This is a genomic window from Pseudomonas sp. (assembly GCF_049300855.1).
Lineage (GTDB): Bacteria > Pseudomonadota > Gammaproteobacteria > Pseudomonadales > Pseudomonadaceae > Aquipseudomonas.
This window is the reverse complement of the sequence record NZ_JBAQKH010000002.1, coordinates 1-54942: the sequence shown is the minus strand read 5'-3', so window position 1 is coordinate 54942 and position 54942 is coordinate 1. Positions and strand designations below refer to the sequence as shown.

Below are 54942 nucleotides of genomic sequence, written 5' to 3'. Positions count from 1 at the left end.
GCACCGCCCTCGCCCGTGCCCAGATTTCCAGGCGATCCTGCAAGCCGTTCAACCCGCCGTTGATGCGCCGGGTAATGGTGTTGAACTGATCGCGGTCGGCCAGTTCGTTCAAGCCGTTCTGTTCCCAGAACCATGCCGCAGACTCGGCGGCCCATTGCGGTTGTTCGAGCAGCTCGGGCAACGACAGCAGACGCTCATCGCCGAACAGACCGAGGCTGCACTGACGGTAATTCGAACGGCCGGTAATCTGGATCAACCCGCGCCCCCGATATTTTTGTCCGTCGCCATCGGCCTCCGGGGTGTTGCCCAAACGCAAGGCCAACGTGCCAGTGTCGTATTTGCTCAGGTATTGGTTGTTGCCCAGTTCACGCACATAGCGCAATTGACCCGACTCGTGCCCGACTTGTGCAAGGAACGCCGCGATACGTTTGGGCGAATCGATATGACGGCGAGCCATGGCGCTGTTGAGTGCCGAAACAAAAACGCCCGCTTGGGAGCGGGCGTTGGGCATGATGTCGATCAGGTCTTTTTCAGTAATTTGCATAATGCTTGATCCTCCCTGGATATTGCCTCGATTCAATCACGGTTGACGGACAACAGCCCCCAGCCATTTTTTTGCCAGAGTTGTCATCGGGCTGGCCGGGGCTGCGTTTTCGAGGGTTTCATTCAATGGCAGGACTTGGCCGCCAGATAACAGCCAGGCTTGATAGTCAAGCCAGTCGCGATTGGTTGGATCCTGCGGGATAAACGAAGAATCCTCCGTGCGCAGTACTCCGCAAGTGGTCAGTTGATAGGTCATGGGTTCACTCCTAGATCTCAGCGTCCGCTGTCCATTCAATCTGCAATCCGTTACCGGGCTGACTGTTTACAGGTGTCACGGTACCGATCGCGAAACTACGCTGTGTCACACTTTGCACAAGGGTGCCTGTGCACGGCACTCCCTGCGAATAATTCCAAACCTGATTACTTGCATTTCCAGGGCAATACAGGACAACAGTAGGCTGCACTCTCTTCTGAGTCTGCATGTCTACGACCATCCCGTATTGACCGGAATTTCCAGCCGCCGCCTGAGTAAACGAGACAATGCAGGTGCCCGTGCCGTTGTTTGCACGAATCGGTAAACGGTTGGCAAAAGACTTTTCGAAATAACGCTGACACAACGCCAATTCTTCGCCAAGAATACGGTATTCGAATGGCGTGGAAACCGGTCCCTCTTCCAATTGGACTTGAGTCAGATCCACGGTTTGCAAAACGTTGAGCGGCAAATCAAAAGCCAAGCGCAAATAATCATTGGCACCGAGCATTTTCCCCGCGATCGATGGCATCTGGAACGTTGCGCTGTACTTGCCCCATGCAGTGCTCAATGGAAAAACATCGACCACTTTGACGACGGCTTCCGAACCACCGTTGCCAAAGTACTGGCCGATCGTCACTTTCAATGAGCGCGTGGCATCGGAGCGTGCCCAAAAGGTCACGGTGGCGGTTCGTCCAGCCAGAGTCCTGACTGATTCAACGCTTTGGGAAATCTTGTGCTCGGTAGCGCCGACGCCCGCTGTGGTTTGCTGCCAGCGTAGAAAATAACCCGGCTCACCTGCCACTTCTGTCTGGCCCGGAGCAAAGTCCTGGCGAGAGATGGTCACGGCCGCATTGCCATTCCAGTCGCAGCGAAAACGATCGGCTACATAGCCACCGATATTCGGGCCTTGGTTGGTCGTGCCGCGCTGCCAGATATCGAACCCGCCATTGATCAGTACATTCCTGCGATACACCTGCACAGGAAACTGCTGTAGCGGATCAGGCCTGGACAATTGACGGATCGCCTGTGCCAGTTGATCGGTCTGCTTTTCATCAGGTTTCAGCCCCGCTGCGGTAATCGCGCTGAGAATCTCCTGAGTAACACTGTTGCCCCAACTCGCGGGGATCAACGATCCCGGTGTTCCCGCGAAGGCATCTTCATCGACAAACCTGCCGTCGACCAAGCCTGAGCCTGGGACGTTTTTTGGGTAATCCATGTATATCTATCCTTGATGGAAGGGCGAACCGCTCAGCCATGGGTCCGCAGCAGATCTTCAAGCCAGTCAGGTTCGACCGGGCGCGAGCGGGCATCCGGGAAGTCCGGCTGATTGGGCCAGTCGCGCAGTGCTTGTCGGTAAGCGAGGAGCTGTTTGAGCTCTTCGGCGCGCAGGGTCGTGCCGCCACCAACTTCAAGCTCTTCGGCGTCGCGAAACACCAGCCATTGGGTGTTTTGAAGCACTTGGTTGCGCCATGCGCGCCCATGACTGGCAAGCGCAACCGGGGAACTGAGCGGTTCGGTCAGTACAGGCTGGCCAGAGTGACTGGCGCTGATGACTTTGCCGGCAGCTTGTCCCGCAAACAGCTCGGCGTATTGCGCCTGGGTAATTTCCACCGCCCCGTCAGGCACTTCGGGAAGTGCGCTGTCGACTCGATCAAAGCCAAGGCTTTGTGCATAGAAATAAATCGTCATGATCAATACCCCCAAACCAGAACGCGACCCGAAATGCCCGGATCAGCCTTTACACTTGAAGCTAGGACGCTTCGGACCCGAGCGACCACTGTCGTTGTCGTGGAGCTCCCGCCGTCAAATGCCCAAACGGTAACGTTGGAGGCACTCCATCCGGCCGGGTTAGCTTCATTGGCAACACCGCCGAGGACTGCATTGGGAAATCTGATCGGCAACGACACCGTCATGTTGCCATTCGCATCGGAGCCCCCTGTTACCCATTGCACGATCAAACCGCTGGGAAACTTTTGATATCCCGATGTAGCGAACTGCGCGGCATAACTGACTGAATACTTCAGCGCAGCGGTGCCATACACCACCCACACTCCAGACTCTCTGACGAAGTTCGCACTCTCACCATTATTCAACACGATCGACGCCAGATAGGCCCCTTGCGGACTGATCTGCGTGCCGGTTTTACTGGCCACGGTAACGGGTGCGCTGTTGCGGCAATGCAGGCTGATCGTGGCGCCGTTCGGCACCGCAGCGGCATCCGGAAGCGTCACGGTATAAGCCGCGTTACCGCCCAGACCGATCGAGCAGCCGACATCGGCCTGAGTCAATTGGGTGGCGGCGGATATACTGCGAGCACTGGCATAACTGCCCAGCGCCCGCTGCACAAACTCGGACGTTGCTGCCGAGCGTCCACCATCAAACTGCGGCGCCGTCGTGAACAATGTCGGGCTGCGCAATGCCGCCAACAACTGATTGTTCGACGACTCATTCGGCGTCAGACCAGCCGCCTGAACAACGTTAAGAATCTCTTGCGTGACGCTGTTGCCCCATGTCGCCGGGATCAGCGAGCCGGGTTTACCGGCGATCGGGTCTTCGTCGACAAACTGGCCATTGACCAGGCCGACACTGGGCACACTCTTGGGGTAGTCCAAGGTTTATCTCCTTAATCTGAAAATACATTGGGCGCAGGCCTCAGCCGCTTGAAGCGGCTAGCCACACCGAGGCCGAAGACCGGGAAACGGTCAAAGGAACAAACGTTTCCTTGTGCGGATATCAATCGGTCACGACAGCGCCGGGAATTGCCGGCCAAGTGACGGCCTCGGGATAGCCGCCCTGCTTTTCAATGCGGTTCAGCTCTACGCTGTAGAGCTTCCATTCCATCAGCAAAAGCTGTTCGTCATGGCTGGCATCGCCGATGTCTTCGGCGTATTGCAGAGGTGCGATGCGCAGCACGGCATCGCGTAGCAGTGCGTCGCGCTTAGCGAGAACGATGCGTTTGCAATCCGCCAGTTGCGCAACTTCATCGACCCGCCAGGCGTTATCCACCCAGACGTGAAAGCCACCCGGCCAAGGGAACCGGGTGAAGCCTTCCGGCAACTCGCCCAGTGCGGTCCAGGTTTCCCGGATGCCCGTGTCAGTTCGATAAACATCGCCGCGGCAATCGATCTGCTGTTGCAGCGAGCCGTTGTCATAGGCCCAGGCAAACCCCTCGGGCGCCGGCGACAGTTCGATGCTTAGCGTCACCGCATTGCTGGGCAACTGCAGACCGATTCCCGGCACGAGCGGGAACTCGACAGGGCCGACCAGGGCACCGCTGTCATCTATCAGATAATTGAACATGGGCACCTCAGATCAGTTTGATTCGCGCGGGAAGGGCGATGTTTCGCGGTCGGGTTTCGCCGGCGAAAATGCCGATATTGCCGATGAATGTGTCGGAGTCGAATGCCGGGTTGGGATAGGTCGTCGCAATGGTTCCGCTGGTGGGATAAAAATTGACGTCGCTGGAAACACTCCAGACGGTATCGGGGATAGCAGGCGCAGGACGGTTGGAAGAACCCGTACCGGTCGGCAAGTAGTGGTTGTGGCTTTGCAGTGCATGGTTCTGCAAACTGCCAACGACTCGCCCAACATCCATTCCCCGGTTTTCATCGAGGACTCGCAGAAATTCACCGCGAACCTCGGGAATTCGAAAGGTCGACGCACCGTCGCCAGTGGTCCACGCACCTTCTCGGCTAAATCGAGCCGCTTCGGTCGTCAAGACTCCCGATGCCTGGGCGAAGTCCCACAGCCAAGGCCATTCCGCACGCTTGAAAAAGTTACCGTTGAGCAGGCCATAACCGCCGGGATTCAGCGCCATTGTGGTTTCAAACGACGGTCTGCCCAACGGGGAATTGTCGAAGCGTCCAACCGGCCACCAACTGCCGGCGCCGTCACTGCGCAACTGCCACCAGTCACCACCGCCCATCAGCACCAGAAACGGATAGCCGTTCGCTGACAGATGTGTATGAAACCTAATCCGGTCGCCGCCGGATGCCTGGATTACCAACCGGTTAACCGTGTTATCCACACGGCGAACAATAACGTCGCACACACCAAGACTGGCATCCGCAGCGGGAAGCGTGAGGGTCATCGCGCCCGGGCTGCCATCAACCAGAATCAAGCCCAGCTCCTGCGCCGCAAGTAGTTTGGAAGCCGAAATACGGGTGATTTGCGAGCGCATGGGGCTGGATTTGCCAACAATCGATTGAATGGCTTTGAACAATTGGCTGGTATCCGCCTCGGAAGCCACCAACCCACCACCGGTAATCACACTCAGAATTTCCTGAGTCACACTATTGCCCCACACCGCCGGAATCAACGAACCCGGTGTGCCAGCCACCGGGTTTTCATCGACGAAGCGGCCATCGACCAGGCCGACGCTGGGGACGCTTTTTGGATAATCCATAAATCGCTCGTTCCTTTGAAATGACAAATGACCGGCGTCGACACAGCGTCTTCTGCGTGCCTGGCCACGGTCCGTTTTCTGAAAATAAAAAGCCCACAACAAAGTGGGCTTGGGTGACGCTGAATGAAGGTTTTCGGCTTAGCTGGAAAGGCCGCGGGCCAATTCGCGAATGGCGACCAACGCTTCGTCACCAGCGCTGCGCGCCAGGTCCATGTTGCCCTTGGCAGCCTGTGCGCGAATTTGCGCTTTGGCCTTCAGGCGCAATGTCCGCAGTGTCAGCAAATGGTCGGTCAGTTGATCGGCTTTGCTCAGAATCTGCTCGGCGGCTTGTTTGGCAGTGCGTCCTTTGACCACCCACGCGGCGACTGACAGCGGCACTTCCTTTTTCGGGTAACCGGCGTCCTGATAAGCCTGTGCGTCGGCGGCGGCCTGGGCGTACTCCATGGCTTTTAGGGGGTCGCCAGCCAGCGCGGTGCGGATGTTGTCGGCGGTGGCATCGACTTTGGTACACAGACGTTCAGTTTCCTGCTCGTCCAGCACAGCCTGCTTATCGCCGTTCACGACCCACTTCTCACCGTCCCAGTCATGGGCGGCAGAAGGTTGAGGAAGGCGCATTTCGCCGTCGAACTGATGAAGCTCCTGAATAACGATCATCGAATAAGCTCCCACGACAGTTGGACGTTCACGGCGTCTGCAAAGTTGATTGCAATACCAACGCTGTAGTCGGTGATTGGATGACTCTTGATACCCATACTCAGCAACAACTCATCACTCTCGGCGTTCAACTGACCAAGGTTGTGCTCTGCCTGATAGCACTGCCACAGCGAGCGCAGATTGGCATGGTCGAAACTGGCGGCCAGCGTTGAAACCGTCACGTCGTTAACGATGTTGTTGGTGAACAACACACAAGGGGCAATCGTCGCGGGGTTCCAGCCACCAGCATTATTGGAGCTACCAGCGATCATGGGCGACAGGAAGCAATAGTTGCCTCCCGCCCAGCCGGTTGATGGAAACGCGACCGACGTCACCGCCGTCGAGGACGGTGTCGGGTTGCCGGCAACCAATCGTGCAGAACGAGCATGGGGATCCAGTGGCAGGAAAATTGCGCCCGTTCCGTTGACCGTCTGAGTCCAGGTCAAACGAGCACGGTTGTAGAGGGTTCGAACCGTGGGCACCGAGCCCGGCGCACCGGTCACGATCCAGGCCAGGCACATGTCCAGTGCCGTTGACTGGAAGCCGCCACCGGCGGCACCGTTTACCGTTCCTTTCAACGATTCGGGCGTCACGTCATGGATGTTGCCGCGCTGCACGTAGAACGTCAGCGCACCGCCAGAGACTTGCGCGCGTAGAAAGTAATGGCTGCTGGGCAACAGATCCGCACTGCTCCAGGCAGACGTCACAAACGTGCGCGAACGACCCAACTGACCATTCACGACTTCCTGACCGAGGCTGATAAACGTGCCTGCCGCAATCGAAACCCTGCCACCACTGGTGGATGCTGCAGCCGGGCTGACCGTCAGCCGACCATCGGCGGTGGCCACCGTCGGCAGCGGCAACGCCACCAGCGGCAACGCCAGATCCTGATTCCAGCCCTTGGCCGTCACCGATTGAATCGCCTGCAACAGCTGATCGTATTTCTTCTCGTCCGGCGTCAGACCCGCCGCATTGATCACGTTGAGAATCTCCAACGTAACCCCGTTACCCCAATCCGCAGGGATCAGCGATCCCGGGGTTCCGGTCATCGGGTTCTCATCGACAAACTTCCCATTCACCAAGCCGGCGCTGGGCACACTGTTCGGATAATCCATGGCTCATTCCTCCCTAGTCATAATTGATGTGCACCTTGGTATGCGCCGGTGCGCTGCGGTGAATCAGGCATTCCAGCGCCGACCCCGGATTGACGCCGAAGCGCTCGCCCCAGTAGCTCGCGCCGAAACGCCGACCGAGCAGCAAGCGCCCGCCGGTGTTGAGCGTCCACATGAACTGCGCTTCCCACGTGCCCCAGTGCGCCGAGCCGAAACGCGAACGGCCCATGCGCGGGGCTTCAAGTTCGGTAATGGTGGCGTTGGGATAGCCCTGGCTTTTGGCGATTTCGAGGTAATAGCCGACGGCCTGGCTGCCGACCGCGAGCAAGCGTCGGCGTACGGCGAGGCGGCGGTCGTCGAACAGTGGCGTGGCGCCCAGACATGGGTCGGGCAGGTTCATCACCTGTTCCCAGTCCGGCACCAGTTCGCTGACGCCGGCCGGGTCCATCTCGTTGAGCAGATCGGCGGCGCGGGCATCGAGGCGCGCCAGTTCGACGGCGACGCCTTGCAGCACTTCTTCCAGTTCCGGAACACGCTCCGGGTCCCACGCCGGGCCACTGGGCAGCAAGGCGCGCAGTTGCGCCTGATATTGCGCGGCGGTTCTTATGCCCCCCATACGCAACCTCCAAAGGTCAGCAGTTCGCTGTCATTGGCCGTGACGTTGGCCACGGGAGCTGTCAGCACGTGGTCGGTTTCACCTGCGGCGCTACTGATCGCTTCGCGGATATGGCTGATCAACAGATCTTCGCCGAGGTCGGCCTCGCGGTTATGCAAGTCGCGCAGTTGGGTTTCGACCGCCGCGCGCACGGCGCTGGTGTCGGGGGTCAACTTCAGGCGATAGGTCACGGGCACCTGAATCGGCGGACGCACATGCACTTCAGCCGTCACCGGACGCAAGGGTTCGATATAAGCCTGAACCTCGGCCAGTTGCTCGTCGTTCGGCACCGGTTGCGGATCGTCGTCACGCATGATGTACACGCCGACGGTGCCCGGGCCGAGGAAGCCACCACGGCACCAGGCGCGCGTCACGCCGGGCACTTCCAGTGCCCAGGTTTCGTAGTCACTGGCCGAGCCGCCATGGGGAATTACGCGGTAGGAACGGATCACCCGCGAACGCAGCGATTCCAGACTTTCCCGCGCCACACCACCGCTGAGTCCCGGCGCCAGCACGACAAAACTGTTGCCGATCACGCCGGCAATCGGCTGCACCGGTGTCAGCGCCAGCCCGGCGTCGGCATTGCCCAGACTGCCGGCATCGAGCGCGGCGATCGTAGTGGTGTTGCTGCCATTGACGGTCGTGCGCGCGGCGGTGACTTTGTAGGTGCGACCGTCATTGGTTTGCAGCAGCGTATCGGCGTCAAGCACCGCGCCGGCAGTGGCGGTAAAACTGACGCTGCCGGTGGCGACTTGCGCCGGTTTGCGCGGCTGGTTCAGACGCAGCGCGGCAATGCGCTCCAGGGTCGACTCGTCGGCCTTGTCCGGCAGAATCTGTTCGGCAATCCAGTCGAGATAACCGTACAAACCATAAGCCGCACCACCGAGGGTACGGGCCAGCACTTGCGCATCGGACTGGCGCAGCGAATCGCCGGCCAGGTCGCTTTGGGTGCGCTTGATCAGCACCGGCAGCGAAGGGGTTTCAAACGGCATAGATCACCTGCCAACTGTTATCGGGGTTGATGTCCAGACGTTCGCCGTCGGCCAGGGTCAGGACCGTGCGCAGGTTCAGGCGCTGGGCGTCGAGGCGTTCGCTGATGATGTCGATGGCGCTGCAGTGGCCGTCGTCGATCAGCCATTGAAGGGCTTCGCGGGCATAGAACTCGGCGTCCATCTGCGTTTGTCGGGTCAGTTTCACCCGGCGCAGCAGCCATAGCCGCGAGCCGATGCGGTCGTCGGCAACGCTGGGAAACGTGTCGCCCCACCAGCCAAAACGCTCGTCGTCGTCGAGGGCGTCGTCATCGGCGGCGCGGCGCCAGGTGAACAGGCTGATCAGTACGGAGCGGGTCAGTGCAGCGTGGAGATTCGGGCTGATCAGCATCACTTGCCTCCTGCCGGCGCGCCGGTCTGGCCGCTGCCGGCCTGTACGCCGACGTGCACGTGTTTGATCTGGCTGATGCCACCGGCAAGCTGATCGCCGGTGGAAACGATCTTGCCGGTCTGATTGATCACCGGCGTGTCGAAGTTCACCGCGCTGCTGGCGCGGATGTTCAGCGTGGCGGTTTCGATGTCGATGATCCGCCCGCGCTTGAAGTGAATTTTGTCGCCTTCGTCGGTGTAGATCGCCACTTCGCCCGACGCCAGCGATTGCAGGCGATAACGGCGATCGGCAATGACCAGGGCGATGGCGTGGGAACGGTCGCCGCCGATGAACGTGACGACCCCTTCGGCGCCGGCCAGCGGGTGGCTGGTGAAACCGTAAGGTTCAAAGTGCTCCATGTCGTCGTTCACTTCGCCGGCGGTGAGGCGCATTTGCAGCGATTGCAGCTTGGTTGCCGAATTGGCGAGCACGACAGTGCCGCGCGCCAGCAGGCGTGTCAGTAGGCTCATGAATTGTCCTCAAGAGGTGAGGTTGATGCTGATCCCTGTGGGAGCGAGCTTGCTCGCGAAAGCGGTGGGTCAGATACACGTATGCTGAGAGTGCCGATGCCTTCGCGAGCAAGCTCGCTCCCACAGGGTTGGGTGTCAGGCCTGGGGTTTTTTCGGGGGGCTCGGATTGGCATCGAAGGTATGCGGCGGCGCCACTTGCAGCGTGGTCACCGTGCCTTGTGCCGACAGCGAATAAGTGACCTTGGAGATCAGCATGTCGCCATCAAACCCCAGCACCGGATCCGTGACTTTGACCAGCGTGTTGTGCCGCCAAAGATCACCGTTGGCCTGGCGCCAGCCCTGCACCTGATACGTGGTGGTCTGCGCCCGCCCCATACGGGTGGCGCACTCCCACTGGGCGCGTTGCTGGGCCAGTTCGAACGTCAGCGCGGTGCCTTCGTTGATGATGGTGGTGCGTCGACGTTTGAAGCTCAGATCGGTCGCGCTGGATTCAACCTCGCTGACTGCCGCCCCGCTCTTCTTGTCCGAACCTTTCTGCTGGCCGATCACCCGGTATTCGGAGAACACCTGACTCTGATCCAGAGGCGCATTGGCCGACAGAATATTCTTGCCCAGTTCCAGCGCATCGCTGGCCCGACCACCGCTGCCGGGTTTGGCCAGCACCAGCCGGCCCTGCTCGTCATCGGTGGAAAACACTCGCAGCAACGAGAGCAAACGGTCGATCGACTGGAACACGGTTTCACCCGGCACGATCGTGTGCTTGGTCAGCCGTGCAGTCTCGGGGATTTCATTGACCACCATCAGCCCGTACTCCATCGCCAGCGCCTGAACGATGCTCAACAGCGGTTGCTCCTGCCACTGGTTCGGCTGGTTTCTGGCAGCGCAATCGACCAGATCCTGGGTCTTGGAGCTGCCCTCGATGCTCAGGCTGATCTGGCGTCCGTCATAGCTGATCGGCGCCTTGAACACATAGCCGGTGAGCACCAGGTCCTGGCCGATTTTCACCTCGCAGGGGTCACCCGGCTTGATCCGCTGGTCCACCGTCTGCCCCGGCCATTGCCAGGTGATGTCGAGTTTGAAGGTGCGGAACTGGCGCTCCAGATCGGCCGTGATCTCCACGCTTTTCCAGCCGCCGTATTCCATGTTGTTGACCGTCAGCGTGACGCGATTGTCCATTTCGCTCATGGTTCACTCCCCGGAGACTTTCACATCGTTGGGCGAGAAACCTGGATGGTTCATCCCGTTGCGCTGGGTGATCTCAGTGACCCGTGTGGCATCGCCCAGATACTTGTAGGCCACCACCACCGCCGGAGCGCTTTCCTGGAAGGTTTTAGTGACCAAGCGCACACCGGACGACGCGACCGACTTGAGGTGCGCGACCGCCGCATCCTGCAGATCACTGATCAGTTGGTGGTGCGCAGGGCCGGCCTTGGTCTTCACCAGATTCAGGGTCTCGATCAGCGTCTTCTGAATCGCCTGCACATCATCGATGGCGGGCACGTCCGGACGATTGATCGGCTGGTTCGCCTGCTGATCGACGGAAGGTGTCGACGGCAATTTCACCGGTTTGGTGGCCACCGGCATGGATGCGATCCACTGCGCCGCTTTCACGATCAGCGTGTCCTGCACCAGATCGGCCATGGCCTGCGCTGCGGCGTTGGTGTCCTTGCCGGTGGTGATCTTCGGCGCATCAGCCTTGCGGATCGCTTCGAGTTGTTGCGACACGTCGGCAATCACGCCACGGTAGCCCTCCTTCGCGAATTCCTTGAGCTCCTTGATATCGCCGAGCAAACCTTTGAACTCCGCCGCCACTTCCTTGGGCAACTCCTTCACTGCTTTCACCAACTCGGTGATCTGCCGGTACTGCTCGATCAGCGGCTTGAGCTGTTCTTTGATCACCTCATAAACACCGGTCAGGCTGTTACGCAGATTGGCAATGCCGATCCGCGCGGCCTTGATCAGCGTCATCGCCTGTTCAAAACGTGCCACCGCAGACCCCAACAGCGTGTCGGCCTTGGCCAGCAGCACTTTCTGTGTGCTGACGGTAGCGGTCGGAAACGGCAACGGTTGGTCTGGATAGAACTTCAGCGTAAAGGTCACCAACCCGCCGTCCTGGCGGGTGTGGGTCATGTCGCATTCGCCGACCTTGACTTGCAGGCGCCCCAGCCACGGATGCACCAGTTCACCACTGCCCGCCTCCAGTGCCTTGAGCAGCTTGTCACGCTGCTCCAGGCAATCGGCGCCGATGATGAACGCCGTGACATCGTGGATCCTGGCCTGTTGGCCGAGATCTTCGAAGTACGGCAGATCGCGTTGCGGATACTCGTGCAACTGACCTTTGCGACCGACCGGGGTTTTCGCCTGATCAATCCAGAAGCCGACACCGCGAAAGGATGCCGGCAATAAACGGTCACGCCAGTTCATTGGAACCTCCCATCGACAGCGAGCGATAGCCGATGCGCGAAGACAGCGCCAGGCCCGGTTGATTGGTTTGCGGTTGATCGGTGCGCAGCCCCGCCGGCGCATTTTCGAAGCGTACGGTCAGGCCGCCTTCGAGTTGCGTGCGGTTATTGATTGCGCTTTGTTGAATCAGCGCGCCGGAAGTTTGTGGCAGTGTGCTGCTCATTCCTGGCGCCCCGGCAGGCGCCGCAGCGCTGGTGCCGGTGATCGTGGCGAAGAACCCGGAGACATTGCCGCCGAGCAGTTCTTTGACCTGTCCGAAAATACCTTGGAGTCTTGTCCACATATCACTGAACCAGTCGAGAACGGGCTGCCACTTCTGCTGGATAGATTCCAGCGGCGACTGACTGAACAAATCAGCCAAGGTTGCTTTCACCGATTGCGCGTCGGTGTTCAGCGTTGCCCACAAACCGGAGAAATATTCCGTGACGCCATTCCACTTCGCCATGACCGCTTCCACGGGAGCGTTGCCAAACAAGTTCTGAAACTCGTTTTTCAATGGCTGGGCACCCGCCCGGAGTACGTCCCACAGCGCTGAAAAAACCGGTGCCAAGGGTTGCCAGGCGCTTTCGACCATAGCGGTCGGAGACCAGGCGAACGTCGATTTGAGTTGCTCCCAACCGCTCGCCGCAATGCTGTGCATGCTGCCAACCGCATCGAAAACCGTGCTTTGCGCAGAACCCCAGACCGTCGACATGTTGGTTGCCAGCGTGCCGTCGAACAGCGATGTGATGCTCGACCAACCGGTTGCAACTCTGTTGCTCATATCGTCGATGGCCGTGAAGACCGCGCTTTGTGCGGAACCCCATACGCCTGACATTTTTGCTGTCATTGTGCCGTCGAACGTTGACTTGACCGACTCCCATCCGGCCTGTGTTGCCGCATGGGTACGATTCCAGTACCCACTGACGACTTCGTCGGCGGAATTCCACAACGCAGTCATTTTTTCCAGTGGCGAGGTGTACAACCGGGCTTTGAGGCTTTGCAATCCAGCCGCAGTACTGGCGGCTGCACTGTCCCAATAAGCGCCGACAGAGGTGCGAGCCGAATCCCAGGTTTGTTCGATAAAAGCGCCGAATGCATGCAAACCTTCGGACGCACCCGCCGCCAGACGGCTGGCACCGGCGATGGCGTCAGCGCGCATCTCCTGCCACTTCAGCGAAGCTGTGGCACTCATCGAGTCGAACCGTTGCCTTGCGCCCGCGACCATCTCATCCCAGCCCTTGCTTACGTCGTCGATGCCGCGACGGGTCGCATCGCTGATCGACTGCCAGTTCCGACTGAAAAAGCCCGAGATAGCCCCCCAGTTGTTGGTGATCAAACGCGCGCCGATGACGATAATCGCCACCGCCGCCGCAATCGCGGCGGCAATCAAACCGATCGGTGATGTCAGAATACCCAACACACCGACCAGTCCCATCGCCCCCACGGTGACTACCGTGAACGCGACAGCTGCAGCGGCCAGCCCTTCAACAAGAGAAGGATTGTTCGCCACAAACTGGCCAATCGAAGTAATCACTGGGGTGATTGCGGTGACGATGCCGTTCACCGCTGGCAACAACGCGTTGCCAATGTTCAGCGAGATCTTGTCCAGCGCTTCGTTGAACTTTGCCAGGTTGGCCGAGGTTTCCCCCTGTACCACTTTGGGCAGTTTCAGGCCCTTGTTCGCCATGACCTTTTTTGCCAGCGCATCCTGCGCCTCGATGGCTTTCTTGATGCCGTCCTGAAACGGCTTGAGCAAACCACCTTCGGAGATGAACCCGGCGACGTCCAGCGGCTCGAGGCCGCTGTCCTCCATGCTTTTCTTGAATGCTGCGACCTTGCCGCGCAGCCCTTTCATTTCGGCTTCCATCTTCTCGGCGCCCTTGAGCACCACGAGCATGTTGACCGTGACAGGAAAGGTCTGCGGAATCAGGCTCAAATTTGTATTCGCCATCACTGCACCTGCTGCATCGCATTGATCCGTTGCGCGTGCTCCAGCGATTCGCGGAGCACATCCAGTGGCCTGGCCATCATCTGTTCGGGGTCAACCTTCCAGAACCAGGCCAGGTCATAGGCGACGGCGATCAGGTCGGTGATGGCGCCGACGCCGCACTCATGAAAAAACTCGCAACGGCCCAGCTCAGCGCATTGAGGTCAGCCAGATCCAACTGGTTGACCGACGACGGCGGAATGCCGGCGCACACGGCGATGTATTTGGCCGCCACGTCCATGTCGAGGCTGACCTCTTCGCTCTTGTCGATCTTGTACGGCAGCGCCTTGATCGCTCGCACCTCCTGCACCGTCGGACGGCGCAGGACGAGTTCGGTCAGGGGCTCGCCGTGAGCTTCGATCGCAACCTGAAGCTTCACGGCGCCGCTCATTGCCAGGTCCCCTTGATGCCCTCGAATTTCAGTTCGATGGTGGCGTCATCGCCTTTGGAGACCGGTTCTTCAACCAGATACGCACCGGCCAGCACGTAGACTTTGCCGTTGCTGAATTCGCAAGTGACGGTGATATCGGTGCCTTCAATCAGCTTCTTCAGCGGGAAGTCGGCGGTGTGCAGCGCGGTCACTTTGAACGACGGCGCGATGTCGGTTTCCTTGTAGAAGCCGGGTACGACGGTTTCGCGTTTGACTGCCATCAGCGGGGCTTCGCAGCCGCCATTGATGGTCAGTTGTGCGCCGTCGACTTTGACGTAGCAGGTGCCTGCAATCAGTTGACCCATGGTGTTACTCCCTTGCATAAAAAAGCCCACGCGAGGTGGGCTGATAATTTGCCGTCAAACGCGCGGATCAAGCCGCGTCGTCGTACTGCAGACGGAACTGGTTGAGCAGTGCGAACACGCGCAGACCGTTGATGTAATCCGGCGGGAACAGCACGTTCACGCGGCTCGGGTCCTGCACGTCACGCTCGACGATCAGGTGCTCGGCGAACAGCTCGGCGTTCTCCACGTGGCCTTCCAGTTCGAGCTTGGCGTACTGAGCGATCAGTTCACCGCGAATGGTCGCCGGGGTGACGATTGGTTGGCCGGCGCCGAAACGAGTGCCGTCCGATGCCAGTTTGTGCCGGCCGTATTTGCTGGTGATCACGCTTTGCAGACGACGCACGATGAACGCCGACTGGTGCATGGTTTCGCTGTCCAGGTAGGAGTTGTCGGCCTGCCCGTAAGCGTTTTTCTGGTAGGTGGTGATCGAACGCTGGATGCGCACGTAACCGCCCTCGTAGTACGCGGTGGCGATGCCGTAGTTGAGCAGCGACTGACGCTCGGTCAGCGTGAAGCGTTCGCTGGCCGGTGCCGGATCAACACCCGGCAGACTGCCGCTTTGGGTCGGACGGCTGGCGTCGGCGGAAATGAATACGGCGGTGCGTGCAGCCAGTGCGGCGGCTTGTACCCAGAACGGTTGCGGAACGCCCGGTTCCAGCGCCTGAATGGTCATGTGCTGATCGTTACGGGCCTGACCTGCTGCGACCAGCGTACCAACGGTGCCGCGTTTGGCGCTGTAGACGTGACCGAACAGTTGCTTGGCCCACGACCAGCGACCGGTGCTGTCGTCCATCACTGCTTGCCAGGTGTTGAGCGTCGACAGATCGGACCACGGCAGTGCGATGAATTCGAACGGCTCGTCGCCCAGTGCGGCAATCGCCGCCACTTGATCCGGCACACCGGCGCCGCCGGTCATGGCGGTGATCGCAGTGGTCAGGCCAGCCGGGGTGTCTTCGCCGTTGCTCTTGCCCAGGCGATTGAATTGCAGGCTGATGTCGTTACCACTGTCGCCAGTCCATTTGGCGTTCAGGGTGACCACACCTTCGGCAGCGGCAGCGCTGACCGGCAGGTCGGCGCTGGCGTTGATTTTCTGCGCCAGTGTGGTGGCCGCTTGTGCAGCAGTGGCACCGTTGACCACGGTGGCTTGCACACGCACGCCGCCGACATACAGATTCAACACGCCAGCCTGAGTAGCGGTGCCGGTCAGGGTCAGCACGCCTTTGGCGATGGCGCCTTCAGCGTTGTGCAGCGGCAGGCACCAGATCTCGCCGATCGGGTCGGCTTTGCGGAAGGTCTCGTACATCGAGGCGAGCATAGAACCCTGGCCGCCGATGCTCTTGGCCAGTGCAACACTGGAGACCAGCACCAGTTTGCCGACTTCGGTGGGCGCGATGTTGTCGTTGACTTGAGCGACGATCAAACGACGCAGAGTCGAGCTCGCGCTATTGGCGGCCGAGTTGTCCATTTCGGCATAGAACAGCGGTACACGAATGTCCGCGGGGATATTGCTGAATCCGATCGCCATTATTTGGCTCCCTGTGGTTTAGCCGCTTTTGCGGTTTTGAGTGTGATATCGCCGTCGGCCAGACGTCGGCGCCACCAGGCGCTGTCCAGCACTTCACGGCCTTCGAGCGGCAGCAGATCGCCCGCCTCCGGGTCAGGTACGGCGCGGCCAGCGACCGGCAGTACGGTGATGCGATTGCTCATGGGGTTACCTCTGCAGAGAAAGTCATTTCCACGCGCCCATCGGGGCCCGGGCGTTTCAGATTGGGATCGGCCGGGTCGATCGCATCGACCCGTACGGTGGCCCCGTTAAAGGACGACAAACCGTCCAGTTCGCGTTCGTGCCAACTCTCCGCAGGCTGACTCGGCAGATTGCGGCCGAGCTGGAACTCGGCAAAAAAGCGCAGCCGGTAGAAGGCGCGGCTGCTGTTGATCGAGACCATTTCGCCGCCGTCATAGACGATGGCGCTGTAGTCGGAAGCGGGTTTGAATCCCACCAGTGCGCGCCACAGTTCGGCGCGCAGGTCGTGCAACAGATCCAGCGCTTTTGTAGCGTCGGTGGCGTCAAGCACGAGGACGATTTCAAAGCGCTCGCGGATCGGTTGGGTGGTGAGGTTTTGGGTGGTGCTGCTGCTGGCCAGATCGGCGATTGGCAGCACGTGGGCCGAGGGCGTCGGCAGATCCGGGTTGCCTTGCAGCAACGCCAGATCGAGGCCCACCGAAATGTGGTTGGCAAGGCCTGGGCATTGCCCACGCAATTGCGTGAGGATCGGGGTGATCTTCATGGGGATACTCCAGAATGAATGCGATCTGCAGCGCACTGCAAAACCTGTGGGAGCGACGGTGCGACGATTCGACTTGCTCGCGAAAGCGGTGTTTCAGTCGATGACTCTTTTGAATGTCAGATTGCATTCGCGAGCAAGCTCGCTCCCACAGGGATCTTCACCGCTGTGAGATTGAGGAATCAGTCTTTGGCTTCGGCTTTCGGGTCGAGGCACGACGCATCGATCAGGCAGCGATAACTGTTCTCGCGATTGCCACTGGCGGTGACCTTGTCGATCGACCAGCGTCCGCGCATGAAGTCCGGCCAGGTCTCATCGAGCAGCACCAGGCCTTCGGCGGCCAGCCGTGGATCGCCGGGGCAGGTGATCTTCACCTTGAACTTTTGCCGGAGCATTTTGCGCACTTCGCCTTCTCCCACGGCGATGGCATCGGCTTCGCTGGGTTGGTGCTGGCGCAGGATCTTGTACGGCGAAAGCCCGGTTTTGACCTCTTGCAAAATACCCGTAGCAGTATCCAGCCAGCGGGTTATGCAGCCCTGATTCTGCGCCCGCGCAGTCTCTTCCAGCGTGGCGCTGACAAAGGCGTGATCACCCGGCCGATTGTTGCTGGTCACCGACAGGATCACGTTCGCCAGCACTTTGCCGGACAGTGATTTGGTCTGACCGGGTCGCGCCAGCACGTAGATCTGATCGTACGGTTTGGCGACCACGTTGTACTTTGCCGCCAACCGCGTCAGAAAGCCCATGTCGGTTTCGTTGGACTGATCGATATGTTCGATCCGTATCAGCGACACATCCGGGGCAACTCGCGGTGAGAAACCATGCCGCGACACCAGTTCGCGAAACAGTCCGCCGAGCGTTGTTGGACCATGACTGGCGGTGCGGCGCTGCTTGAAACCGGTCTCGTCATCCTTGCTGAACGGTGCAGCTGTGGCCACCAGTGTCAGGCGGAACGGGAACAGCGTCGGCGTCAGCCGTGTCACTTTGAACTGGCCCTTGTCGACCATTTCGGTTTCTCGGTAGCCGACCTTCAGTCCGATTCGGCCTCCGAGGTTCGGCAGCCCGTCGAGGCCTTCAAGGTCCACGGTCAGAGTCAGTTGATCAGACTCGATCCCGGCGGCATCGATGTGCTCCCAACTGATCAGGCGTTGATTGAGCAGCGCCGCGTTTGAGCCGTAGATTTCTACCGCAGGGGTAAAACCCAGTGTCATGCAACCTCCTTAATCCCAGGCTGTGAGCGCTTTGATCGCGGCGGGTTTGCTGTCGAGTTCAGGCAGTACGATCCAGATGCCAGCAGGCAGGACCGGACCGTGCTCGGCCAGAGTCGGGTTGAGTTTCCACAGGGCATCTTCAGCGGCATCATCGCTGCGCCCGGTTTCGCGGTAGAGCAGCAGATTCACCGAATCACCGGCCACGCTTCGAACCTTACGCATTATTGAACTCCGCCAGTTCGATGACCCAATCGACGACCATCGCCGTGCCGTCATCGATGATCTGGGTCTGGGTTTCCTGAACGTTGTTGATCCGCCACAAACCCCAGTTGCGACCGATGCCGTCGATCAGCGGCAGCGGTATACGCAGCGCCTGCAAGTCGCGCAATTCATCCAGCCGATCCATGGCCACGGCGTACATCGACTTGCCGGTGATGGTCAGGGTTTCCGACTTCTGGCCGGTCTGGCTGGATTTGGGTTTGCTGGTGAGGATCTGTATTTCGGTCCAGCCGCCATCGGACTTGCGCAACAACTGGTGGTACGCAAAGTTGCGCGACAGGCCGAAGATGAAACTGCCCAGTGCCATTTGTTGTTTCATCAGGCGACTCCATCGGTCAGGGCTGCGTCACGGCGGGTGGCGAGGGGGTTGTTGGTCAACAGCGGCAGGAACTGGCCGTGGAATTGCCCACTCAGTTGCTCCCCGATGATTGTGCGGATTTGTTCAGCCGTGTCCGGAGCCGGACAGGTGACCTGGATCAGCGGTGAAAAGCTCACCTGCTGGTTTTGCGTCTGCGCGCTCGGCAGTTCTTTGGCGACATCTGCCGGCGGGGCAAGTTTGTCGGAGGCTGGTGCCAGTTTTTCACCGAGCCACGAACCGCCCATGCTACCGATCGTGCTGCCGACGATGCCGCCCACCACGCCGCCGATGGCCGTGCCAATGACGGGAATGAAACTGCCGATCATCGCGCCGGTAACCGCTCCGGCATAACCACCGGCCAGACTGCCACCGGCTGAACCCAGCGCACCTCCGACCATTTTGTTATCGCCTTCCTCCAGCCCCATCAACACGTCGGGAGCCGCGGTGGCCACGGTCAGCAGTGCATTGGTTTTGCTGAATCCCTTGGCCAAGGCTTTGGCGTCGGTGAAACGGCTGCGCAATGTCGGGCGTGGTTGCTCAGGTGCTAGCGGCTCGACAGATGGTGGGTTGACGGAGGCTTTGGGTTTGGCCGGTTTTTGGCGCTTTTTGGGCTTGCCGGTTGTTTCGGGTTTGTCAGTTTTTTCAGGCTTGTCGGACTTGTCGGACTTGTCGGGCTTGCCGGTGTCGCCAGCGCTGGCAGGCTGATCCAGAACATCGATAAGTGGACCGGCGCCTGCCGTCGTCAGCAATTTTGTCGCCGCACCGCGAATGACCGAGGTCGTGGCAGCTTTGATTTGCGCGCCCCGGGACAAGGCAATAACGCCACCCAGCGTGAGCAGGGCCGCCGTCGCCCTTGGCTGCTCCTCGGCAAAGCGGGCCATGCCACTGGCGACAGCATCCAGAGAGACCACCACATCATCGAACGCATTGGTGAATGCACCGCCAGCGGCTGTAAACAACCGTGTGACACTCGCGTCCAGCGCATTGACGCGCCCTTGCGAGGTGCCCCCCAATTGCTCAGCGTCTTTGCTGACTGAGCCGGCGTAATCGAGCTTCGACGGGGCTTGCGGATTCGGCGCAGTCAGCAGACCGAACGCCTTGGTCACGTCCTCAGGTTTTTTCAGCAACTTGAGAATGGCGTCGTTGCCACTGAAGAGGGTCTTGGTCAAAGCCTCCTTCTCTTCGGGCTTCTTGTCCTTGAGGGCTTCCATGACCTTGATGATGGTCGCCGACGCATCGGTCTTCATGCCTGTGGCGACTGCCTCCGGCCCCAGTCCATTGCCAAGCGAAGCCCAGGCAGTGCGCTGCTCATCCGTGGCTGTGTCGGCCTTGGCAAGCACCGTCATCAGACTGTTGAGCCCGGCTCCCGCTGCGGACTTTTCAACACCGCTGTTCAAAAACGCTGCGGCCAGTGCCGCGACCTGCTCCGGCGTGAGTCCGCCGGCGACGGCTTTTTCACCAACATTCTGTACAACTGAGCCGATGTCCGCCGATGTCGCGTCCAGCGTGCTGTGCCCCAGATAATTGGTCGCATCGGCCAGGCTTTGGCTTTTGCCGCGATCAAGATTCATCGCTGATTGCCAAGCCAGCATCATCTCGCTGGCTGATTTCACATCAACGCCGAACGCCGAAGCGTTGATCGCCGCATCGCGGGCGAAATCGGTCAAGGCGGCAACTTTAAGCTCGGGTTGAAGGCCTTCACCTACCCCCGACTTGGCCGCAGCCAGTTGCACCTGCAGCAGATCCACGCCGGTGGCGCCACTGGGAGCAACCTGTTTCTCGCTGGTCATCCTCAGGGTTTCTTGTGAAAGCGCCTGAAGTTGATCCTTGTCCAGTTTCAGCACTCGATTGAGTTCAGACAAAGAGGTCTGCTGTGCCATCGTGGCTTGCATGGCTTTAGGCGGTGAGCGCTGCTCGACCTCTGCCTTGAGCTTTGACTTCGGCTCACTATTGGCAGCCGGGGCCGCCGCCACGACCTTGAATAGCGATTGCTGGCTCACCAACAGTTCGCGCAGCTTGATCTGCTCCTGAGTCAACAAACGAATATCCACGCTTGCCAACGCTAGCGTCAGATTCAAATCCTGCAGCGGTTTGCCGAGGTTGTCGGGCAGTGTAAATCCGCCCGTTGTATTGCCGCCCTCACCGGCGTACGTGAGCGCATATTTGCTCTCTGCCATGCCGCTCTACTCCTGTTTCACGCCAAGGCGAGTGATCGCTATGTCGTAGCGGCGCAACGCCTTTTCGGCGTTCCATTCCAGAATCTCCGCTTCACTTACCGGGTAAATGAGCGGGACGATATCGAGGATTACTTCGATGTCGCGTTCCGAAAGTAGGCCGCCGGCTGGTTTAAAAAATCGTCGATGCGCACCTGCAATTGCGTCCAGTCAGGGACGGTCATCAGGGCCAGATCGGGGATCATCAGGCCGGTGCAATGGGCAGTGATGAACTCGGCGCGTTCCTTGGCCGTTTTCAGTTTCTTCATCACTTTGGTGGCGCGCAGCACAGGCATTTCCAGCGACAGCGAGGTCACGGTGCGGCCGGTCACGGCGAGCGGTTGCAGCAGTTGCACTTCGTCGGGATCGGTGGACTTTTCCGCGTCTTCGACCTTCTCGAGAAAGTACGACGCAGGCTGGGTCGACATCTCATGCACGTACTGCGCGATGCTCACGTAGTCCGGGCGCTTGAGCTGGTCGAGTTCCTTGACCGACAGGCCGGTGGCGAGCAGCGCCAGTTCGAAGAACTGATCGTCTTCGTCATCGCCGGCGCGTTCCAGCGCTTCTTTCTGTGCGGCGTAGAACAGCGGCTTGAGCTGGATCTGGTTGATCTGCGAACCGTCATCGCCGGTGATCGGCGACAACAGGTCATGCTGGGGTGGCATCCACGACATGTATGAATTCCTTGGTGATTCGTTTAGATCCACTGTGGGAGCGAGCTTGCTCGCGAAGGCGTCGGGTCAGTCAACATCGATGTTGAACATCAGACCGCTTTCGCGAGCAAGCTCGCTCCCACAGGGTTTTGTCATTGCCTGTAAGCCGTGGATTACGGCATCAGCACCGCACGCCGCGCATCACCGAGGATGTCGACGCCGTTGAGCACGAACTTCTGGGTGCGCACGTCGATGTCGATCACCGGCACGCCGTTTTCCAGGCGGTTATAGGTGCGGCAGGACAGCTCCAGATTGGTCTTGGGTTTTTCACCCATTTTTACGGCGGTTTCTTCGAGGGACTTCAGCTTGCCGCCGACGGTGTGGTAGGTGAACCAGGTGTTGCCATCCTGATCCTGACCGGCTTCACGCACGTTCAGCAGGATGTCGTCGCCCAGCTTCACACCCAGTGCGAGCATGACTTCGGCGCCGAGACCTTGCAGGGTCAGCTTGGCGTTGAGCGCTTTGCCGCCCTTGGCCATTTCCTCGACGATGAAGCGACCGCCACGCATCTCTTCCACATCGAATTCGATCTTCGGCGGAGTGAATTCTTCAACGGTCGCCGACAGCGGCAGGCCTTGCAGGGTGGCCGCGATGGCCTGTCTTACGCGGTTGGTAAACATTAGAGAACGTCCTCCAGGAACTGCTCGATGATTTCATCGCGGGCGTTGAGTTGATAAACCATGTGTTCGTTCGGCGCGTAACGGCCGTAGTCGATGACCACAAACCAGGTGCCGTTCTTGTACTTCTCGACGCTGTTGAGTTCCGGGTGCAGATACACGCTGCCGCCAGGAATGGTTTCGTCGGCAACCAAGGTTTGCAGCCAGTCGTTGATGCGCTTGACCTCTTGATCCATGAAGGATTTGGTGAGGTTCTTGGCCATGGCTTTCTGGCCGGCCTTGACCAGCTTGCGGCTGATCGCATCTTCGAGGCCGACGTAGCTGATGAACTTGCCGGTGATCGAGCGGTTACCCAGCAGCGAGAAGCCGCCGAGCACGGTGCGGGCGTAGTAGCTGACGCCGTAGCGGTTGAGCAGATCGCCTTCGGTGGAGGTGTCGAGAATGTTGTATTCAACGACCCGCGACACGTCTTCGGCGTAGGTCACCTGGTTGCCCGGGCTCTCCCACTGCTTGACCTTGGCCAGTGCGGCAATCGCCAGGCTGGAAGGCGACAGGAACACATTTTTCTTCGCCGCTTTCGAGTACACGGCCGGCATGTTGTGCACCACCAGGCAACGGTCGAAACCGAGATCGGCACCGCCCAATTCCTGGCTGTACAGCACTTGATCAGCGACCGAGGCGTCCTTGCCGTCCAGCACCACACGGGCCTTGATGCGCTTGCCGAACGAAGCGAACTCGCTGGCCACTGCTTTGGTGCCGGTAAAGCCCGGCGCGCCGATGATGGTCAGGTCTTCCGGGACGCTGCCCAGTGCAGCCAGACCGAGCTTGCGGCCGGTCAGCGGATCAACACCGCCGATCACGTTGTTGACGGTGTCGGCCGGGGTCGCGCCCGCTTCGACGATGACCACGTAGACCGGCACCTTGACCACTTTGAGGATCTGGTAAACCGCGTGGTACAGGGTGCCCTCTTCCGAACCGGTCGGATCGAGCAGCGCGTGGGTGGTGAAGCTGTTGATGCGGAACGGCGCGTTACGCGGAATCAGCGGATCGGCTTTCGGCGCAGTGCCGACCAGACCGATGACGTTGTCACCCAGGCCACCCATGGCCTCGGGGGATTCGGTGGCATTGACGGTAATGCCGTTGTGCTCGAAGTTCAGAACCTCAGCCATATTCAGTCAGCCTTCTTGGCAGCGGCCTTTTTGGCCTGGGTGGTTGGGGTTTTCAGTTCCAGTCGACCGGCGAAGTGCAAGGCACTGGCCTCGACGTCGAGCAGATCAAGGTCTTGACCGATGCTCGACCAGTGCCCACCGCCGGTGGGGAATGGAACGAGTACGGTGTAGGTTTGGCGGGTTGCCATTCGGGTTTCTCCAAAGACGAAAAAGCCCCTTGGTTTCAACAAGGGGCTATCAGTTGCTGATCAGCGGATAAGAAAACGCCCCGTCAGTGCGGGGCGTTTTTATTCAGGCAGGCTAGCGAGCCATTCCGGCGCTGCCGGGCGGTGTTCGCTCAAGGGCAACTCACCGCCCTCCGGCCACAGACGAAGCACATGGCGGTACGTTTGCAACTCGATGTATTGCGCCGGGGTCAGCTGGGTTGGCCAACGGTCCACCTCGTCACGGTGACGGTTGACCACGGGATCAGTGAGCGCGATCTGCTGTTTGCGCCAGTAGCGTTCAATGCTCTCAAGTTCCGCAGGCGTTGGCCCCGGCCGATCAACCAGCACCGGATAGTTATTTTCATTCATGACAATCATCTTGCCGGTAGACAGCCCGTTCAATAACTCGAGCCAGTACTCCTGAGAGATCTCAACTGCATCGCTTGGAATTTCGGTATGAAAGGCAGGATCGTAAAAACCGCCCGTGGAGGGTGCGTAAAACATAGGTTCTTCCTTGTTTGATAAGTAACGACTCTAAGCCACCGCCTGGGTGGCCAGATATGGAAACGCCCCACGGTGTGGGGCGTTTATTGAAGTGCTGAGGTGGGTGTAACTGGGGGCTGGTCTGGCCAACCGTCCTTGAGCATGGCATCGGTGTAGGTGCCGGCAACAACGCTTTCCGACAGAGCCCTTTCCCGGTCAAAGCAAGTCTGAACATGCGATCGAACAGCCGTTGCTACAGCAAGAATTTGCGAAGCAGTCAGTTCGACAAAGCCGTCCACAGCTTTGTAACTGCATTGATAAGCAGGGTTCAACATCGCAGAAACGGCCATGCCAGCAATCAGCGACTGGCTGTCTCGGGAAGTATCGATAGCCACACCCTCGACCACGATTCCCGAACCTTCTCGGCGGAATCGTTCTGCAGTAATCAAAGTCAACTGACGGCTTTTTACCAATTCGCCAGAAGCGAAACCAAACGCGTCTTCCAGTTCTTTTTCAGAAGGTTCATGGTCAAAAAGAATTTCTCCCTCTGCCAATGGCCAATCAGGGGCGACACCTCGAAAGGCTGTTCCCTCTTTTGAGTACGCTCTCAACATGGGTATCCCCTAAAACGTGTATTGGGAAATATGGACGGAATTAGCTCGGGACAAAATTGAGTCCAGGATGTAGTGAATCGTTTGTGGCGTGGTCATTACCAGGTCGGAGAATGAACCGAGAACCCCCAACCCCAGCATCCCGCCAATACCGACAGTTTTTAATCCAGTCCCCACCGCATCAGAAGCAAGTCCCAGATAACCACCCCCAGCGCTTTCAGCACTGCTGATGTAGTGAACATACCCGCCGACGGATTTTGCGTTTTTCGGAACAATCGACGCCAGGGAAACAGGAGTCCATGTCAAAGACGCCCCGTTAGACAAGACTTGCGCTCTGGGGATGGATATCAGGCGTTGGTGCTGGACACCGGTAACCATCAATCGATTGGTGTCGGTTTGCCAAACGCTGACCAGCGCGCTTGAGGTGTATCCGGCCGGCATGTAAGCGCCGGAATAAACCTCAGGAATCAACGCCGAGGACGCATTGACGCCGAGTAGCTTGGCAATACGCAGCACTGGGTTATAGATAACGTATATCCCGACACTGCCGAGCGCCGGGGCAACTCCGACATCCATCCCACCAGCACCAATGGTCGTCAAATCTATAGATAGATTGACGCTCGACAATTTGTATTGAGCGATACCGGGTTGCTCAACAATCAACTGATCAGCCGTGAGTGTCGCAACCGAAGCGGCCGCAGGTAGCGACACTCGCAAATTACGAGTCGCTCCGAGCTCAGGGCCGTTGAGCCGCCAGCTTTTGATATCCGCAGCCAATGCAGCAATGTCGATGCTTCCCTGATTGATCGGCGCATTCCAGGCCTTGATGCACCACATGACGGCTAAGTTACGCGGGCGTGTCGCACCAAAAGCTGTCTGGTCATTGTTTGATACAGGGGCGCTTGTGTTTGCGGTGGAGACTGTATATTCGGCTCCCGGGTAATCCGAAGCACTGACAGTGTCGTATCCCATATTAGACAGGGCAGTGACTGGTGACGTAACCGAGTTCCTGTCTGAAACATTCGCTACCGAAGTGCCAGTGTCGAAAATGTGTTCAGACCCCTTCTGCCAACTGCCAATTGCCCGACCAGCATCGGCTCCACGTCCATGATCCCAGCCACGCAAGAATTCACCGCGCGACTCGGGCAACCGAAAGTTGCCTGCGCCTTCATTACCCTTGTTGTAAGTGGTACCGAGAAACGCCGCCAGATCCGGATAGGTCGCAGTGCTTTGCACACTGCCATCCAGTTCCAGAAAACCCGGTGGAACGATACCTGTCGGGAAGGCCATCACCGCACCAACCGGTACGGCAGATCCGAGCCGCGACACTTCCTTGACCAGTGCCGCTACGTCGATGTTTCCCTGATTGACCGGGGCGTTCCAGGCTTTGATGCACCACATGACGGCGATGTTGCGCGGGCGGGTTTCAGCCCCACCAGCCGCGTTTGTTTGCACACTATTCGAAGTTCCGAAATCCTGAACAAAATTGCGAGTCACTGTTCCTGCTGCAAACAAATCTGTGACTAGTTCATAGACGGTTGTATGAGCGTGCGCTTTTATTTCGTCAGATTGCCAGCTGCCTAATGCGCGCCCGACATCGCTGCCACGTCCATGATCCCAACCGCGCAAAAACTCACCACGAGCCTCTGGCAAGCGGAAATTACCAACGCCCTCATTCCCCTTATTGAACTTGCCACCCAGATAGGCGCTAAGGTCAGGGTAGAGTGCGTTGCTCTGGACGCTGTTATCCAGCTCCAGAAAACCCGGCGGAGGTGCATCAACCGGGAACGCGACAATCGAGCCCACCGGCAATGCCGACGCCTTGGCAATCAACGCTTCAACTTCAGCCTTGGTGTACGAATCCTTGATGCCGAATCCGGCCAGCGTCTCAGGATTCGCACCCGCAGTCGCGCGGCCATATTCATCCACCGTGAGACTTTTGTAGGTCCCGGCAGCAATCCCGGTGCGACCGGCGAGCATCTTGAACGTCAGCGACGTGGTGCCGAGAGTAATCGGTGCATTGGTGGTCAGGTGCCACAGCGAATCACCGTTCGCCGTGCCCTCCTCGACCATCACCGTCAGGCCCGGCGTGACCTTGGCGCTGCTGTTGGCATCGGTCGCCCGTACCCAGTCACCATTGGCAACGATCCACAGGCCGTTGTCCTTGGCCAAGGTCTGGTTCGCAACAAGCACGCGGTCGCCAGCAATCACTGCGACACCGTCGATTTGCTGTGCACCGCTCAACAAGATGTTGGTAGATGCGGCAACACGCACCGACTGCTTGCCATCGAGTTTGCCGAGTTCTTCGGCGAGGTAACTCATGACCCAGGCACGCGTGGCTTTCACCACCGTGTCATCAATCAACAACGTCACCAGCGACGCATTACTGGTCTCGAAAATCGAACGAATGTAGAACTCTTTGCCCGAGCCCGAAGTGGCCAGAACCGGTTTGAACGACTCCGGATATTTGACGATGGCGTAGAGAATCCCGGTATCAGTCCACAGCCCCGCTTCTCGCACATACCAGCCACCAACATCCGGCGGGATGGTCACTTCAGCGAGCAGCCAGCTAGGATTCTTCTCGTCCTGGAACAGCGCATTGAGCGGCCCGCGCCAGACTTCGCGCTTCAGCGCAGTGGCGGTCGCGGCCGGGTTGTAGACCGTGCCGCCGCCATCGCCGACGGAAATCTGCGTCAACTTGATCGGCGTGCCCGCGGCCTTGCACGCCGTTTCGTAGGCAATCCCTGCGTTGGTGAGCAGGGTGTAATAGTCAGCCATTCAGGCCCCCTGAGGATAAATAGTGGATGTTTCGACGGTGTACATGCCGGCAGCCATGAATGCCTCTCCCGAGGTTTCGAGCCCTTCGATGAACACTGGATAAATCGTGGTCAGTTCGCCGCAGAACGTCGCGGCGCCGATGACGTGATTGCCGAAAGCGCTCAAGCCAACGGAGACCGTCAGCACATCGCGTTCGCTTTTGGCATCAGCCAGGCGTCGGTCGAGACGCGCATCAATTTCTTCGCTGTAGGGTTGCTCGCTGAAAGCTCGTACCGAAAAGCTGTAAGGCGCGCCGGGCGGCGTCTGTTCGTACCAGGCGCGGATCTCGGGACGCAACTGCAAACCCTTGGCGGCGTTTTCCAGCGCCTTGCGAGTGCCGGCCTGGCGCGCGGTGGGCCAGGCGAGTTCGACGGTCAGGCGCTTTTCCGCCTCCGGCGCAGCGGTGCTCCATTCAGCCACGCCGCGATCCGCTGCCAGATACGGCAGAAAGGCAACCGGTGTTTCTGCGGGATTCATCAGTTCGGGGAACGGCGGCGCGATGCGATCAAGCAACGCGCCGAAGCCCAGATCCAGACCTCGCTCAAGTGCAGAGCTGTTCGCAGGCAACAGTGTCGGGCGCTGAGTTTGCTCACTCATAGCGTCAGCACCTCAACCTCGACCGCTGTGCAGTACGGCGCTTGAAACGCTGTGGTCACGATCGGTGCCAGCGGTTCGAGAATCTGCAGTTGCACGGCGCCGGCGCTGTGCAGCGTGAAGTCGATCCAGCTCGGATCGACCCGGCCTTCGAGGCGATGACAACTGTCGGCGTAGGCCTGCAGTTGCTGTTGCGCGGCGACTTTGGTCAGGCCCGAATCGGGGCCGGAATTGATCTTGGCGACGACACGAATTTTATAGCGCTGAATGTCGGCAGCCTTGACGGTGACGAGGTCGGTTTCCGGGCACACATCCGGCCGCGCGAAGTGCTGACGAACGCCCTCAAGCAATGTCGCGGAAGGCGTGCCATCACCGTCGCGGGACAGCACCGTGACCTGCACTTCACCGGGCGCGGTGCGTCGCCCATTGCCATCCTTGACCTGCGCGGCGAGACCATCGGGGTTGAAGGTGTAAGTGACATTCACCACACCCGCCTCGGTGGATTCGACCTGCACCGTCGGACGCTCGCCGAGGGTGAAAACTTCGCGGCGATACTGCATCCGCGAACCTGCTGCCGGTGCATGCGGCGCGAGGTAATAACGCAGGCGAGCGTCGTCGTCGCTTTCATAAATCGCCGGCACCGGCGGGAATGCCGCTGGATCGCCGGGTTCGAGCAATTGTCGCTCAAGGCCCATGTCGGCCAGCCGCGCATCGAGGTTGCTGCCGGTCGCCCACCACGCCAGCATCTGCTTGATGCGAGCGTTGTATTTGCGTTCGTGGGTTTGCAGTCGGACGCAGAAAGCTTCCAGCGCCAGCGTCAGCAGTTCGCTTTCGTTGTCGAGGCTGGTCTTGAGTTTCGCGGCGCTGTCCGGCGAACGCGCCCCGACGTACTCGACGACGAACGTCTTGAACTCGGCGAGCAGATCTTCGAAGGCTTCAACGGTGATCAGTGCGGGTTCGGCCAATTGGTTCTGGCCGGGGATCAACATGCTCATGTCACGACCTCGAATGTCTGTTGACGGTTTTTCCAGGTGCCGGCGAAACGCAACAACAGACCGGCGCCCTGACGGCTGGCGACGATCACTTGTGGCTGAAAATCGTCGATGCCGTTTTGCTTGTTGTAGAACGCTTGCGCGGCGTGGCTCTGCGCCAGGAGCAGCACGTCGTCACCGAGGTTCTGCCCCAACAGCGTGGGGATCAACGATCCGTACAACGGGCGTTTTTGCCGGGTGCCCAGCGGCGTGGTCAGGGCCCGGGTCGCGCGCTGCACAAATTGCAGCCAGTCGTCGACCGTGGCCCCGCTGTCTCTATCGATTCCGATCATGTGGAGGCTCTTGAATCAGGGGCTGATGACACGGCCCTGGTGATCGACCAAGGGACCGCTGAAGTGCACACCCGAAGGGTCGATGGTCAGGCCGACGGCACCCAGTTGCAGGGTGATCAGTTGTGGTGTCATCGCCAGTCGTGCCGGGCCGATGCTCAGTTCCAGCGCCTGGCGAGAACCGCTGAAGGCGGCCGGTCCGTTCTGCCAGTGCAGGGTGTGCGTGGCGTCGTCGTAACCGCTTTCGCTGCCGTCGACATGAACCCGTCGCGTCAGCGTGGGGACAGTCGAAACGGGTGGAAAGCGGTCACTGTTCAGGCCGAACAGGGCGACACTTTGTGCGCCGCTTTCGCCGCTGCCGTAGTTGAACAGCAGACACTGCTCACCCACGGTTGGAATCCGCGACTCACTCTGTGCGCCGGCGCTGGGGTTGAAAAACTTGATCGCCGGCGTCAGTAAGCCACCGTGGCTGACCTGGCAGGTATTGCTTGCCGCATCGACTGTCTGGCAAATGCCGATGCGACAGAAGCTTTCGGCGCGACGGTGCAGGTCGTCGATTTCCGCTTCCATTTCGGCCAGGCGTTCGATGATCGGGCCCAGTTGCATACGCAGTAATGCGTCGAACATCGGTCAGGCCTCCAGCGCGGTGTATTGATCCGGGTCGTCGATGTTGCTGACTTCCCAGGTACGGGCGAATTTCGGTGTGCCGAGCGGGTCGTCAAGCAAGGTCGGACCGAGGTAGAGGGTCTGCTCGAACGCCAGATTCCAGGCCTTGTATTGCTGATCGGCGCGGATCAGCAGCGACGGCAGGCCATCGATGTTCATTGGCAAATCGCATTGATCGCCAGGCAAATTCCAGCGGTTGTCGGTGATCAGGTTTTTCAGCACAGCAATCAGATCGCATGCTGCAAATGCGCTGGCGGAAAGGGCCGGGATGACTTGCAGGGACACCGTCATGACATGCGCAATTCGCCCGTCAGCGCCACGTACTCCCGCCCCATTCCGGTCGAAGTCGATCAACACCCAGGCCTGATCGCCCGGTGCAGTGAAATCATCGTGATTGCCGACATTGATGTTGAGCCCGGCAGTGTTGCGCAGCGTCGTCGCGATGGCTGTGAACAGTTGCGACGGCTGCTGGATCGGTGTGGGCATACATGACCTCCTTTTCAATCGTCCACGCGCAGCCCTGCCGCCCAAAGGGCGGCACGAATAACATTTGAGGTTAAGGCTGGTCGCGGGGCGGGACTTCGCAGACGCCGATGCGCTTTGCGGCCCAGCGTTCGTACAAGCCGATGGCGACGTCGGCGCCAGCCATCGCTGTCAGGCAACCAAACGCGCCAGCCACCCAGACCGACATGCCAGCGGCGTACAGCAGCATGATCGCCGACACGCCGCAGATCATGCAGGCGCCGGAGCGCAGGGCCAGACGGCGCAGCAGCGGCCAGCCACGTGCGCCCTCCTTGTCGGCGCGCCACATTTCGCCGGACACCCCGCCGACAACGGCGAGGAGGATGACCAGCCAGATTGGCATATCGGCCAATGCTTGTTGCTCGGTTGTCATGTCACGCCTCCTGAGAGCGTTGATGAATAAAGGGGTTGTGAGGAAGCGACACCGTAACGGTGTCGCCTTTCACGCTTGGATAAAACGCCTTCGATCCGCGGCGGTCAGAATTACAGACGCTCAACAATGACGTTGTCGATAAAGGCAAAGTTGGCATACGGATTCTGCTCGTTGAAAAACGCCAACGTCGTCTGTGGAGTGATTGCGGTGAAATCATAAGTGACGGTGTTCCACTCAACCGCGACGCCTTTGGCAGACGGCGTGTTGAAGGTGGCGGTCTGGCCGGCCACTTTCACTTGAATGACACCATCACCGGAGCGGCTGGCGTAACGCGAGTTACCCGCGCTAAAGGTCAATCGGTACTTGGCGCCCACGGTGGTGGCGAAGTTCTGCTGAATCCCTCCCCCATTGCCGTAAACGTAGTTGGCCAGGTCAACGATCACCACGCCGTCTGCGGCCGCGGAACCACCGATCGAGGCCGGCATGTTGAAGTATTCGGCACCGGACAGAAACGTCGTCCAGCCGGTGATGAAATTAGCTTTCGCCGGGGTGTCCAGAATGCAGCTGCCGGCGCAGCCGGGCTGTTCAAAGCTGCCGTTGACCAACAGGTTAGCGGCAACCGCGCTACCGCCATTACCCAGCAGTGCAGCAGCGATCAGAAACGGTGCTGCGTATTTCTTCAAAGTATTCATGTCTCTACCTATGAGTGGATTGATCAGGGTGTGCTGGCGATGCAGCACTCAAGTCGCTCACAGGCGATCGTTCGGGGCTCCCGGCCCTCACATGATTCAATGTTCCACATCGGGAACATTTGATCTGGAACTCTGTGTACTCGCCCATCCTGGCGAGCAGTCTTTTACACTTTCCACATCTGCAATCTTTCAACATCTGCAATGCCTTTTTGATGTCTGCCGGCAACTTCCGTTGTGGGCGGGTCAAGCGATGAATCTGCAGACAGGTTCGATCTGCAAGCTGGAGGCAGGCATTCCAAAAAGCCCGGCACCAATGCCGGGCTTTTCAGTAATGCGCTCCTTCGCCTTCCTTCCAATCCTGTGTTCGTGAAGGAAGCTGACTTTTCGGCGCTACTGGCGCGGTACGAGTCCATTCAAATTGTTTTTCCGACCGCGGTCCCTGCCCGCCGGATAACTGCTTCTGGTGCTTTACGCTGCACACCCGGGTCAGTTGCCAACCCTCTGAACCGTTGAGGCCGGTTCATCGCTGCCTGTTCTTGTGGAACTAAAGAGCTTTCTTGCCAGCCGCTTTGTCGAGCGGCTTGGTGGCAAGGATATGCATGTATGCATATCCAGTCAATGCGTAAATGCATTTATTTATGCACATGAAATGCGCAGATGCATGGAAGCCCCGCAACTCAAGGGTTTGGCGGTTTCATCAAGGCGAAAAAAAACCCGCCGATTGGCAGGCTTATCTGAAGTCGGCGTGGTTAGCGGGCGTACATGCCCCACCAGAAGACGTGACCGAGAATGACGATCTGCTCTTCCTGGATTTCCTGGAAGCTGTAGTCCTCGTCCGGGTGTTCATCGCGATTGAAGCTGCGCAGACGAATGCCGGTGGGCAAGCGATAGAGTTGCTTCACGCGCAACTGGCCATTGTGGTTGATTGCGTAAAGGTCACCATCAATGATGTCGCCAATGCCGCACTTGCCCGCATTGACGCCGACGGTGGCGCCATCGCGCAATACCGGCAACATGCTGTTGCCGCGCACTGTCACGCATTTGGCCTGGTCGAACTGCACACCGTTATGGCGCAGGCTGCGCTTGCCGAAGCGCAGGCTAGAGCGCTCGCTCTCTTCGATGACGAATCTTCCTGATCCAGCAGCCAATTCAACCTCGCGAAGGAACGGCACCGATACTTCGTCATCATCGACAGGCGTATCGTCGTCCCACAGCATTATGTCCTTGAGCTCCGCGTGAACGTCAGCGCGCGCACCGCCGGCCGTCTGTGCGACGTCGGCGCGCCCGCGCAACTGATCAGTGCTCACGTTGAAGTATTCGGCAATCTTCGAAATGTGTTTATCCGAGGGATCGACGATCTTCCCGCTGAGAATCCGCGAGAGAGTGGATTGAGGCACGCCGGTGCGACGGTGGAGCTCCGTGGGGGAGATCCCGTGCTGGTCGAGCAGTGCTCTTAAGACGGAGGATACGTTGCGTTTTTGCATAACGCGCATAGTGCTTGAAGTTTTTCGCGAAGACAAATGCTGTTTTGCATAATTAACGCATAAATATGAATTCAGCCTCAAAATGATATTGCCGAGCCATCATTTTGAATTGAATAACGGCCCGGCTCCAACTAGTGGTCAGCCTTTGACGCGACGCGCGGCAGCATTGGCTTTTTTAAGTCGATCGGTTCTGGCTTTCCTGTCGTAATCGTCCTTGGCGCCCATGATCCCGCCGGCAGCATGCACCCAGTCGGTGGCGGTGCAGCCAGAGATCAGCACAGCAGAAGTAAAGACTGAAGCAAAGATAAGGATGTTTTTCATATTCGATTTCCAGGCGTCACTGATGAGCACGTTGAATTGCGGAGTTGAGAAAAGAAAACCAGCTGCGGTTCGTTGGCGGTGGGTGAACCTTTACTCATCCATGAGTTTTTGCAGTTTTGTCTGAGCCCGTTCGAGCCTGGCTTCCTGTTTCTTGATGACTTTCACATCGCCGTACTGACGGGCGGCCTCCAGATAGTTCTGTCTGCGTCGCACTTCGGCTTCGGCCTTTTGGATGGAGCTTGAACGGTCATCTTGCGCGGAGGGTTCTTGGCAATAACGCTCGACATTGGCCTGCGCCCGCTCCAGACCGGACTTGCGATATACATTGTCCGCCTTATCAGCGCGCTCAATTTGCAACACAAGTTCAGCGCGGCGCTGCGCGCAACTTTCCCGCGAGTCAGCCCTTGAATTATCGATGATCAAAACGCTGCCAATCAGCAGGGACAGATTCCACAACAGACTTGATCTCATCAGACGAACCCCAGATAGTTTTTTTCTCCAGCGCGCCCATGAAAGTAGCTCACCCGAGACCATGCCTCGCGACTAACTAACGTTTCCCGTATAGCAAAAAGTGCTGCCATCATCATTTCGCTACAGCGAGCTCTACACATTGGGAAGTGTTCAACCATCCACACCACCGGTACGTAAACATGATCGAAGCACAGCAACACCGGAGTACGATCAGACAACGTGGAAATACTGATGTCCTTTTCTTTTCCCCCAATAACCGCCGGCACAAACACGATACCGTCCCTGTTTATTGCAATTGATCGCTTCCAGACGGGAGACTTGGCCCCATGAGCACTGCGCACGCAAAACCAGAGCATCTATAACGTTCCTCAACAGCTTAAACATCGCCATATAATTCAAGGCAGAAAATAGCCGCACTGCGCTGACTCTCGGGTAGTCGCAGGGGCTGTTGGCTTGACTCGAATCATATTAACGACCCGTGGCCGTCAAGGCCTTACAGGCCTCTTACTCAGTCTTACTTAATCGCCCAGAGGCCTTGCACCCCGGGTTTTTCGCTAGCGAGGGACGTGGCATACGCCATTGATCAAGTTATTGATGTTGTAGTAGTACTCGGTATCGGAGAAGTAATTGAACGTCACCATACCGCCTTGAAAACCTCTTTCCATAAACGGAAGTTCATCGCCGGCGGTGTCCGCATCAAACTTTACAATCGAACGCGTCTTGAACAGAAACCTGGAAGTGTCCAGATACGTCAACGCAATCTCGAACTTTCGATCATAGGTATAAATTTTGCCTTCAGGGGTTTTGACGACGTAGTACACATAGAGAGCGCCCTCCTTTGGATCGATCGTCATATCACCAACGCCATGCCAACGGACTTTGTGATCTTGAGTATGCACAAAATCGATGGATGCAAAACAGGGTGCGCGTGGAATATCGCGATTAATAAAATAGAAATACTTGATAATCAGAGCACCAAAGATGCATACAGACAAGATGCCAAACAGTGCGATTACTTTTTTCCAACGAGTTGATAGTTCACGCATATGGCCTCCCCCTTACTTTCCGGCTTGATACACTTGACCAGTAATTGGGAGAGCGGCTTTCGCACATAGTAGTTAACATCGGACAATACAATGGGTGGTTCGAACTCGCTGAGCGCCTTGACAATTTCTTCTTTGGACATTCTTTCACTTTCTTCTACATACAACTTCGCCTCGCCTTCTTGCCAGATGAGTTTCCACTCCTCCAGATCAGCAGGTTTTTTAAACACCAGATAAGCGTAAAAGACCGGAAGAGCAATCGCCGGCACCAGGATTGCTGGTAAAAGGAAGCGCCAGTAACGATTGAATGGCTTTTTCATCGAGGGAGAGTCGACGATGAATGGTTCAGCATCGTTTACCACCGCAGGCGACGACTCAGAGGCTTGAGTCTGTGCGCTGACCAACCGGATTTCACACAACAGCACCACGCCACGGCGAGGCAACGTCTTAAGACTGTCCCGAGGTAACCCGACGTCAGCGAAATGCGCGCGGAGCATGTGCAGCGTTTTGTAATAACTGCTGTCGGAAATCACCAGGCCGCGCTCCCCCCAGACTCGGGAGATAAGCTGTTCCTTGTCGGTCACGCCGGCTATCAGGGCCAGCAGCAGGTCACTTTCATTGCTGCCCAGCACCGCCGACTGCCGCGCCCGGCTGAGGGTCATTTTTTCCGCATCGTAGTAACAATTGCTCGCTGATGCTCCTGAGCCGATGCCCTCTGACTGTTCCAAGCTGCGTCCTCAACTGATCTGCAATCCTCGAATTCCGATCATTCGATAGCTTTTCGGCACTATAGGACACAATGCCAACCCAAGCGGCGGTGCGTTGCTGCATCCACCTCAAAAAAACTTCATACTCGCCCCACTGAATCAATCCACGGGCCGCATCACTGGCAACACACTCGCCATTTTAAGCTGCGATTTACCCGTTGTTTGCCTCGTCACTTTTTCCGGTAAAGCTAAACCCCTGATGAATAAAGCTATTTCAGACCTGTCCTCCCACACCCCGATGATGCAGCAGTACTGGCGCCTGAAGAATCAGCACCCGGATCAGCTGATGTTCTACCGCATGGGCGACTTCTACGAGATCTTCTATGAAGACGCGAAGAAGGCCGCCAAGCTGCTCGACATCACCCTGACCGCCCGTGGGCAGTCGGCAGGACAGGCGATTCCGATGTGTGGGATTCCTTACCACGCAGCGGAAGGCTACCTGGCGAAACTGGTCAAGCTCGGCGAGTCGGTGGTGATTTGCGAACAGGTCGGCGACCCGGCGACCAGCAAAGGCCCGGTCGAACGTCAGGTGGTGCGCATCCTCACGCCGGGTACGGTCAGTGATGAGGCGCTGCTCGATGAGCGTCGCGACAACCTGATCGCAGCGCTGCTGGGTGACGAGCGTCTGTTCGGCCTCGCCGTGCTGGATATCACCAGCGGCAGTTTCAGCGTCTCGGAAATCAAGGGCTGGGAGAACCTGCTGGCGGAACTGGAGCGGATCAACCCGGTTGAGTTGCTGATTCCGGATGACTGGCCACGAGACCTGCCAGCGGAAAAACGTCGTGGCGTCAGTCGTCGCGCACCGTGGGATTTCGAGCGCGACTCGGCGCTGAAAAGTCTCTGCCAACAGTTTTCCACCCAGGACCTGAAAGGCTTCGGCTGTGAAAATCTGACCCTGGCCATCGGCGCCGCCGGTTGCCTGCTGGCCTATGCCAAGGAAACCCAGCGCACCGCCCTGCCGCACTTGCGCAGCCTGCGCCACGAACGTCTCGACGACACTGTGGTGCTCGATGGTGCCACCCGGCGCAACCTGGAACTGGACACCAACCTGGCCGGTGGTCGCGACAACACCCTGCAGTCGGTCGTCGACCGTTGCCAGACCGCCATGGGCAGCCGTTTGCTGACCCGCTGGCTGAATCGTCCGTTGCGCGACTTGACCGTTTTGCTGGCGCGCCAGACTTCGATCACCTGCCTGCTTGATCGCTATCGCTTCGAGAAACTGCAACCGCAGCTCAAGGAAATCGGCGACATCGAACGGATTCTGGCGCGGATCGGTCTGCGCAATGCCCGCCCTCGCGACCTCGCACGTCTGCGTGATGCGCTCGGCGCCCTGCCAGAGTTGCAAGTGGCAATGACCGACCTGGAAGCGCCGCACCTGCAAGGCCTGGCGACCACCACCGGCACCTATCCGGAACTCGCGGCCCTGCTGGAAAAAGCCATTATCGACAACCCGCCCGCGGTGATTCGCGATGGCGGCGTGTTGAAAACCGGCTATGACAACGAACTCGACGAACTGCAATCGCTGAGCGAAAACGCCGGCCAGTTCCTCATCGACCTGGAAGCCCGGGAGAAGGCGCGCACCGGCCTCAGCCACCTGAAAGTTGGCTACAACCGCATTCACGGCTACTTCATCGAGTTGCCGAGCAAGCAGGCCGAATCAGCCCCGGCGGACTACATCCGTCGTCAAACGCTGAAAGGCGCCGAACGCTTCATCACGCCGGAACTTAAAGAATTCGAAGACAAGGCCCTGTCGGCCAAGAGCCGCGCCCTCGCCCGCGAGAAGATGCTTTACGAAGCGCTGCTGGAAGACCTGATCAGCCAACTGCCACCGTTGCAGGACACCGCTGGCGCGCTGGCCGAACTCGACGTGCTGAGCAACCTCGCCGAACGTGCGCTGAACCTTGACCTGAACTGCCCGCGCTTCGTCACCGAACCGTGCATGCGCATTACTCAGGGTCGTCACCCGGTGGTCGAGCAAGTGCTGACCACGCCGTTCGTGGCCAACGACCTGAGCCTGGATGACAACACCCGCATGCTGGTGATCACCGGTCCGAACATGGGCGGTAAATCCACCTACATGCGTCAGACGGCATTGATCGTGCTGCTGGCGCACATTGGCAGCTTCGTGCCGGCGGCGAGCTGCGAGCTGTCGCTGGTCGACCGGATCTTCACCCGGATCGGTTCCAGCGATGACCTCGCCGGTGGCCGTTCGACCTTCATGGTCGAAATGAGCGAAACCGCCAACATCTTGCACAACGCCACTGAGCGCAGCCTGGTGCTGATGGACGAAGTCGGTCGCGGCACCAGCACGTTCGACGGTCTTTCGTTGGCGTGGGCCGCGGCCGAGCGTCTGGCGCATCTGCGCGCCTATACTCTGTTTGCGACTCACTACTTTGAACTGACGGTGTTGCCGGAAGCCGAGCCGCTGGTGGCCAACGTGCACCTCAACGCCACCGAGCACAACGAGCGCATCGTATTCCTGCACCACGTGCTGCCGGGGCCGGCCAGCCAGAGTTATGGCCTGGCAGTGGCGCAACTGGCGGGTGTGCCAAGCGAAGTGATCGTACGGGCCCGTGAGCATTTGAGCCGACTGGAAGACACCGCATTGCCGCATGAAGCGCCAAAACCGGCCGCCAAGGGCAAACCGGCGACACCGCAGCAGAGCGACATGTTTGCCAGCCTGCCGCATCCGGTACTGGATGAGTTGGCCAAGCTGGATATCGACGACCTGACGCCGCGTCGTGCGCTCGAAATGCTCTATGCACTGAAGAACCGGATATAAGCACTGAAGAAGCGGATATAACGCAAACGGCTTCAAGCTGTTAGAATCTCGCGCGGTTTGGGATGCTGCTGGCTAATAGCCTGGCCAGCAGGTATCGCTCCCGAACCTGGCGACCCCAACCGTGAAGGGGCAACGCTGCCGCCGCCTGAGGAGAAAATTAGAAATGACCTTCGTCGTCACCGACAACTGCATCAAGTGCAAGTACACCGACTGCGTAGAAGTCTGTCCGGTGGACTGCTTTTACGAAGGCCCGAACTTCCTGGTGATTCACCCGGATGAGTGCATCGACTGCGCCCTGTGCGAACCAGAATGCCCGGCCGTGGCGATTTTCTCCGAGGACGAAGTTCCAGAGGAAATGCAGGAATTCATCCAGCTGAACGTTGAGCTGGCGGAAATCTGGCCGAACATCACCGAGAAGAAAGAATCGCTGCCGGATGCCGAAGAGTGGGATGGCGTCAAAGGCAAGATCAAAGACCTCGAACGCTGATTCGCCCCGCGCTCGAATGAAAAGGCCCCTCGCGGGCCTTTTTGCTTTTCTGGGCTTTACCTTTTTGCAGGCAAAAAAAAGGGGCGGTATGACCCGCCCACATTTTTTCCCTATTCCCTGTATTCCTTTTCATCGTCCTGATGAATCGCGTCCTGCGATGTCCATTCCCCTCCTCCGTGAAGGGCGTGTCTGTCCGTCGACACAACCCAGATACTAGAGAGTTCCCTGCCAAGAGCAATCGGCTGTGGGCGCCGAAAAATATTGTCATAAGCGCTTCATGTTAAAAAATAAACATATAAAACAATAAGTTAAATTGCGACGATGACCGTAATCGACGTCTGCCGTCTTGTAAAAATAGGGAACACTTACGAGAGAGTAAGCCACGGCTTACACCGCGAGACTACAAAGGATGGAAATGCCAACCGTACGTCTGACACTGAAAAAGAGCGGCCGAATGCCCATCAAATCCAGGCCAACAAAAAACCCCGAACCAGTCGGGGCTTCTTGCGGGCGAGCGTGTGAAGCGCTTATTGGAACAGCGACTCGCTCGACAGGCCATTCTTCTCAAGGATTTCACGGAGGCGCTTGAGGCCTTCCACCTGGATCTGCCGCACCCGTTCCCGGGTCAGGCCGATCTCCAGGCCTACATCTTCCAGCGTGCTGCTCTCGTGACCGCGCAGGCCGAAGCGACGTACCACCACTTCGCGCTGCTTGTCGGTCAGTTCCGACAGCCATTGATCGATGCTCTGCGAAAGGTCGTCATCCTGCAGCAGTTCACAAGGATCGGTCGGACGATCATCGGTGAGGGTGTCGAGCAGGGTTTTATCCGAATCCGGACCCAGCGAGACGTCGACCGAGGAAACCCGTTCGTTCAAGCCAAGCATGCGCTTGACCTCACCCACCGGTTTTTCCAGCAGGTTGGCGATTTCTTCGGGTGAAGGTTCGTGATCGAGCTTTTGCGTCAGCTCCCGTGCAGCCCGCAGGTACACGTTGAGTTCCTTGACCACATGAATCGGCAACCGGATGGTCCGGGTCTGATTCATGATCGCGCGCTCGATGGTTTGACGAATCCACCAGGTTGCGTAGGTCGAGAAGCGGAAGCCACGCTCAGGATCGAACTTTTCCACCGCCCGGATCAGCCCGAGGTTGCCCTCTTCGATCAGGTCCAGCAGCGACAGCCCCCGATTGACGTAACGCCGGGCGATTTTGACCACCAGCCGCAGGTTACTTTCAATCATGCGCTTGCGCCCCGCCGGATCGCCACTTTGCGACAGTCGCGCAAAATGAACTTCTTCCTCGGGAGAGAGCAATGGGGAAAAGCCGATTTCGTTGAGATACAACTGCGTGGCATCAAGTGCCCGCGTGTAATCGATGTACTTATGTTGTTTAAGTGAAGCGGAGTGTTTGGATTTGGAACGAACGGAAGGTGGAGCAGCCCCTTCATCATTCGACATCGAAGATTCCGAATCGATGCCGGTCTCCATAAGGAGAACCTCATCGTCGATGTCAAACTCCGGCACTTCTTTACTGAGAGCCATTGTTATAGTCCTTTGGTGAGTTCGACCCCAAGCTCAAGCGACGCCTTTATCCTTGGCAGCGCTGGAGCCTGTCCCCTCTACGTGACGGAACAGGCTGACTTACAAATCAACGTCGTGGCAGGAACTGCAGCGGATCTACAGGTTTACCTTGGCGGCGAATCTCAAAATGCAGTTTCACCCGGTCTGTACCCGTTGACCCCATTTCGGCAATTGTCTGTCCGACCTTGACCTGCTGTCCCTCCCGAACCAACAGCCTGCGGTTATGGCCGTAGGCACTGACGTAGGTTTCGCTGTGTTTGATGATGACTAATTCGCCGTAGCCCCTTAAGCCACTCCCGGCGTAAACCACTGTCCCATCAGACGCAGCTAAAACAGGCTGTCCCAAATCTCCGGCGATATCAATTCCTTTATTCAAACTACCGTTTGAAGAGAATTTTCCAATCAGAATGCCATTAGATGGCCATCCCCAGCCGGTCGGGGCCGGGCCCGCTGGAGGCAGTGGAGTGGGGGCGGGTTTGTTGGCGACGGACGGTACAGCCCCCGCAGAACCGGTAGTTGTGGTGGTTGTCGTGCCATTTGCCTGACGCCGGATTACCGTGGTTTTACTCGACGAAGAAGGCGAAGAACTGCTGTTGCTGACCACCGCCGTCGGCGTTGAACCGGTGCGGCCGTCAAAGCGAATTGTCTGACCCGGATGGATCGTGTACGGCGTAGGAATATTGTTCCGGGCCGCGAGGGCTTTGTAATCCCAGCCGTAGCGAAATGCGATCGAAAACATCGTATCGCCCGGACGGACTACATACTGCCCGGTCGTCACAGCAGGACGTTGGGCCACCGCGTTGTTGCGATCGACCACGCGCACGTTGTTCGATTTGGTGCTGGAGCAACCGACCAGCAAGGTGCTCAAGACAAGGCCAGTCACCAGGCGCTGAAAGCTCGTGTTACCCATACGCTGCGCAATGACTGTGAGACTCACCCGCCGCTCCCTTTGTGGTGGCTGAAAAATTTGGAATGCCGGATTTCGGCATGAAGTGTCGCAAGTATAACGGGCCGAATCGGCTTTACCTTTAATGAAGCGAAATCGCTTCGCGCACACGTTTGCAAGTGCACACTCTGCTGCGTTTAAACCCTCGCTGCCGGTGTAAGACCGAGGCGAACGAAAGGAATTCAGCGCCGGTAAACAAATGCTCAGGCCAGCGGCCCGTTGAGCAAAGGCACGAAACGCACAGCGCCCAGAACATGGCGGGAAAAGCCGTGTTCTTCACGCACGATCAGCATCAGTTGCTGCACTTCTCCCGAGCCGACCGGAATGACCATGCGTCCGCCGGGTGCCAGTTGATCGAGCAAGGCTTGCGGCACATCAGTGGCCACGGCAGTGACGATGATGCCGTTATACGGCGCCAGTGCTGGCCAGCCTTCCCAGCCATCGCCCCAGCGAAATACCACGTTGCGCAGGTTCAGTTCGACCAGGCGCTCCTTGGCCCGATCCTGCAGAACCTTGATGCGCTCAACCGAGAACACGCGCTCGACCAGTTGCGACAACACCGCTGTCTGGTAACCCGAACCGGTACCGATCTCCAACACTTTATCCAGTGGGCCAGCCTCCAGCAGCAGCTCGCTCATGCGCGCCACCATATAAGGCTGGGAAATGGTCTGGTTGTTGCCGATCGGCAGCGCTGTGTCTTCATAAGCGCGGTGTGCCAGCGCCTCGTCGACGAACAGATGACGCGGTGTGCGCCGGATCACTTCGAGAACCTTGGCGTTGGACACGCCTTCTTCATACAGGCGCTGGATCAGACGCTCACGGGTACGCTGGGAAGTCATGCCGATGCCGCTACGCAATCGGTCTTCGTGTTCACGGGCCATCAGCGCAGTCCCTCCAGCCAGCCATCGAGGCTTCTAAAGACTTCATTGAAGGTCCGATCGAGCTGCAACGGGGTGATGGAAACGTAGCCCTGCATCACCGCGTGAAAGTCCGTACCCGGGCCGCCATCTTCGGCGTCGCCCGCGGCGGCAATCCAGTAACCGGCCTTGCCACGCGGATCGACCACTTTCATCGGCGCCGCCGCCCGGGCGCGATGGCCGAGTCGGGTCAACTGGATGCCGCGAATGTGGTCGATGGGCAAGTTGGGAATGTTCACGTTGAGCACCGTGCGCGGCGGCAGATCGAGCCCGGCATGGGCTTCGACCAGTTTGCGCGCAAAGTACGCCGCCGTCGGCAGGTTATCCACCTGCCGCGACACCAGCGAAAAAGCGAACGAAGGACGCTCGAGAAAACGTCCCTCGAGGGCAGCCGCCACCGTCCCGGAATACAACACGTCATCGCCAAGGTTGGCGCCAAGGTTGATACCGGACACCACCATGTCCGCCTCGCGCTCCAGCAAGCCGTTCAGGCCCAGGTGCACGCAGTCGGTCGGTGTGCCGTTGAGGCTGATAAAGCCGTTGGCCAGGTATTGCGGGTGCAACGGACGGTCGAGCGTCAGCGAACTGCTGGCGCCGCTTTTGTCCTGCTCCGGGGCGATAACCACGCATTCGGTGTAATCCGCCAGCGCAGCATAAAGCGCGGCGAGACCGGGTGCGGTTACCCCATCGTCGTTAGAAATCAGAATACGCATGGGCTGTCCGTCTGCCCCACCGGCACCAGATCAACGAGCTCGCGCACCAATACGGTGGCGAAGCATCCGGCCGGGAGGACGAATTCCAGTTGCAGAATGTCAGGCTGGGGATAATGCCACGTCAAACCGCCAATGGGCAGCCGCAGGATGCGACGTTCATGGCTCATGCCGGCATGAACCAACCAATCGCGCAGCTCTGCTTCATCGGCGGCAATCCCCTGCTCCAGATCATGGACAGCGCCTGCGGTCGGCGAGTCACCTTCGCCCCACTGCGGGCCGGTCGGATGCAGGTCGAGAATGGCCAGACGCGGGTCACTGCACTCGGCTTCACCGGCCGGAAAAAAGCTGCGGCTGTCGGTGAAGGCCAGCAGATCGCCGACCTGGGCTTTTTGCCAGGTGCCATCGGCAACACGCGCCGCCAGCACCTTGTTGAAGAGGAAGCTGCGCGCGGTCGAGAGCAGGCGCGAGCGCACATTGCGTTGTTCCGGCAACGCCTTGCGCGCCGCCCACGCACGCGCATCAACGACGTTGCCGCCGTCATGGCCGAAACGCTGGGCGCCGAAATAATTGGGAATGCCTTGCTGGGCGATCTGTTGCAGGCGCTGTTCAATCGCGGCCTTGTCGCCAGCGAACTGAGTCAGGCGCAGGGTGAAACCGTTGGCCGAATGCGCGCCACGTTGCAGCTTGCGCTTGTGGCGGGTGGTCTTGAGGATCTTCAGCGTGTCGTTTTCCGCCGCCGACAGATCCGGATCGGCCTTGCCCGGCAATTGCACGCTGAACCACTGGCGGGTCAGCGCCTGACGATCCTTGAGGCCGGCATAGCTGACCGTGCGCAACGGCACGCCGGCAGCCTTGGCGATACGCCGCGCGGCCTCTTCAGTGTTGAGGCCGCGTTTTTCAACCCAGATCCACAGGTGCTCGCCATCGCCGCTGAACGGGATATCGAGGACTTCATCAACCTGAAAATCTTCAGCGATGGCTTTCAGTACCGCAGTGCCAAGGGCTTCGCCATAGGCACGCGGGCCGAGCAATTGCAGTTCATTCATGCGCGCAGCAACAAGGCAACGGAGTGCACGGCGATGCCTTCTTCGCGACCGACAAAGCCAAGCTTTTCGGTGGTGGTAGCTTTCACGTTCACTTGATCCAACTCAACTTGTAGATCCGCCGCGATCAGCGCGCGCATCGATTCGATATGCGGGGCCATTTTTGGCGCCTGGGCAACGATGGTGTTGTCGACGTTGCCGACTTTCCAGCCTTTGGCGTGGATCAGCGCGACCACATGACGCAAGAGCGCACGGCTGTCGGCGCCCTTGAATTGCGGGTCGGTGTCCGGGAAGTGTTTGCCGATATCGCCCAGCGCTGCGGCGCCGAGCAAGGCATCGCTCAAGGCATGCAGCAGGACGTCACCGTCGGAATGAGCGAGCAGCCCGAAGCTGTGTGCAATGCGCACGCCGCCCAGAGTAATGAAATCGCCTTCTGCGAAACGGTGCACATCATAGCCGTGGCCAATACGCATAAAAAAAACGCCCCGATTTTTGTCAGGGCGTGATTCTACCTGCATTAGGCCTCAAGGGCGCGTGCGTGATGCTGCAAGTGGTCGTCTATAAAGCTCGATATGAAGAAATAGCTGTGGTCGTAGCCCGGTTGCAGGCGCAGCGTCAGCGGATGGCCCGCCTGTTTTGCTGCTTGTTGCAGGACTTCGGGTTTGAGCTGGGTGGCGAGGAAGTCGTCGCGATCACCTTGATCGACCAGCAGCGGCAGTTTTTCATCCGCCTCGGCGATCAGTGCGCAAGCATCCCACTCCTTCCACTTCGAACGGTCTTCGCCGAGGAAACGCGAAAACGCTTTTTGGCCCCATGGGCAATCCATCGGGTTGTTGATTGGCGAGAACGCCGACACCGATTGATAGCGTCCCGGGTTTCGCAAAGCGCAGACCAATGCACCGTGCCCACCCATGGAGTGGCCGCTGACGCTGCGTTTGTCCGAGGCGGGGAAATGTGCCTCCACCAGTGCAGGCAATTCCTGCACGACGTAGTCATGCATCCGATAGTGCCGCGACCAAGGTTCCTGCGTGGCATTCAGATAGAAACCGGCGCCGAGGCCGAAATCCCACGCACCATCCGGATCAGCCGGCACATCAGGGCCGCGCGGACTGGTGTCCGGCGCGACAATGATCAACCCAAGCTCGGCAGCCATGCGCATCGCGCCGGCCTTCTGCATGAAGTTCTCGTCGGTGCAGGTCAGGCCGGACAACCAATACAAAACCGGCAGCTTGCCGCCCTGCTCTGCCTGCGGCGGCAAGTACACGGCAAACACCATGTCACAGCCGAGCACATCGGAGCGATGACGATAGCGCTTGTGCCAGCCGCCGAAACTTTTCTGACAGGAGATGTTTTCCAGACTCATGTAAAGACTCCTACGCGGTCACAGCCGCAAGCCTTCAAGACTTGCAGCCATGTCGCCACGATTGATCAGAAATGAATGACAGTACGGATGCTCTTGCCTTCGTGCATCAGGTCGAACGCCTTGTTGATGTCTTCCAGGCCCATGGTGTGGGTGATGAAAGTGTCCAGCGGGATCTCGCCGCTCTGGGCCATGTCGACGTAGCTCGGCAACTCGGTACGGCCGCGAACGCCGCCGAACGCCGAACCGCGCCAGACGCGACCGGTGACCAACTGGAACGGACGGGTAGCGATTTCCTGGCCGGCACCGGCCACACCGATGATCACGGACTCGCCCCAACCTTTGTGGCAGCACTCAAGTGCGGCGCGCATCAATTGCACATTGCCGATGCATTCAAAAGAGAAGTCGACGCCGCCATCGGTCATGTCGACGATCACTTCCTGAATCGGACGATCGAAGTCTTTCGGGTTCACGCAGTCGGTGGCGCCGAGTTGCCTGGCAATCTCGAACTTGGCCGGATTGATGTCGATGGCGATGATGCGCGCAGCCTTGGCCTTCACGGCACCGATCACCGCCGACAGACCAATGCCACCCAAGCCGAAGATCGCCACGGTGTCACCCGGCTTGACCTTGGCGGTGTTGAGCACGGCACCGATGCCGGTGGTGACGCCGCAACCCAGCAGGCAAACCTTCTCCAGTGGCGCATCTTTGGAGATCTTGGCCACGGAGATTTCCGGCAACACGGTGTATTCCGAGAACGTGGAAGTACCCATGTAGTGGAAAATCGTTTCGCCCTTGTAGGAGAAACGCGAAGTGCCGTCCGGCATCAACCCTTTGCCCTGGGTCGCGCGAATTGCCTGACACAGGTTGGTCTTGCCCGACTTGCAGAATTTGCACTGGCCGCATTCCGGGGTGTACAGCGGAATCACGTGATCGCCAACGGCAACCGAGGTCACGCCTTCGCCGATCGCTTCAACGATGGCGCCACCTTCGTGACCGAGGATCGACGGGAAGATGCCTTCCGGATCCGCGCCGGACAGAGTGTAGGCGTCGGTGTGGCAGACACCGGAAGCGACAACGCGCAGCAGGACTTCGCCAGCCTTGGGCATGGCGACATCGACTTCTACGATTTCCAGCGGCTTCTTGGCCTCGAAGGCAACGGCGGCGCGCGACTTGATCATGCTGACTCTCCAGTGAATCCATTGAATAAAAAAACCAGACAAGGAGTGTAATACATAGCTTTACGATGAATAATCGGGACAAAAGCAAAATATTATTGCTACACAGGGATAATCCAGATGTCCGAAAATCGCTGGGAAGGCATCGACGAGTTCGTCGCCGTTGCCGAATGCAGCCAGTTCACCGCCGCAGCCGAGCGTCTTGGGGTTTCTTCCTCGCATGTCAGTCGACAAATCGTACGGTTGGAGGAGCGGCTTCAGACGCGCCTGCTTTATCGCAGCACGCGGCGAGTGACACTGACCGAAGCCGGTCAGACGTTCCTGCAACACTGCCAGCGCTTGCAGGACGGTCGCGAAGAAGCGCTGCGAGCGGTTGGCGATCTGACCAGTGAACCGAAAGGCATGCTGCGCATGACCTGCGCCGTCGCGTACGGCGAACGTTTTATCGTGCCGCTGGTGACGCGATTCATGGGGCTGTATCCGCAATTGCGCATTGATATCGAGCTGAGCAATCGCCAGCTCGATCTGGTGCATGAAGGGCTGGATCTGGCGATTCGACTCGGCCGCTTGCAGGATTCGGGTTTGGTCGCAACACGCCTGGCGCCGCGACGAATGTATCTGTGCGCGTCACCTTCCTACCTTGAGCGGTACGGTCGCCCACACAGTTTGTCGGAACTGAGCCGGCACAATTGCCTGATCGGCAGCTCGGATATTTGGCAGCTTGAGCAAAATGGCCGGGAGTTTTCCCAGCGAGTGCAGGGAAACTGGCGTTGTAACAGCGGGCAGGCGGTGCTGGACGCAGCGCTTCAGGGGGTTGGGCTGTGCCAGTTGCCGGATTATTACGTGCTCGAACATTTACACAGTGGCGCGCTGATTTCATTGCTGGAGGCGCATCAGCCGCCGAATACGGCGGTGTGGGCGCTGTATCCGCAGCAACGGCATTTGTCGCCCAAGGTGCGCAAGTTGGTGGATTTTTTGAAGGTGGGGTTGGCTGAGCGGCCGGAGTATCGAAGCTGAGTGATGGGTTGTTCGTGCGGCCGCCTTCGCGAGCAAGCTCGCTCCCACAGGGGAACCGCAGTAAATGCAAATTTGGTGTCAGGCGCAAATCAAATGTGGGAGCGAGCTTGCTCGCGAAGGCGGCGCAATGGGCGCCAAAGCAATCAGCGGCGGTTAGCCCAACGCTGACGCAACCACTCCAGATCTTCTGGCCGGGTCACCTTGAGGTTATCCGCCCGCCCTTCAATCAGTCGCGGCGCCAGGCCAGCCCACTCCATCGCCGAAGCTTCATCGGTAACCAGCGCATCCGCGACCAGACTGTCGGCCAACGCCCGATGCAACGCACCGAGGCGGAACATCTGCGGGGTGTACGCCTGCCAGATCACGCTGCGATCCACGGTTTCAACCACGCGCCCGTGCTTGTCGACCCGCTTCAACGTGTCGCGCGCAGGCACCGCGAGCAAACCACCGACCGGATCATCCGCCAGTTCATCGAGTAACTGGTCGAGATCTTCGCGACTCAGATTCGGCCGTGCCGCATCGTGCACCAGCACCCAATCTTCATCGTCGGCACCTTGCGCGTGCAGGTGCAGCAAAGCATTGAGCACCGAGCCGGAACGCTCCGCGCCGCCTTCAACGCGCTGAATGCGCGAGTCGCCCGCGCACGCCAGGTTCGGCCAGTAAGGATCATCAACCGCAAGACTGACCACCAGCCCCTTGAGGCTTGGATGGTCGAGGAAACAGCCGAGGCTGTGTTCGAGAATTGTGCGCCCGCCCAGTTGCAAATATTGCTTGGGACGGTCCGCGGCCATTCGGGCACCGACGCCCGCGGCAGGAATCACGGCCCAGAAGGCCGGCAGGGAATTGATCATTGGGCCAACTGGTAAAGGGTTTCGCCGTCCTTGACCATGCCCAGTTCGTGACGAGCCCGCTCTTCAACGGTCTCCATGCCCTTTTTCAACTCGCTGACTTCAGCGTCCATCACTCGGTTGCGCTCCAGCAAACCTTCGTTCTCGGCGTGTTGATCAGCAATCTGCTGATTCAGCTCGGCGACCTGCGCCAGACTGCCATTGCCCACCCACAGGCGGTACTGCAGACCGGCCAGCAGCAAGAGCAAAACGAGAAACAACCAGTAAGGACTGCGCATCGAATATCAGGTATCCAGTGAAAAAAGACAGCCACGCCAAAAACTTTGAAGCATCTGATAGCACGAAGCCTGGAAGACCCAGGCTTGTGCTGTTAAGGCATCAGATTAGTGGCAAATCCATCGCTGTCACGACTTTTTCGACACTATCCGGTGTCCTTCCATCGATTTGTACTTAGCCGCGGAACTCGCTGCGACCGTTGTACTTGGCCTTGCCATTCAACTGCTCTTCGATACGCAGCAGTTGGTTGTACTTGGAAACGCGGTCGGAACGGCACAGCGAACCGGTCTTGATCTGGCCAGCCGAAGTGCCCACAGCCAGGTCGGCAATGGTCGAATCTTCGGTTTCGCCCGAACGGTGCGAGATCACTGCGGTGTAACCGGCAGCCTTGGCCATCTGGATGGCTTCCAGGGTTTCGGTCAGGGTGCCGATCTGGTTGAACTTGATCAGGATCGAGTTGGCGATGTTTTTATCGATGCCCTCTTTCAGGATCTTGGTGTTGGTCACGAACAGGTCGTCGCCCACCAGTTGAACCTTCTCGCCGATCTTGTCGGTGAGGATCTTCCAGCCAGCCCAGTCAGACTCGTCCAGACCGTCTTCGATCGAGATGATCGGATAACGTTCGGTCAGGCCTTTCAGGTAGTCAGCAAAACCTTCGGCAGTGAACACCTGGCCTTCGCCGGACAGGTTGTACTTGCCGTCTTCGTAGAATTCGCTGGCCGCGCAGTCCAGCGCCAGGGTCACGTCGGTGCCCAGCTTGTAACCGGCGTTGGCCACCGCTTCGGAGATCACTTTCAGCGCGTCTTCGTTGGACGCCAGGTTCGGTGCGAAACCGCCTTCGTCGCCAACGGCAGTGCTCAGGCCACGGGCCTTCAGCACGGCTTTCAAGTGATGGAAAATCTCGGTGCCCATGCGCAGACCTTCCGAGAACGACTTGGCGCCAACCGGCTGCACCATGAATTCCTGGATGTCGACGTTGTTATCGGCGTGTTCGCCACCGTTGATGATGTTCATCATCGGTACCGGCATCGAGTAAACACCCGGAGTACCGTTGAGGTTGGCGATGTGTGCGTACAGCGGCAGGTCCTGATCCTGAGCAGCTGCCTTGGCCGCAGCCAGGGACACGGCAAGGATGGCGTTGGCGCCCAGGGTCGCTTTGTTTTCAGTACCGTCGAGCTTGATCATCGCGTGATCCAGAGCTTTCTGGTCGCTTGGGTCGGTGCCCAGCAGCAGATCGCGGATCGGACCGTTGATGTTGGCTACCGCTTTGAGCACGCCCTTGCCCAGGTAACGGCTCTTGTCGCCATCACGCAGCTCGAGCGCTTCACGCGAGCCAGTGGATGCACCGGACGGCGCGCACGCGCTGCCGATGATGCCGTTGTCGAGAAGCACGTCCGCTTCCACGGTGGGATTGCCACGGGAGTCGAGAACTTCACGACCTTTGATGTCGACGATTTTTGCCATTGTTGTAAACACTCCAAAGTTGACGAAAACGACGCAGCTAGAGGAAATCTTTTTACCGTCGGCAAGGGGTGTGCAGCGGGCAGACTTGCAGACGATAACGCTCATGCCCGAGGGCATGAGCGACAAATCGTGCGGTACTTTACCGGAGAAATGAGTGTTACGCGGTTTCTACCGTCGGAAAACTCTTAACCAGTTCGTCCAACGCTTTGAGCTGGGCCAGGAATGGCTCCAGTTTGTCCAGACGCAAGGCGCAAGGGCCGTCGCATTTGGCGTTGTCCGGATCCGGGTGCGCTTCGAGGAACAAACCCGCCAACGACTGGCTCATGCCGGCCTTGGCCAGATCCAGAACCTGGGCACGGCGACCGCCAGCGGAGTCGGCACGACCACCGGGCATCTGCAGCGCGTGGGTCACGTCGAAAAATACCGGGTACTCGAACTGCTTCATGATGCCGAAGCCGAGCATGTCGACCACGAGGTTGTTGTAGCCGAAGCTCGAACCACGCTCGCAGAGGATCAATTGATCGTTACCCGCTTCCACGCACTTGTTCAGGATGTGTTTCATTTCCTGAGGGGCGAGGAACTGGGCTTTCTTGATGTTGATCACTGCATTGGTCTTGGCCATCGCGACGACCAGATCGGTCTGGCGCGACAGGAAGGCCGGCAGTTGAATGATGTCGCAGACCTCAGCGACGACCGCGGCCTGATCAGGCTCGTGGACGTCGGTGATGATCGGTACGCCGAAGGCTTGTTTGATGTCCTGGAAGATGCGCATGCCCTCTTCCAGGCCAGGACCGCGATAAGAGGTCACAGAAGAACGGTTGGCCTTGTCGAAACTGGCCTTGAACACGTAAGGGATACCGAGCTTTTCGGTGACCTTCACGTACTCTTCGCAAACCTGCATGGCCATGTCACGGCTTTCCAGCACGTTCATGCCGCCGAACAGCACCATGGGTTTGTCGTTGGCAATCTCGATGTCGCCGACGCGGATGATCTTCTGTGCCATCGGGGTTACGCCTTCTTCTGGTGTTGAGCCAATGCTGCTTTGACAAAACCGCTGAACAGCGGATGGCCATCACGTGGTGTCGAGGTGAACTCTGGGTGGAACTGGCAAGCGACGAACCATGGATGATCCGCAGCTTCAACCACTTCAACCAACGCTGCGTCAGCGGAGCGGCCGGAGATTTTCAGGCCGGCTTCGATGATTTGCGGCAGCAGGTTGTTGTTCACTTCGTAACGGTGACGGTGACGCTCGACGATCACGTCCTTGCCGTAGCAATCGTGCACCTTGGAACCGGCTTCGAGCAGGCATTCCTGAGCGCCGAGGCGCATGGTGCCGCCCAGATCGGAAGCTTCGGTACGCACTTCAACAGCACCGGTAGCGTCTTCCCACTCGGTGATCAGACCGACCACCGGATGGCCGCTGGCGCGATCGAATTCAGTGGAGTTGGCGTCTTTCCAGCCCATCACGTTACGGGCGAACTCGATGACCGCCACTTGCATACCGAGGCAGATACCCAGATAAGGAACCTTGTTTTCGCGAGCGTACTGAACGGCCGTAATCTTGCCTTCCACGCCGCGCAGACCGAAGCCGCCCGGTACGAGGATCGCGTCGACACCTTCGAGCAGCGCAGTGCCCTGGTTCTCGATGTCTTCGGAATCGATGTAGCGCAGGTTGACCTTGGTGCGGTTGCTGATGCCGGCATGGCTCATCGCTTCGATCAGCGACTTGTAGGCGTCCAGCAGTTCCATGTACTTGCCGACCATGGCGATGGTCACTTCGTGTTCCGGGTTCAGCTTGGCGTCAACCACCGCTTCCCACTCGGACAGGTCAGCGCTGCCGCATTGCAGGCCGAAACGCTCGACGACAAAATCGTCCAGACCCTGCGAGTGCAGGATGCCCGGGATCTTGTAGATGGTGTCGGCGTCTTCCAGCGCGATCACCGCACGTTCTTCAACGTTGGTGAACTGGGCGATCTTGCGACGCGACGAGATGTCGATCGGATGATCGGAACGGCACACCAGCACGTCTGGCTGCAGGCCGATCGAACGCAGTTCCTTGACGGAGTGCTGAGTCGGTTTGGTTTTGGTTTCGCCAGCGGTGGCGATGTACGGCACCAGCGTCAGGTGCATCAGCATCGCGCGTTTGGCGCCGACTTCGAAACGCAGTTGACGGATCGCTTCGAGGAACGGTTGCGACTCGATGTCACCGACGGTGCCACCGATCTCGACCATTGCCACGTCAGCGTCACCGGCACCCTTGATGATGCGGCGCTTGATTTCGTCGGTGATGTGCGGGATCACCTGGATGGTTGCACCCAGGTAGTCACCACGGCGCTCTTTGCGCAGCACGTGCTCGTAGACACGGCCGGTGGTGAAGTTGTTGTTCTGGGTCATGGTCGTGCGGATAAACCGCTCGTAGTGGCCCAGGTCCAGGTCGGTTTCGGCGCCGTCGTGGGTGACGAACACTTCACCGTGCTGGAACGGGCTCATCGTGCCCGGGTCGACGTTGATGTACGGGTCCAGCTTCAGCATGGTGACCTTAAGTCCCCGCGCCTCCAGGATGGCCGCCAATGAAGCCGATGCAATGCCTTTCCCCAATGAAGAAACAACACCGCCCGTGACGAATATGTAGCGCGTCATGAAAAACCCTAGAAGTCTGCGTTAAAGCGGTACGAGCCGCCGGGGAAAGCGAAGGAAGGCCGAAGCCCCCGATCACCTGCATTAATCACAGTGCACCTTTCAAAAAAACCGCCGCGTTGGGACAGACCGGCAGGTGAAACACCGGTACGTTGCTCGCTACACATTTTTTGGAATCGCCCAGCAAAGACTGCTTGGTAATCGGCAACTCCTGCAATTCAGGCGAATCCACAGAAGTTGTATCAAGAAGGGAGCGTAGTCTACCGGAATGCTCCTTTCAGCTCAAACCTTGATCTTCGTCTGTTGGCTGCCAATGCAATTTCCAGCCGTCCTGCACAGGGCCATCAAGTCCCGGCAGGTTCGCCACCGCGAGCAATTCGTCGCCGCGAAACAGCAGCGGCAATCTGCCACGCACAAAGCCCGGCACCGCGCGCTCATTGAGCAGGCGCTTGAGATCTCGGTGACCGCGATCGGCCAGTTGCATCACTTCGCCGCCCTGACGATAAGCAATGCGCAACCGTCCGCAAGGCGTCTGCCCGCTGAACCTGACGCGGCCGTTATTGGCCAAGCGTAGCGCTGACGCGGGGCTCTGCCACTCGCCGCCGATCATCGGCGCATGCAACCAGTCGCCACTGAGCCACCACAGCCGACCGGCGCTGCGCTGCAGTTCGCCATCGGCCAGGCGCCAGACGGGGGATGCATCGGGAGCCGCTTCGCAGAGATCCTTCCAACCCGACCAATGGTCGCTATCGGGGAGTTGAGTGAAGGGTTCCAGCCAATGACTGATCGCATTGCGTTGGCGCGCGGCAGACAGGGCGGCGATTGGCGCCAGTTCCAGCGACGGTAAACCCAGCCATTCGAAATCGTGAGAGGTGTTCGCCTGTGCGAGATCGATCTGCGCCAACTCATCGAGCAGCCCCTGCGCCTCACGCAGATGAGCGGCACTGCGGGCCATGCTCGCCTGCGCTTGCGGCCAGCGCCCGGTCAGCAGCGGCATGACTTGATGGCGCAGATAATTGCGCGAGAATTGTCGATCCTGGTTGGACGGGTCTTCGATCCAGTTCAATTGATGAGCCTGCGCATACGCCTCCAGTTCGGCGCGGGAGATGTCCAGCATCGGACGAATCAGCATGCCCTGCCCCACTGATCGCTGCGCCGGCATCCCGGACAATCCGCGCACACCGGCGCCACGCAACAATCGGAATAACAGCGTTTCCGCCTGATCATCGCGATGTTGCCCGGTCAGCAATACATCAGTGGTCTGCGTCAGCGCACTGAACGCCGCGTAACGCGCATCCCGTGCCGCCCGCTCCAGACTCGCGCCAGGTTGCACCTTCACACGTTCGATCAGCAACGGCACGCCCAGCGCATCGCATACGGATTGGCAATGTTGCGGCCACGCATCAGCCACAACCTGAAGGCCGTGGTGAATATGAATAGCGCTGAGTGGAGGGAGGGAGTCGGATTTTGCCAGAGAGGCAAGCAGGTGCAGCAGGACGGTGGAGTCGAGACCACCGGAGAAGGCGATACGCCAATGACTGGCGTTGCGCCAAGGCTCAAGGTTCAGTAATAGCCGGGAAGGCAAATCAATCGAGAGATGACTCATTTTTTACCTTCACCGAAAACCAATGTGGGAGCGAGCTTGCTCGCGAAAGCGGTTTAACATTCAACATTTCCGTTGTCAGTTATAACGCTTTCGCGATCAAGCTCGCTCCCACAGTGTTT

Annotated in this window: 62 protein-coding genes (1 of these 62 only partly in view); 3 read left to right on the top strand and 59 right to left on the bottom strand. The window is 58.8% G+C overall.

The window, feature by feature from the left end:
• From WA225_RS00435 to WA225_RS00215, 45 genes are all read right to left on the bottom strand, one after another.
• A protein-coding gene (locus WA225_RS00435) for a glycoside hydrolase family 19 protein (RefSeq protein WP_422606453.1) crosses the window boundary here: on the bottom strand, positions 1 to 544 show its 5' portion. Its footprint begins 23 nt before the window's first position; only the first 544 of its 567 coding nucleotides appear in the window; its start codon is at positions 542 to 544; its stop codon lies off the left edge, out of view.
• A 36-nt stretch (positions 545 to 580) separates the two neighbouring features.
• Positions 581 to 799, bottom strand: coding sequence for a hypothetical protein (locus tag WA225_RS00430; protein ID WP_422606452.1), 219 nt, complete (start codon positions 797 to 799; stop codon positions 581 to 583).
• A gap of 10 nt (positions 800 to 809) precedes the next feature.
• The gene (locus WA225_RS00425; RefSeq protein WP_422606451.1) at positions 810 to 2012 is read right to left on the bottom strand and encodes a carbohydrate-binding protein CenC; all 1203 of its coding nucleotides are present in this window, start codon (positions 2010 to 2012) and stop codon (positions 810 to 812) included.
• Between the two features lie 32 nt (positions 2013 to 2044).
• Positions 2045 to 2485 (bottom strand): phage tail assembly chaperone, encoded by a 441-nt coding sequence (locus WA225_RS00420; protein WP_422606450.1) that lies wholly within the window; start codon positions 2483 to 2485, stop codon positions 2045 to 2047.
• 2 nt (positions 2486 to 2487) lie between these two features.
• Positions 2488 to 3408 carry a gp53-like domain-containing protein gene (locus WA225_RS00415; protein ID WP_422606449.1) on the bottom strand — a complete coding sequence of 307 codons (921 nt, stop codon included), beginning with the start codon at positions 3406 to 3408 and terminating at the stop codon, positions 2488 to 2490.
• Positions 3409 to 3529: 121 nt separating this feature from the next.
• Complete coding sequence (locus tag WA225_RS00410; RefSeq protein WP_422606448.1) at positions 3530 to 4096, bottom strand: tail fiber assembly protein; 567 nt, start codon at positions 4094 to 4096, stop codon at positions 3530 to 3532.
• A gap of 7 nt (positions 4097 to 4103) precedes the next feature.
• Entirely contained in the window at positions 4104 to 5201 is a 1098-nt protein-coding gene (locus WA225_RS00405) for a phage tail protein (RefSeq protein ID WP_422606447.1), read from the bottom strand.
• A 138-nt stretch (positions 5202 to 5339) separates the two neighbouring features.
• Positions 5340 to 5855, bottom strand: coding sequence for a phage tail protein (locus WA225_RS00400; protein WP_422606446.1), 516 nt, complete (start codon positions 5853 to 5855; stop codon positions 5340 to 5342).
• Positions 5852 to 7009: a phage tail protein gene (locus WA225_RS00395; protein ID WP_422606445.1), complete on the bottom strand. Its 1158-nt coding sequence runs from the start codon at positions 7007 to 7009 to the stop codon at positions 5852 to 5854. Before WA225_RS00395 ends, WA225_RS00400 begins: the two co-directional genes overlap by 4 nt.
• A 13-nt stretch (positions 7010 to 7022) precedes the next feature.
• A complete protein-coding gene (locus WA225_RS00390) occupies positions 7023 to 7622 on the bottom strand; it encodes a YmfQ family protein (protein WP_110720166.1) in 600 nt (199 codons plus the stop codon).
• On the bottom strand, positions 7610 to 8653 hold the full coding sequence (locus WA225_RS00385) for a baseplate J/gp47 family protein (RefSeq protein WP_422606444.1): 1044 nt from the start codon (positions 8651 to 8653) through the stop codon (positions 7610 to 7612). Before WA225_RS00385 ends, WA225_RS00390 begins: the two co-directional genes overlap by 13 nt.
• Entirely contained in the window at positions 8643 to 9041 is a 399-nt protein-coding gene (locus WA225_RS00380) for a phage GP46 family protein (RefSeq protein WP_422606443.1), read from the bottom strand. The genes WA225_RS00385 and WA225_RS00380 overlap by 11 nt, the downstream gene beginning before the upstream one ends.
• Positions 9041 to 9550, bottom strand: coding sequence for a phage baseplate assembly protein V (locus tag WA225_RS00375; RefSeq protein ID WP_422606442.1), 510 nt, complete (start codon positions 9548 to 9550; stop codon positions 9041 to 9043). Before WA225_RS00375 ends, WA225_RS00380 begins: the two co-directional genes overlap by 1 nt.
• A 135-nt stretch (positions 9551 to 9685) precedes the next feature.
• The gene (locus WA225_RS00370) at positions 9686 to 10735 is read right to left on the bottom strand and encodes a phage baseplate assembly protein (protein ID WP_422606441.1); all 1050 of its coding nucleotides are present in this window, start codon (positions 10733 to 10735) and stop codon (positions 9686 to 9688) included.
• 3 nt (positions 10736 to 10738) lie between these two features.
• Positions 10739 to 11974, bottom strand: a complete 1236-nt coding sequence (locus tag WA225_RS00365) for a DNA circularization protein (protein WP_422606440.1) — start codon at positions 11972 to 11974, stop codon at positions 10739 to 10741.
• Entirely contained in the window at positions 11961 to 13946 is a 1986-nt protein-coding gene (locus WA225_RS00360) for a hypothetical protein (RefSeq protein WP_422606439.1), read from the bottom strand. The genes WA225_RS00365 and WA225_RS00360 overlap by 14 nt, the downstream gene beginning before the upstream one ends.
• A 130-nt stretch (positions 13947 to 14076) precedes the next feature.
• Positions 14077 to 14373, bottom strand: coding sequence for a phage tail assembly protein (locus WA225_RS00355; RefSeq protein WP_007908778.1), 297 nt, complete (start codon positions 14371 to 14373; stop codon positions 14077 to 14079).
• The gene (locus WA225_RS00350) at positions 14370 to 14717 is read right to left on the bottom strand and encodes a phage tail tube protein (protein ID WP_007908779.1); all 348 of its coding nucleotides are present in this window, start codon (positions 14715 to 14717) and stop codon (positions 14370 to 14372) included. Before WA225_RS00350 ends, WA225_RS00355 begins: the two co-directional genes overlap by 4 nt.
• Positions 14718 to 14784: 67 nt before the next feature.
• Complete coding sequence (locus WA225_RS00345) at positions 14785 to 16281, bottom strand: phage tail sheath subtilisin-like domain-containing protein (protein WP_422606438.1); 1497 nt, start codon at positions 16279 to 16281, stop codon at positions 14785 to 14787.
• Positions 16281 to 16463 (bottom strand): DUF2635 domain-containing protein, encoded by a 183-nt coding sequence (locus tag WA225_RS00340; RefSeq protein WP_422606437.1) that lies wholly within the window; start codon positions 16461 to 16463, stop codon positions 16281 to 16283. Before WA225_RS00340 ends, WA225_RS00345 begins: the two co-directional genes overlap by 1 nt.
• Positions 16460 to 17044 (bottom strand): phage tail terminator protein, encoded by a 585-nt coding sequence (locus WA225_RS00335; protein WP_422606436.1) that lies wholly within the window; start codon positions 17042 to 17044, stop codon positions 16460 to 16462. The genes WA225_RS00340 and WA225_RS00335 overlap by 4 nt, the downstream gene beginning before the upstream one ends.
• Positions 17045 to 17223: 179 nt before the next feature.
• Complete coding sequence (locus tag WA225_RS00330; RefSeq protein WP_422606435.1) at positions 17224 to 18252, bottom strand: phage late control D family protein; 1029 nt, start codon at positions 18250 to 18252, stop codon at positions 17224 to 17226.
• A gap of 9 nt (positions 18253 to 18261) precedes the next feature.
• Entirely contained in the window at positions 18262 to 18474 is a 213-nt protein-coding gene (locus WA225_RS00325) for a tail protein X (RefSeq protein ID WP_150691992.1), read from the bottom strand.
• Positions 18467 to 18850, bottom strand: a complete 384-nt coding sequence (locus WA225_RS00320; protein ID WP_422606434.1) for a phage tail protein — start codon at positions 18848 to 18850, stop codon at positions 18467 to 18469. The genes WA225_RS00325 and WA225_RS00320 overlap by 8 nt, the downstream gene beginning before the upstream one ends.
• Entirely contained in the window at positions 18850 to 21066 is a 2217-nt protein-coding gene (locus WA225_RS00315; RefSeq protein WP_422606433.1) for a phage tail tape measure protein, read from the bottom strand. The genes WA225_RS00320 and WA225_RS00315 overlap by 1 nt, the downstream gene beginning before the upstream one ends.
• A 128-nt stretch (positions 21067 to 21194) precedes the next feature.
• A complete protein-coding gene (locus WA225_RS00310; protein WP_422606432.1) occupies positions 21195 to 21776 on the bottom strand; it encodes a phage tail assembly protein in 582 nt (193 codons plus the stop codon).
• 152 nt (positions 21777 to 21928) lie between these two features.
• Positions 21929 to 22435 carry a phage major tail tube protein gene (locus tag WA225_RS00305; protein WP_016985055.1) on the bottom strand — a complete coding sequence of 169 codons (507 nt, stop codon included), beginning with the start codon at positions 22433 to 22435 and terminating at the stop codon, positions 21929 to 21931.
• Entirely contained in the window at positions 22435 to 23601 is a 1167-nt protein-coding gene (locus WA225_RS00300; protein ID WP_150646974.1) for a phage tail protein, read from the bottom strand. The genes WA225_RS00305 and WA225_RS00300 overlap by 1 nt, the downstream gene beginning before the upstream one ends.
• A 2-nt stretch (positions 23602 to 23603) precedes the next feature.
• The gene (locus tag WA225_RS00295) at positions 23604 to 23789 is read right to left on the bottom strand and encodes a hypothetical protein (RefSeq protein ID WP_007908808.1); all 186 of its coding nucleotides are present in this window, start codon (positions 23787 to 23789) and stop codon (positions 23604 to 23606) included.
• A gap of 99 nt (positions 23790 to 23888) precedes the next feature.
• Positions 23889 to 24311 (bottom strand): hypothetical protein, encoded by a 423-nt coding sequence (locus tag WA225_RS00290; RefSeq protein ID WP_034154902.1) that lies wholly within the window; start codon positions 24309 to 24311, stop codon positions 23889 to 23891.
• Between the two features lie 83 nt (positions 24312 to 24394).
• Entirely contained in the window at positions 24395 to 24904 is a 510-nt protein-coding gene (locus WA225_RS00285; RefSeq protein ID WP_422606431.1) for a DUF4376 domain-containing protein, read from the bottom strand.
• A 9-nt stretch (positions 24905 to 24913) separates the two neighbouring features.
• On the bottom strand, positions 24914 to 27679 hold the full coding sequence (locus tag WA225_RS00280; protein WP_422606430.1) for a phage tail protein: 2766 nt from the start codon (positions 27677 to 27679) through the stop codon (positions 24914 to 24916).
• Positions 27680 to 28315 (bottom strand): phage tail protein I, encoded by a 636-nt coding sequence (locus tag WA225_RS00275; RefSeq protein ID WP_422606429.1) that lies wholly within the window; start codon positions 28313 to 28315, stop codon positions 27680 to 27682. It lies immediately after the preceding gene.
• Positions 28312 to 29307: a baseplate J/gp47 family protein gene (locus tag WA225_RS00270; protein ID WP_422606428.1), complete on the bottom strand. Its 996-nt coding sequence runs from the start codon at positions 29305 to 29307 to the stop codon at positions 28312 to 28314. The genes WA225_RS00275 and WA225_RS00270 overlap by 4 nt, the downstream gene beginning before the upstream one ends.
• Positions 29304 to 29636 carry a phage baseplate protein gene (locus WA225_RS00265; protein WP_016985063.1) on the bottom strand — a complete coding sequence of 111 codons (333 nt, stop codon included), beginning with the start codon at positions 29634 to 29636 and terminating at the stop codon, positions 29304 to 29306. Before WA225_RS00265 ends, WA225_RS00270 begins: the two co-directional genes overlap by 4 nt.
• A gap of 15 nt (positions 29637 to 29651) precedes the next feature.
• Positions 29652 to 30260, bottom strand: a complete 609-nt coding sequence (locus WA225_RS00260) for a phage baseplate assembly protein V (protein WP_422606427.1) — start codon at positions 30258 to 30260, stop codon at positions 29652 to 29654.
• A gap of 3 nt (positions 30261 to 30263) precedes the next feature.
• The gene (locus WA225_RS00255) at positions 30264 to 30785 is read right to left on the bottom strand and encodes a hypothetical protein (RefSeq protein ID WP_422606426.1); all 522 of its coding nucleotides are present in this window, start codon (positions 30783 to 30785) and stop codon (positions 30264 to 30266) included.
• 70 nt (positions 30786 to 30855) lie between these two features.
• Entirely contained in the window at positions 30856 to 31194 is a 339-nt protein-coding gene (locus WA225_RS00250) for a phage holin family protein (RefSeq protein ID WP_116254562.1), read from the bottom strand.
• 110 nt (positions 31195 to 31304) lie between these two features.
• Complete coding sequence (locus WA225_RS00245; protein ID WP_116254563.1) at positions 31305 to 31886, bottom strand: DUF642 domain-containing protein; 582 nt, start codon at positions 31884 to 31886, stop codon at positions 31305 to 31307.
• Positions 31887 to 31890: 4 nt separating this feature from the next.
• A complete protein-coding gene (locus tag WA225_RS00240) occupies positions 31891 to 32082 on the bottom strand; it encodes a Com family DNA-binding transcriptional regulator (RefSeq protein ID WP_116254564.1) in 192 nt (63 codons plus the stop codon).
• Positions 32083 to 32635: 553 nt separating this feature from the next.
• Entirely contained in the window at positions 32636 to 33379 is a 744-nt protein-coding gene (locus tag WA225_RS00235) for a LexA family transcriptional regulator (protein WP_422606425.1), read from the bottom strand.
• Positions 33380 to 33508: 129 nt separating this feature from the next.
• Positions 33509 to 33691 carry a hypothetical protein gene (locus WA225_RS00230; protein WP_007908822.1) on the bottom strand — a complete coding sequence of 61 codons (183 nt, stop codon included), beginning with the start codon at positions 33689 to 33691 and terminating at the stop codon, positions 33509 to 33511.
• Positions 33692 to 33781: 90 nt separating this feature from the next.
• Positions 33782 to 34162, bottom strand: a complete 381-nt coding sequence (locus WA225_RS00225; RefSeq protein ID WP_422606424.1) for a DUF1090 family protein — start codon at positions 34160 to 34162, stop codon at positions 33782 to 33784.
• Positions 34163 to 34716: 554 nt separating this feature from the next.
• Positions 34717 to 35208: a hypothetical protein gene (locus WA225_RS00220; protein ID WP_422606423.1), complete on the bottom strand. Its 492-nt coding sequence runs from the start codon at positions 35206 to 35208 to the stop codon at positions 34717 to 34719.
• Positions 35175 to 35933: a winged helix-turn-helix domain-containing protein gene (locus WA225_RS00215; protein ID WP_422606422.1), complete on the bottom strand. Its 759-nt coding sequence runs from the start codon at positions 35931 to 35933 to the stop codon at positions 35175 to 35177. Before WA225_RS00215 ends, WA225_RS00220 begins: the two co-directional genes overlap by 34 nt.
• A 250-nt stretch (positions 35934 to 36183) precedes the next feature.
• Between WA225_RS00215 and mutS the strand changes: the two genes are divergently transcribed.
• On the top strand, positions 36184 to 38754 hold the full coding sequence (gene mutS / locus WA225_RS00210) for a DNA mismatch repair protein MutS (RefSeq protein ID WP_422606494.1): 2571 nt from the start codon (positions 36184 to 36186) through the stop codon (positions 38752 to 38754).
• A 163-nt stretch (positions 38755 to 38917) separates the two neighbouring features.
• Positions 38918 to 39241: a ferredoxin FdxA gene (gene fdxA / locus WA225_RS00205; RefSeq protein WP_007908827.1), complete on the top strand. Its 324-nt coding sequence runs from the start codon at positions 38918 to 38920 to the stop codon at positions 39239 to 39241.
• 527 nt (positions 39242 to 39768) lie between these two features.
• On the opposite strand, the gene rpoS is transcribed toward fdxA, so the two are convergent.
• The 8 genes from rpoS to WA225_RS00165 form a co-directional block, all read right to left on the bottom strand.
• On the bottom strand, positions 39769 to 40779 hold the full coding sequence (gene rpoS / locus WA225_RS00200) for an RNA polymerase sigma factor RpoS (protein ID WP_038357938.1): 1011 nt from the start codon (positions 40777 to 40779) through the stop codon (positions 39769 to 39771).
• A gap of 106 nt (positions 40780 to 40885) precedes the next feature.
• Entirely contained in the window at positions 40886 to 41755 is an 870-nt protein-coding gene (locus tag WA225_RS00195) for a peptidoglycan DD-metalloendopeptidase family protein (protein WP_422606421.1), read from the bottom strand.
• Between the two features lie 212 nt (positions 41756 to 41967).
• Positions 41968 to 42603, bottom strand: coding sequence for a protein-L-isoaspartate(D-aspartate) O-methyltransferase (locus tag WA225_RS00190; RefSeq protein WP_160768345.1), 636 nt, complete (start codon positions 42601 to 42603; stop codon positions 41968 to 41970).
• Positions 42604 to 42644: 41 nt separating this feature from the next.
• Complete coding sequence (gene surE / locus WA225_RS00185) at positions 42645 to 43394, bottom strand: 5'/3'-nucleotidase SurE (protein ID WP_422606420.1); 750 nt, start codon at positions 43392 to 43394, stop codon at positions 42645 to 42647.
• On the bottom strand, positions 43382 to 44440 hold the full coding sequence (truD, locus tag WA225_RS00180; protein ID WP_422606419.1) for a tRNA pseudouridine(13) synthase TruD: 1059 nt from the start codon (positions 44438 to 44440) through the stop codon (positions 43382 to 43384). Before truD ends, surE begins: the two co-directional genes overlap by 13 nt.
• On the bottom strand, positions 44437 to 44910 hold the full coding sequence (gene ispF, locus WA225_RS00175; protein ID WP_034149878.1) for a 2-C-methyl-D-erythritol 2,4-cyclodiphosphate synthase: 474 nt from the start codon (positions 44908 to 44910) through the stop codon (positions 44437 to 44439). The genes truD and ispF overlap by 4 nt, the downstream gene beginning before the upstream one ends.
• 44 nt (positions 44911 to 44954) lie before the next feature.
• A complete protein-coding gene (gene fghA / locus WA225_RS00170) occupies positions 44955 to 45800 on the bottom strand; it encodes an S-formylglutathione hydrolase (RefSeq protein ID WP_422606418.1) in 846 nt (281 codons plus the stop codon).
• Between the two features lie 65 nt (positions 45801 to 45865).
• Positions 45866 to 46978, bottom strand: a complete 1113-nt coding sequence (locus WA225_RS00165; protein WP_339454194.1) for an S-(hydroxymethyl)glutathione dehydrogenase/class III alcohol dehydrogenase — start codon at positions 46976 to 46978, stop codon at positions 45866 to 45868.
• 117 nt (positions 46979 to 47095) lie between these two features.
• Between WA225_RS00165 and WA225_RS00160 the strand changes: the two genes are divergently transcribed.
• The gene (locus tag WA225_RS00160) at positions 47096 to 47992 is read left to right on the top strand and encodes a LysR substrate-binding domain-containing protein (protein ID WP_422606417.1); all 897 of its coding nucleotides are present in this window, start codon (positions 47096 to 47098) and stop codon (positions 47990 to 47992) included.
• A 143-nt stretch (positions 47993 to 48135) separates the two neighbouring features.
• On the opposite strand, the gene ispD is transcribed toward WA225_RS00160, so the two are convergent.
• From ispD to tilS, 6 genes are all read right to left on the bottom strand, one after another.
• The gene (ispD, locus tag WA225_RS00155) at positions 48136 to 48843 is read right to left on the bottom strand and encodes a 2-C-methyl-D-erythritol 4-phosphate cytidylyltransferase (RefSeq protein WP_422606416.1); all 708 of its coding nucleotides are present in this window, start codon (positions 48841 to 48843) and stop codon (positions 48136 to 48138) included.
• A complete protein-coding gene (gene ftsB / locus WA225_RS00150) occupies positions 48840 to 49118 on the bottom strand; it encodes a cell division protein FtsB (protein WP_007908838.1) in 279 nt (92 codons plus the stop codon). Before ftsB ends, ispD begins: the two co-directional genes overlap by 4 nt.
• A 172-nt stretch (positions 49119 to 49290) precedes the next feature.
• The gene (eno, locus tag WA225_RS00145; RefSeq protein WP_007908839.1) at positions 49291 to 50580 is read right to left on the bottom strand and encodes a phosphopyruvate hydratase; all 1290 of its coding nucleotides are present in this window, start codon (positions 50578 to 50580) and stop codon (positions 49291 to 49293) included.
• Between the two features lie 157 nt (positions 50581 to 50737).
• The gene (gene kdsA, locus WA225_RS00140) at positions 50738 to 51583 is read right to left on the bottom strand and encodes a 3-deoxy-8-phosphooctulonate synthase (protein ID WP_016985082.1); all 846 of its coding nucleotides are present in this window, start codon (positions 51581 to 51583) and stop codon (positions 50738 to 50740) included.
• 5 nt (positions 51584 to 51588) lie between these two features.
• A complete protein-coding gene (locus WA225_RS00135; RefSeq protein WP_422606415.1) occupies positions 51589 to 53220 on the bottom strand; it encodes a CTP synthase in 1632 nt (543 codons plus the stop codon).
• Between the two features lie 274 nt (positions 53221 to 53494).
• The gene (gene tilS, locus WA225_RS00130; protein WP_422606414.1) at positions 53495 to 54823 is read right to left on the bottom strand and encodes a tRNA lysidine(34) synthetase TilS; all 1329 of its coding nucleotides are present in this window, start codon (positions 54821 to 54823) and stop codon (positions 53495 to 53497) included.
• Positions 54824 to 54942: the final 119 nt, after the last annotated feature.

What these genes read in the sequence shown, in the direction of transcription:
- WA225_RS00430 (WP_422606452.1), bottom strand. Translation starts at nt 799, where the DNA reads ATGACCTATCAACTGACCACTTGCGGAGTACTGCGCACGGAGGATTCT.
- WA225_RS00425 (WP_422606451.1), bottom strand. Translation starts at nt 2,012, where the DNA reads ATGGATTACCCAAAAAACGTCCCAGGCTCAGGCTTGGTCGACGGCAGG.
- WA225_RS00420 (WP_422606450.1), bottom strand. Translation starts at nt 2,485, where the DNA reads ATGACGATTTATTTCTATGCACAAAGCCTTGGCTTTGATCGAGTCGAC.
- WA225_RS00410 (WP_422606448.1), bottom strand. Translation starts at nt 4,096, where the DNA reads ATGTTCAATTATCTGATAGATGACAGCGGTGCCCTGGTCGGCCCTGTC.
- WA225_RS00405 (WP_422606447.1), bottom strand. Translation starts at nt 5,201, where the DNA reads ATGGATTATCCAAAAAGCGTCCCCAGCGTCGGCCTGGTCGATGGCCGC.
- WA225_RS00400 (WP_422606446.1), bottom strand. Translation starts at nt 5,855, where the DNA reads ATGATCGTTATTCAGGAGCTTCATCAGTTCGACGGCGAAATGCGCCTT.
- WA225_RS00395 (WP_422606445.1), bottom strand. Translation starts at nt 7,009, where the DNA reads ATGGATTATCCGAACAGTGTGCCCAGCGCCGGCTTGGTGAATGGGAAG.
- WA225_RS00390 (WP_110720166.1), bottom strand. Translation starts at nt 7,622, where the DNA reads ATGGGGGGCATAAGAACCGCCGCGCAATATCAGGCGCAACTGCGCGCC.
- WA225_RS00385 (WP_422606444.1), bottom strand. Translation starts at nt 8,653, where the DNA reads ATGCCGTTTGAAACCCCTTCGCTGCCGGTGCTGATCAAGCGCACCCAA.
- WA225_RS00380 (WP_422606443.1), bottom strand. Translation starts at nt 9,041, where the DNA reads ATGCTGATCAGCCCGAATCTCCACGCTGCACTGACCCGCTCCGTACTG.
- WA225_RS00375 (WP_422606442.1), bottom strand. Translation starts at nt 9,550, where the DNA reads ATGAGCCTACTGACACGCCTGCTGGCGCGCGGCACTGTCGTGCTCGCC.
- WA225_RS00370 (WP_422606441.1), bottom strand. Translation starts at nt 10,735, where the DNA reads ATGAGCGAAATGGACAATCGCGTCACGCTGACGGTCAACAACATGGAA.
- WA225_RS00365 (WP_422606440.1), bottom strand. Translation starts at nt 11,974, where the DNA reads ATGAACTGGCGTGACCGTTTATTGCCGGCATCCTTTCGCGGTGTCGGC.
- WA225_RS00360 (WP_422606439.1), bottom strand. Translation starts at nt 13,946, where the DNA reads ATGGCGAATACAAATTTGAGCCTGATTCCGCAGACCTTTCCTGTCACG.
- WA225_RS00355 (WP_007908778.1), bottom strand. Translation starts at nt 14,373, where the DNA reads ATGAGCGGCGCCGTGAAGCTTCAGGTTGCGATCGAAGCTCACGGCGAG.
- WA225_RS00350 (WP_007908779.1), bottom strand. Translation starts at nt 14,717, where the DNA reads ATGGGTCAACTGATTGCAGGCACCTGCTACGTCAAAGTCGACGGCGCA.
- WA225_RS00345 (WP_422606438.1), bottom strand. Translation starts at nt 16,281, where the DNA reads ATGGCGATCGGATTCAGCAATATCCCCGCGGACATTCGTGTACCGCTG.
- WA225_RS00340 (WP_422606437.1), bottom strand. Translation starts at nt 16,463, where the DNA reads ATGAGCAATCGCATCACCGTACTGCCGGTCGCTGGCCGCGCCGTACCT.
- WA225_RS00335 (WP_422606436.1), bottom strand. Translation starts at nt 17,044, where the DNA reads ATGAAGATCACCCCGATCCTCACGCAATTGCGTGGGCAATGCCCAGGC.
- WA225_RS00330 (WP_422606435.1), bottom strand. Translation starts at nt 18,252, where the DNA reads ATGACACTGGGTTTTACCCCTGCGGTAGAAATCTACGGCTCAAACGCG.
- WA225_RS00325 (WP_150691992.1), bottom strand. Translation starts at nt 18,474, where the DNA reads ATGCGTAAGGTTCGAAGCGTGGCCGGTGATTCGGTGAATCTGCTGCTC.
- WA225_RS00320 (WP_422606434.1), bottom strand. Translation starts at nt 18,850, where the DNA reads ATGAAACAACAAATGGCACTGGGCAGTTTCATCTTCGGCCTGTCGCGC.
- WA225_RS00315 (WP_422606433.1), bottom strand. Translation starts at nt 21,066, where the DNA reads ATGGCAGAGAGCAAATATGCGCTCACGTACGCCGGTGAGGGCGGCAAT.
- WA225_RS00310 (WP_422606432.1), bottom strand. Translation starts at nt 21,776, where the DNA reads ATGTCGTGGATGCCACCCCAGCATGACCTGTTGTCGCCGATCACCGGC.
- WA225_RS00305 (WP_016985055.1), bottom strand. Translation starts at nt 22,435, where the DNA reads ATGTTTACCAACCGCGTAAGACAGGCCATCGCGGCCACCCTGCAAGGC.
- WA225_RS00300 (WP_150646974.1), bottom strand. Translation starts at nt 23,601, where the DNA reads ATGGCTGAGGTTCTGAACTTCGAGCACAACGGCATTACCGTCAATGCC.
- WA225_RS00295 (WP_007908808.1), bottom strand. Translation starts at nt 23,789, where the DNA reads ATGGCAACCCGCCAAACCTACACCGTACTCGTTCCATTCCCCACCGGC.
- WA225_RS00290 (WP_034154902.1), bottom strand. Translation starts at nt 24,311, where the DNA reads ATGTTTTACGCACCCTCCACGGGCGGTTTTTACGATCCTGCCTTTCAT.
- WA225_RS00285 (WP_422606431.1), bottom strand. Translation starts at nt 24,904, where the DNA reads ATGTTGAGAGCGTACTCAAAAGAGGGAACAGCCTTTCGAGGTGTCGCC.
- WA225_RS00280 (WP_422606430.1), bottom strand. Translation starts at nt 27,679, where the DNA reads ATGGCTGACTATTACACCCTGCTCACCAACGCAGGGATTGCCTACGAA.
- WA225_RS00275 (WP_422606429.1), bottom strand. Translation starts at nt 28,315, where the DNA reads ATGAGTGAGCAAACTCAGCGCCCGACACTGTTGCCTGCGAACAGCTCT.
- WA225_RS00270 (WP_422606428.1), bottom strand. Translation starts at nt 29,307, where the DNA reads ATGAGCATGTTGATCCCCGGCCAGAACCAATTGGCCGAACCCGCACTG.
- WA225_RS00265 (WP_016985063.1), bottom strand. Translation starts at nt 29,636, where the DNA reads ATGATCGGAATCGATAGAGACAGCGGGGCCACGGTCGACGACTGGCTG.
- WA225_RS00260 (WP_422606427.1), bottom strand. Translation starts at nt 30,260, where the DNA reads ATGTTCGACGCATTACTGCGTATGCAACTGGGCCCGATCATCGAACGC.
- WA225_RS00255 (WP_422606426.1), bottom strand. Translation starts at nt 30,785, where the DNA reads ATGCCCACACCGATCCAGCAGCCGTCGCAACTGTTCACAGCCATCGCG.
- WA225_RS00250 (WP_116254562.1), bottom strand. Translation starts at nt 31,194, where the DNA reads ATGACAACCGAGCAACAAGCATTGGCCGATATGCCAATCTGGCTGGTC.
- WA225_RS00245 (WP_116254563.1), bottom strand. Translation starts at nt 31,886, where the DNA reads ATGAATACTTTGAAGAAATACGCAGCACCGTTTCTGATCGCTGCTGCA.
- WA225_RS00240 (WP_116254564.1), bottom strand. Translation starts at nt 32,082, where the DNA reads ATGTTGAAAGATTGCAGATGTGGAAAGTGTAAAAGACTGCTCGCCAGG.
- WA225_RS00235 (WP_422606425.1), bottom strand. Translation starts at nt 33,379, where the DNA reads ATGCGCGTTATGCAAAAACGCAACGTATCCTCCGTCTTAAGAGCACTG.
- WA225_RS00230 (WP_007908822.1), bottom strand. Translation starts at nt 33,691, where the DNA reads ATGAAAAACATCCTTATCTTTGCTTCAGTCTTTACTTCTGCTGTGCTG.
- WA225_RS00225 (WP_422606424.1), bottom strand. Translation starts at nt 34,162, where the DNA reads ATGAGATCAAGTCTGTTGTGGAATCTGTCCCTGCTGATTGGCAGCGTT.
- WA225_RS00220 (WP_422606423.1), bottom strand. Translation starts at nt 35,208, where the DNA reads ATGCGTGAACTATCAACTCGTTGGAAAAAAGTAATCGCACTGTTTGGC.
- fdxA (WP_007908827.1), top strand. Translation starts at nt 38,918, where the DNA reads ATGACCTTCGTCGTCACCGACAACTGCATCAAGTGCAAGTACACCGAC.
- rpoS (WP_038357938.1), bottom strand. Translation starts at nt 40,779, where the DNA reads ATGGCTCTCAGTAAAGAAGTGCCGGAGTTTGACATCGACGATGAGGTT.
- WA225_RS00190 (WP_160768345.1), bottom strand. Translation starts at nt 42,603, where the DNA reads ATGACTTCCCAGCGTACCCGTGAGCGTCTGATCCAGCGCCTGTATGAA.
- surE (WP_422606420.1), bottom strand. Translation starts at nt 43,394, where the DNA reads ATGCGTATTCTGATTTCTAACGACGATGGGGTAACCGCACCCGGTCTC.
- truD (WP_422606419.1), bottom strand. Translation starts at nt 44,440, where the DNA reads ATGAATGAACTGCAATTGCTCGGCCCGCGTGCCTATGGCGAAGCCCTT.
- ispF (WP_034149878.1), bottom strand. Translation starts at nt 44,910, where the DNA reads ATGCGTATTGGCCACGGCTATGATGTGCACCGTTTCGCAGAAGGCGAT.
- fghA (WP_422606418.1), bottom strand. Translation starts at nt 45,800, where the DNA reads ATGAGTCTGGAAAACATCTCCTGTCAGAAAAGTTTCGGCGGCTGGCAC.
- WA225_RS00165 (WP_339454194.1), bottom strand. Translation starts at nt 46,978, where the DNA reads ATGATCAAGTCGCGCGCCGCCGTTGCCTTCGAGGCCAAGAAGCCGCTG.
- WA225_RS00160 (WP_422606417.1), top strand. Translation starts at nt 47,096, where the DNA reads ATGTCCGAAAATCGCTGGGAAGGCATCGACGAGTTCGTCGCCGTTGCC.
- ispD (WP_422606416.1), bottom strand. Translation starts at nt 48,843, where the DNA reads ATGATCAATTCCCTGCCGGCCTTCTGGGCCGTGATTCCTGCCGCGGGC.
- ftsB (WP_007908838.1), bottom strand. Translation starts at nt 49,118, where the DNA reads ATGCGCAGTCCTTACTGGTTGTTTCTCGTTTTGCTCTTGCTGCTGGCC.
- eno (WP_007908839.1), bottom strand. Translation starts at nt 50,580, where the DNA reads ATGGCAAAAATCGTCGACATCAAAGGTCGTGAAGTTCTCGACTCCCGT.
- kdsA (WP_016985082.1), bottom strand. Translation starts at nt 51,583, where the DNA reads ATGGCACAGAAGATCATCCGCGTCGGCGACATCGAGATTGCCAACGAC.
- WA225_RS00135 (WP_422606415.1), bottom strand. Translation starts at nt 53,220, where the DNA reads ATGACGCGCTACATATTCGTCACGGGCGGTGTTGTTTCTTCATTGGGG.
- tilS (WP_422606414.1), bottom strand. Translation starts at nt 54,823, where the DNA reads ATGAGTCATCTCTCGATTGATTTGCCTTCCCGGCTATTACTGAACCTT.